This window comes from Sporosarcina sp. SAFN-015 (assembly GCF_059415085.1).
In genome coordinates this window covers 1-57,671 of record NZ_JBPFDR010000011.1, presented here as the reverse complement: position 1 = coordinate 57,671, position 57,671 = coordinate 1, and the positions used below count along the sequence as shown (strand labels likewise).

Here is a 57,671-nt window from a genome sequence, read left to right as displayed (position 1 = left end):
ATTTCTCCTTAATAAATCGAGAAATTGGGTTAAGTTTCAACGGTTCCGGTTTACGACTTGGTTGATCCAGTTTAAATCTGCGTCTAAATGGAATAACATGCCGGTGGTCAATAAATATTTCGTTTCGTCCCCCTCCAATAGAAATTCCGTTTTTAATTGGGTCAATTCCATCACTTCTTGAATGATTAACGTTTTCTGTTGCTCCAGCATCCGCTGTTCTTCATGGAACTGAATTTTGCGAGCACAACTCCATTTAAAGAAGAAATCCTCTTTTGTTGTGTTGTAAGGCACCGGCTCCAGCAACCACTTTTCCAATTCTTCCTTGCCTTTTGGCTCCAATTCGTATAACTTTCTCTCCTGATGATCTATTCCCGCCGAAGAGACAAGCTGATCGCGAATAAGACGATCCAAAGTCGTATAGATTTGACCCGGATTGATTTTTCCTTTCGTGCCAAGCAGGGAATCCAATTCTAACTTCAATTCATACCCATGATTTTTTTGCTTGTATAATAACGTTAAAATACCGTACTTGACTGACAATTTATCAACCTTCTTTGAGTAATGTTTGGATATCCATTTTACTTGCACTCTTACTGGAAATCCAGGCTGCGGCCAAGCTTAGCAAAACCCCTGCGACTATTGCTAGCAACATGTCACTATATGGCAGTTGGAAAGATAGAAACCCGTCCATCAGCTGTGATTTGCTTGTCAAAAAGATTAATAGGATACCTGTTGCCAGTCCTCCCACCACTCCTGCCAGTCCAATGAGCACGCCTTCAGCCAATATCATATTCCGTATCTGCTGTTTCGTAAACCCGAGGGCCCGCATCGTTCCAAGCTCCGATACGCGTTCCAACGTATTCATCAACAATGTATTTGCTGTACCGATACTAGCTAACCCGACGACGAGGACCAACATGACAACGAGAAGCTCGTTCATTCCCGAAATTGCGGAGCTTGTCGACTGTATTTCCTCCTCAACTGTTTCTACCTTGGAAAGGTGGCTACTAAAATCAGTCCATAATTGATCCCGTATTGTATCATACGACTCCTTATCTACGGACAGCAGCAAATCAAAACTGTTTGTCCATCCGAATACATCATTCATGACGAGAGCATCCATAAAAGCAACATAACCAGCATAATGCGATGTTTTCCCAACACCGATCACTTCAAAAGACTGTTTTCCGTTCGGGGTATTCAAGACAATACTTTCGCCAATTGTACCTCCCCACTCAGCAAAAGCTCGTTCGCCAAGCAGGACGGAAGGATTTTGCCGTAAACGATTAGTAATGTCCTTTTCCTGTTCGTGAGTATATATGGCAGGGCCGTTTTCCCATACCGCCAGAACGGAGAATTGCCTCATTTGCCCTTCAATCGTTTCCCATGTAATAGGATTTGCCTCAGCTAACGATTCAACATTTGTCACGCCACCATACGAAAGTATTTTTTCCATATCTTCAGCTGACCACGGCGCCTCTGATTTGACTCTCATATTTCCGCCATAAGTGCTTCTAATATCATTATCGATTCCTCTTGGTGCAGATTCTACTACAGCGCTTAACAACAAAATAACTGCTATACCAATGGCTAGGATAGCCGCTGTATTTCCATTTCGGTTTAATTGTTGCGTAACATTACGGGACGCCAATGTACCGGGATACTTATAAAAGGTAACAAACACCGGTTTCATGAGTGTACTGAGACCATTTAACAGGTACGGGAATAAAAGAATAGCTCCTGCGATAATCGCTGCATAGGAAACAGGGTGATCGATTGTTCCCAGTAAAAGGAGCGCGACGCCGAAAAACGCTTTTACATAATGCCGTTTCGATGTGGAAGTCGTACGATCTGCCATCTTCATTGTTAATAAGATTGAAGTCTTTCCCGCATAATAGATTGGGAAGAGAGAAAATACAATCGGAAATAACAAACCGATGAGAACACCTATTAATGAAGGCATTTCCCAATTCAATGTATAAACCATATCGAATTCAAATACTCCGAGAAGAGCTTTCATGAACAGATCTCCAAGCCAAATTCCAAGCGGTACGCCAATCGCAGTACCGATAAATGCCAATAGCGTCATTTCAATCAATACAAGCTTGGAAACGGAAGATTGCGTATAACCGAGACTTTTCATGATAGCAAATTCTTTTTTTCTCTCAATCACACTTGTGTAGATCATGTTAAAAACGATAAACCCACTTATGAAAATGGATAAACCGGCGATTAAATAGAAAAACGTGTAAAGCCCACCGATGTCATTGCTCTGTAAGTCATCCGCAACGACCGGTTCAATATATGCGCTCGTTCCTTGGAAGTTTTGCTGGAAAGTGTTAAAAAGTTCCTCTCCATCCCCTTCCACTTGAAATCGCATATAAGTGATTTCATCCTGTTTTCCAGTCCATTCTCTAAGTAATGAAAGAGGAGCCATTACACGAAAACTAGTCGATTCAGCCCGTTCCCAATTGGAGGGACTTGCTAGTAGTTGGGTGTACTCGACGATGGCGGAAATTTGTGCTTCCCCCATTCCGGTAAACTGAATTGTATCTCCGACACCCTTACCTAAAAGGTCTGCGACCGGTTCTGGGACGACGAGTCCTTCATTATCCAACTTACCTTCAATGACCGGAAGTGTTAGTAAAGGACTGCTTTGATCGCTCACCCCTGTAATTCGCACGGCCCTTTGACTGAGGGACCGATCATCCGCAAGCTCGAAGAAAGCTTGCTTATCAAGCGCAAGCAATGAGTTTGACACAATGGGTTCACGGAGGATAGGTGAAATCAGATCTTCAGGGAATGTATAGTCATCACTTAAAACCCAATAATCCGCATTCGCCACATACATTTGCTCATAGTAATCAAACACATCATCCGTCGTTTTGTCGGCAATTAACATGGACGTTACAAAAGCCGTTCCTAAAACCATCGCAAGTAAAGTGAAGAATAACCTTTTTTTGTTTTGCGTCATGTTACGCCATGAAATTCGCCAAATACTTAGCATAGTCACTATCCTCCCTAGAGATAACTTGATCGATGATTCCATCTTTAAAGAGAATGATGCGATCCGCAAATCCAGCCGCAAAAATATCATGAGTCACCATTACAATCGTTTGTTTGTTTTTACGATGAAAAGTGGACAGCAAAACGAGGATTTCCTCCGCCCTGGCTCGATCCAAATTCCCTGTCGGTTCATCAGCCAATAAAACGGTTGGGTGGTTCGCTAACGCTCGTGCAATCGCGACACGTTGCTGTTGGCCTCCACTTAAAAGATTCGCACGCTTGCCATTCAATCCTTCTAATCCAACAGATCGGGTTAACTCATGGATCCATTCAATGTTTTCTGGCGTTAGTTTTCCGTCTGCATGAAGGGGAAACGCTATATTTTCTTCGACCGTCAAGTTGGGAAGCAATTGATAATTTTGAAATACGAAGCCCAGTTTCTTTCTCCGGAAAACTGTTCGTTCCCTTTCCTTCATGTCATGTATTGGTGCATGATCGATTTCAATTTCTCCATCAGTCGGTACATCGAGACCTCCAAGCAATTGGAGCAACGTACTTTTTCCGGAGCCACTTGGTCCCATGATCGCTACGAATTCTCCCTCTTCAATATGTAAATTTACACCCTTTAACACTTGTGTTGGCTCTTGCCCATTCAAAAATTCTTTTTGTAGATTGCTAACTTTAATCATATGAATTCCTCCCATTCTCGATTTATTATATACTAAGTATATAGTTTGTCAAAGAGAAATAGTTGTATATCGCTAAAATTCATTAATTAACAGTTGGAACAACAATAAAAAACCCGATGAAATCATATACTAAGTACATATTTTCATCGGATCTAAATATGCTTTTGACAAATTTCAATTATTATTAAATCGATATCCAGAACCCAGATCGTTTCTAGAAATACTGGGTTTTTCGGATCGAATTCTATCTTTTCTCGCAGTCGTTTAATGTGAACAACAACGGTTGATGTATCACCAAATGAATCCAAGCCATTCTCCTTCAAATACTCAAAACCGCAAATTTGGAACAGATGCCAGAATGCCCTTTCCCTATAATTAGGTCGAGGGGGAAGATTATGAGAACATTCAACAAGAAAGATCCATATGCAGTTTACTTATTCACTTGCTTTTTATCACAACTGTTTTTCACTTTTATCTTTACCGTGAACTTGCTGTATCATGTACAAGTCGTGAAGCTCGATCCGCTTCAGCTCGTTTTGGTTGGGACCGTATTGGAGCTGACGGTTTTCCTATTTGAAATCCCGACCGGAGTAATTGCAGACGTCAAAAGCCGGAAGCTTTCACTCATCATCGGCTATTTCTTAATCGGATTCGGATTTATGATGGAAGGGATTTTCCCTTTATTTGCCGCTGTCATTTTCTCTCAAATCGCATGGGGCATCGGCTATACGTTTACAAGTGGGGCTCAACAGGCTTGGATTGCTGATGAAATCGGGGAAGAACGGGCGTCTCTTGCATTTATTAGAGGAGCGAAGTTTGGGAAACTTGGGCAAATCATTGCCATTCCTCTGAGTATATTGACGGGCTATTTTATGATTAACTTGCCCATCATTATAGGCGGCATCTGCATGCTTGGGCTCGCCGTTTACTTACTGTTTTTCATGGAAGAGAAGAACTTCAAACCGTTGCGGACAGGCGAAAGGGTTTCGGCGTGGAAAAGCATGAAAGGGAATATGAAAAAAATCGTTGTGTATGCCAAAGCGAGTTTCCTCATGAGAATGCTGCTTCTCATTGCATTGTTTATCGGATTGTACAGCGAAGGATTCGATCGTTTATGGATGACGCATTTTATTGAAGCGTCTTCTCTAGCTTCATTAACGAACGAAAAGTTAGTCCTGTTCATGGGCGGACTTCAATTCATTGTCGTCTTACTTTCGTTCACGGTGCTTCACTTTATGAACCGAAGCATGATCCATTTGAATTTGAGACATATTTACGTAGCCCTTTTCATAGGCAGTGCTCTTATAGTTGCTTCACTCATCGGCTTCGCATACTCAGCTCTTGTCGTCAGTTTGCTACTATTTTACGTCTTGGTCGAAGTGACAAGGCAAGTGATGTATCCGTTGGAGGATATTTGGCTGAATAAAATCATCCCCGATTCCTCGACACGTGCGACCTTCTTTTCGGTAAAAGGCCAAGTCGATGCCATCGGCCAAATTGGCGGCGGGCCGATCATTGGAGTGATCGCATCACGATTCGCAGTGAAAACCGCTATTGTCGCAAGCGCCTGCTTCGTCATGCCAGTTTTGTATCTGTATACGGTCGTCTTAAAAAAAGACAAGGTGTGAATGGATCACACTTTGTCTTTTTCTTTGATTGGCACATAAATTTCCATTGTGATTTTTTTGTACAGCCAGTGGTGGCACAGTTCATCATAGTACTCGAAATCATATCCTTGTTCATCGACTTCGTAAGACGATTGTGGCAGCCAATCCTCCAATATGAATTTCCATGTCCCTTTAATCGCCGGAACGAACCGCTCCACATCTACTGGTGGAATTTTAAATACGGCATATGTCGCGGGTTTTATTTGCAGCTTTGTAAGACCTTCTGGTAATTGGGCATCTTCATGATCACAATCGACTGCGAATAAATACGTGAATGAATCATTCATTTCCCGTTCATTCAGATTAACGCAATATTCCCCGTGCTTTTTCGGAGATAGCTTTTCATACAACATCGTTTCAATTGCCTCTTCTGGCGCGATGCGCTGATCCCAGAAAGCAGGGGCATCCCTCGTGTAAAATACGCTGTCGACCTTGCTTTCATATGTTTTACCAGCAATCGTAAAGCCGTCCTTCTGCACAATTTTCGGTTGCATCACAATGCCGCCGACTTCTTTTTGGCGCAAGTTCAGTAAATCCAGTTTCGGTGACAATGAAGTTGGACAATGCAGCCGGTATAAACTTGGAGGACTTCCAAAAACTCGTTTAAACGCTTTCGTAAATCCCGAATGGGTTTCAAATCCGTAGTCGAGAGCAATCTCTATCACTTTTTTACCGTTCACCAACTCGAATAATGCGTGCTGCAGCTTCCTTTTTACGACATAATCCATAACGGTATAGCCGATATGCTGATGAAAGATCCTGTAAAAATGGAAAGGTGAGTACCCGGTCATTTTCGCCAATTCTTCAGGTTTGATCTCTTCCTTTATATGTTCTTCAATCGTATCGATGACCTTTTGCAATAAATGTATATGTTGAATCGTAAACGCCGCCTTCATGAATGTTTGGTCTAGTATTCCTAATTATACGCGTTACGTGTCTTTGAACCAAATTCAGGTATGGGACGCTTATTTTGCAATAGGGTAGCTGCTCAAATACTGGAAAGAATAAGCCAATTTTCTCGCGAAGTCGAGAGGCGGCTCTACGGATTGGATGTGCATATACATGATCAATGGATTCGTGTAGAGCCAATGATTATGCAATGCACTAACGATCAGCCCTTGTTGCGTCAGAGATTGCATAAATGCCGGAATTTCTTCTTGGAGAACTGCTATTTCTACCAAGTTCAACGCCCGGCCATTTTGATCAAGTGACTCAAACGACACATTAGCGGGCATTACTTTGGTGCTCCCCTTCCCTTGAACTGTCGCGTGAAAAGCCCGGTGAAGCGATACTGTACAAACCCCTTTGTCCACCTTACTTTCTCCATTCAACATATCGCCAAATTGCTTACATAAATTTTCAATAGTAGCCACTGCCAATCCCCCTTACACGTTTTCACTATCCCTTTAGCGTACGAAACACTTTCCGAAAACGTGCCAAAATCCAGGTGCCTGTGCAGCACACATTTATGACAATTCACTAGAAATTATTTAAATACAGAAAGAAGTCAACCAAATGTTGATACGGTTGACTTCTCAATATATTTCATGCAATTGTAGCTTATAATTTGAATAGTGCACTGCACAGGCACCGACACAATTTATTTAAGCTTCAATGAAATGGAATTTGCTTCTTGCGTTACAACAATATCTTGTTGTTCTGTGCTTCCATCTGTATATTTCACAAGTACGTTGATGATTACGTCGTCAACTATTACATTATTACCGTCGTGAGGAATGGCAAGGGTATATTTATATTTATCCTGTTCATTATAGGCAACTGTGTACGTTCTCCCGATATTCCTTATACCTTCATATACACCTGAACCAGGTTCGCTAATAACAAAATTTATCTTTTCCGATCGTAACCATTCAGTGCCTGGATGCTTTTCAGATGTAAATGTAACATCTTCCACAAACTTGCCTTGGCTCATTGTATACGTAATTGACTCAATCTGTTCTCCAGTTATTTTAAGCATAACATCTGTAAAGATTAACCTATCTCCGTCACCGCCTATACTCATAATCCCCAATCTATCTTCAGTTGCTAATTCAATAGAAGCTTGTTCTGATGTAATCGTTGTATTCAGCTGATTCGCATCATCACTCAATGCATAAGCCGTGATTGCAAAATTTGCAACTTGGAGCTCACCATTTTTATTAAAATAAGGAATCCCCATCATGATTGCCAATAGGATCGCCAACGCACTTGCTATCGGAATCCACCTTTTAAAAAGCACTTGTCCCGATTTTCTCTTTCCCATATTCTCTTTCACACGTTCTTCCATAGCTTTTGACATTTCAATAGAGTTAACAGCATCTTTAATCTTCTCAAAGTCCATATTCATTCTCCTTTCGATACCTTTCTCGAAGCAGCTCTCGTCCCCGTTGTAATCGCTTTTTTACAGCGGATACTGTAATAGTAAGGATATTTGCTATTTCATCGACTTTATAGCCCTCCACATAATAAAGCAGCAATACAATTTTATGTCTATTTGGCAATTTCATAAGTTGATCGAGCAAGCCATAGTTCTCATCATCCTTGGAATATAGCTGCACATCACTGATATCCATATGTTTACGAATAAAATTGTACCTTCTCATATTCTTGCAGCGATTCGTCGCAATCGTGATCAACCACGCTTTCTCATGTTCTGAATCGTTGAAAGTCGGAGATTTCGTTAGATACGTAATAAAAGTATCTTGTACGACATCCTCCGCATCTTTCTCATTTGATAACATAACAAGACATATCCTAAACAGCATATTGCCGTATGTATCAACGATTCGCTCTACATCTAGTTCATCCGACCAAGCTACTTGTTGCAACATCCCTCAACCCCCTTTCACTACTAACACACTTGAAGATGCTCGTTGGTGACTTTTTTTAAAAACAATATGTATACCTTTCATTTCAAAGAATTAATTTCTCCATTTCCTTCATAAGTACTCTTCATACGTTCAGTTTATCTATATAAGCAAAAAAAAACCAACCGAGGCCGGCTGGTTTCTTCAATACCTTATTTAATGTTATCAACAAACTCATATAGTTTATCTAAAGACCATACATGGTGATTGCAATCCTCTGTATCTTGGCAAATGTAATTGCCTTTTTTCGTGTACGTGCCTGGAATTTCACCTTTTGTTTTTGTCATAAACATGCAGACATGCGTCAAGCGGTTGCAAATTGCGCATATTTGCTTGACGTTCATTTCATCGTAAGTGCCCAAAAGGCCAATCATGCCTTTTCGACTCGGCGCAATAATATATCTCTTTTTCGTTCCGATATCGTCAAAACTTAAAAAGGACATTTTCTTATAGTCCAAGCCATCTGCAGGCAGCTTCATTTTTTTCACTTTCGGGAATAGCTTTTTCAGCCTTTGCTCCGAAGGTTTGGTGAATGGCATGATAAAGGATTCCAAATCGGATAAGTATTGCTCTGCCTCTTCTTTATCCGCAATCTCTACAATTTTGTTAAGGATTTCTTTTTGCTCATCCGACACGTCTGTAAACAAATCCGTCACTTTTTCAATAGAAAGTGATTCAAGGGCGCCAATGACATGTTGGTCATTCACCGTTGCGTGGCCATTCACGAGTTGTTGTACTTGTCTTTTAATGAAATTATATTGATCGTTTCTTAGAAATTGTTCATTCTTCATTTCTGTTAGCTCCTTTGTTTTTGAGTACGTAAACAAAGCGCAAAGCGTTCAACTCAGAAATGGAAACCTTCCTATAGGCGATTAAACGTCCATTCGCCCCATGCAAAGTATCGCCTTTTCCTCATTCGGCTTTGCATGAGTTTTGTTAGAAGCTGGCAATGCCATTTGTTTTGCCATCTTCACATCACCTCCCGATATGTAGCCGTATCGATGCTACGTCAATTATGATACAGCTTTCTGTTTTTCGAGACAAGAATTTTTGTTGCACTCGCACTTCCGGGGCTATTTAAGAGGGATCTGCTTTCCTCTCCACTATTCCAAGAAAGTTCTTTCTGTAAGAGAACAGCAAATAGCCAAGAGCAATGACAAGCAGGACGGCGAGAAGTAGTAATGAATGATCGAGGAACAGATGGAGTAATAAGATGTTGACGACGATTGGAGTTAGTATTGCAATGGCCATTGGAATGAAGCGGTTTACTAGCAACAAGATCCCACAAATAACTTCTACTGATTTTTCTACGATGAGAAGATATGTAAATTCGAATAACGCCATTGCCTCAGGGCTCGTTGCGATGAACGGCTCCAAGCCGAAGATGACAAAGTAGCCGTTCAATCCTGCGACTAAAAAAACGATGCCTAAAAACAGCCGGCTTATATGCAAAGACACTTTTGCCAACTTGCACACCTCCTATCCCCTGAATTTAGGCGCTTTCCATGCTTCTTTATCCTACGAAGTGAAGTGCGAAAAGATGAACGTAAAGAAAGAGCCCATTATTTACTAAAAGTTGTCGCTATATTACTAGCGTAACGTAAATTTGCAATATGATTAGAGCTCTTCTCCCATTGACGCATGAGATTAAGTTGCCGGCTTTTGAGTTCTTCATCCGGCTCCGCAATCATCTCGATTTTATGAAACTTAGCTTCAAAAATAGCAGCATCCTTCATCTTTTGAAAAGCGCCAAATCCTAAATCGTCATTCAGCAACCAGACAACTCTTTGGATTTTCGCAAACAGAATTCCACCCGTACACATTGGACACGGCTCCAACGAACTATACAGTGTGAACGATTTATTATGTATTTTCGCGTCAAAGATCGCCTCTCCTGCATTGCGAATCACTTCAATTTCCGCATGCGCTGTAGCGTCTTTATACGTATGCACCCGATTTCGCCCCTTTGCAATGACGTTGAATTGATCATCCACGAGGATTGCCCCGACAGGATATGTATTCTCGTTTAGCGCTTGCTCTGCCTCTTCTAACGCCATTTGTAGAAACGCTTTATCTACGTCAGTAATCATTTTCAATCGACTCCTTTTACCATTTACTTCTGTGCGTTGGCTAGCAAATCCTGCTTAATTTTAAAACAATTGAATCTTCTCGGTACACCGCCACGTAATAGTGGTAGAGGTGAGTGTATGAGAAGGAGATTTGGAATTGTACTAATCATCTTCAGTCTGTTCATTGCCTTAGGTGGTATCGTCACATTAGAAGAGGACTTTGCAGCATCGGTATTTGGCATTTTTGTCATTAGCTTACCGATTTATGCGGTTGGACAGATTGTAAGGACTAATGTAAGGAAGGCGAAGGAAAACGGTTTCCGATGGTTATGGGCGTATATCTATGTTGTCGTCCTCGTTCCAGCCCTCCTACTTTCCTTTGAAGGTTACGAGGACTTGAAAGAGCAGACGTTTTCCAACAGTCATTTTGTGTTATTCGAAACGATTGCGTCTGATAATATAGGCGGCCTTTCTATCGGCTTCATCCTCGTTTTATTATTATTGTTTGCCTTCCCTTTTTATGAAACAACGCGAAGGATTAAAAGTGTAATTGCGATTGCTGCAGTTGTTGTTACGGGTATATATGCGGGTTATCAATATATGATGTGGGCTGACTATCGTGGTGTGCATGAAGTTGACGGACTTGTAACCCATCACTGGAACGGCAAGGAACAAATCGTGCCGTTCGATGATATCATCGAGATTGTCGTCCAGCCATACGTGAAACATGCCGCGATTAGCGACCCGACGGATGAAACGTACTTTGCATGGAGATTGATCTTTATTACCGAATACGATGAGCAAATTACGTATCGTCTCTGGCTCGATGACGGCAGTCTCGCGAAAGGAAACAGAATGGAAGAGCTTGCGCATACTAAAAACATCCCGTTCTACGTCTTGCCAATGAACGAAAAACAGCGAGATGAATTCGATTTCCAATTGCAATTGAAAGAGCTCGATAAACAACCGTATTATTTATTCTTCGAGGTTGAGGAAAAAAATGATAGATAAAGGAGTGGCACGTTACGTAACGGTAACAAGAGCCCACTCTTTTTATTGATTATGTAATAACTAAAACGCTCTAATAATTTTTGGAAGGTGGATTGCTGTGTATATTCCTAAGTATTTTAAAGTCTCTTCTGTCGATGAAGTTTGGGACTTTATTCAAGAAAACTCGTTTGGCATCATTGTCACGACGGAAAAAGGACAACCTACTGCCACTCATTTGCCTATGCAGTTACTGAAAGACGGTGAAGTTTTTTATATAACGGGGCATATGGCTTATGCGAACCCGCAATGGAAGACGTTTGAAGGTGAGAATGTCCTTATCATATTTCAAGGGCAACACGCTTATATTTCGTCCTCTTGGTATAACCATGAAAATGTACCAACTTGGAATTACCAAGCAGTGCATGTATATGGAACAGCTTCTTTGATGAGTGAGGAGGAGTTGGAAAAAGATCTTACACTGTTATTACAAAAATACGAGCATCATCGCGAGAATGCAGTTTTGTGGGAAACTCTTTCTTCCGAAACGAAAAAACAAATAAAAGGTGTTGTTGGATTTAAAATTCACATACAAGAAATTCAAGCTGCCTATAAATTAAGCCAAAATCGAAATGAGGAAGACTACAACAACATTATCAATAAGTTGAATGAGGAAGATGACCTTAATTCTCGTCAAATGGCAGATGTGATGAAGAACAGGAAGCCAAAATAACTCATAGGAAAAGGAGTGTTGCTTTAAGATTTAATAAGCTCACTCCTTTTTGAATTAAATCTTTAAAGTAACTCGCTTAAAGATCGGATATGCCAGTATCAAGTTTCAGTCGGTTAAACAAGTGCTTTTGTAGAAATGATTTACTGCAAGAGCAACCTCATGCTTGTCCCAACATAAATCTCGCCGATACTCGTTACTAATACTCAGATAACATCTTTATTGACATCAATCAAAAACCGTATTATATTTACTAAAGCAGTAATTTAGTAAATAAGTAAAGGAGAAATGAAAATGAAAATACCAACTCATTTGAAGCATAAACCTGTTATTGTCACTGAGAACTACGCAAGTATTGATGGGCGGACAGCTTACAAAACGGATGCTCAAGGACTTTCGCTTGGGCTAGCACAATGGAACGACCGTGGGAAAGTGGATATTTCAGCTAAAGTGTGGCGGCATACGGGGGGGAAATGGTCTCGCCAGTCTGAAGAACTTCCGATTCATCGGGTTCTAGATCTCGCCATTTTAGTATGTGAGGCACAGCTTCACTTCAAAGAAGCATATCGCTATGAAGATTTATATGATCCCGAAAACCCGGTCATTAAACGCGTAGGGTTGCAAGGGGATGCGATGACTGTTGAAGTATGCACGGACAATGATCAAATCAAAGAAGACATCCAATTGTTCAATCAAGCGTTAAGTAATGACGGTGAACTGATTGGCGAGCGTTTGCGTACATTGTCACGCGTGTTGAAGGAAATGGGTTATTAATCTGGAGGAATGAGGATTTTTTATGAAAGAAACGTTAGTACGCGATGAAAAGGCATTAAAGAAAGCATTCATTAGTTTTCTATTGCCTATTATGTTCGCGAATATTTTACAATCCCTCGGGCAGATCTTTGGGATGTTTTTAGTGGGGAGACATTTAGGCGTGGATGCTCTAGCAGCAATATCTGCGTTCTTCCCCTTCTTCTTTTTCCTGATGGCCTTTGCGATCGGCATCGGTTCTGGAAGTTCGATATTGGTCGGACAAACTTTTGGCGCGGGCAATATTGATAAAATGAAGCAAGTCGTCGGAGTGACATTAGCTGCGACGACTTTGTTATCAATCGTAGTGGCCATTTTCGGGGGCGTCTTCATCGAGACGATTTTGCGCATTATGCAAACTCCGGAAAACATATTTGCACAAAGTGTTTCGTATGCACGTATTTTATTTTTCACACTGCCAATCATGTTCATCTATATGGTGTACACAACGTTCTTGCGAGGTGTTGGCGATTCAAAGACGCCTTTCATTTTCCTCGTCATTAGCGTTGTAGCAAATATTACATTCCTCCCTATCCTCATGTTCGGATGGTTCGGTTTGCCTGAATTAGGTTTGAATGGAGCTGCGTATGCATCAGTTCTGTCGAATCTAATAACGCTTCTATTGCTTCTCGTATATTTACACAAGACACAACATAGTTTGCGGTTGGATAAAACCGTGTTGCAATACTTTAGATTAAAGAAGGATATTTTATCATCATTATTGAAGCTGGCAATACCGTCCAGCATTAGTATGGTCGCGATTTCAGTTGCGGAAATTGCAATAATCGGATTCGTGAACGTTTATGGTTCCAGTGCAACTGCTGCCTACGGCGTCGTCAATCAGGTCGGTGGGTACGCCCAAATGCCGGCGATGAGCATCGCCATCGCCACATCCGTATTCGTTGCGCAGGCCCTTGGTGCAAGCTCCACAGAGATGATTCAAAAAATACGCCAGATTAGTGTGCGTCTGAACTATATACTAGGTGGCATAATCATCGGCATCATGTATCTGTTTGCACAACCGATTTTAGGACTATTCATCGATCATGCCGAAACCCTTTCCATCGCGAAAAATTATTTATTCATTACGTTTTGGAGTTATATTATCTTTGGGCATATGCAAACAGTAACTGCCACGATGCGTGCAACTGGCGTTGTCCTTTGGCCGACGATCTTTTTGGTCCTTGCGATATGGGCATGCGAAGTACCTGTCGCGTATTTCCTATCCCACCATACGTCCCTCGAATTGAATGGGGTTTGGGCAGCATACGCAATCACGTTTTGCGTCAACTTCATTGCCCAATATACGTATTTCCAAATGAAATGGAAAAAGAAAACGTTGCAAGTTATGCTGCGTGATTAATTTAAGCATGGCTACTGAAGAAGGAGTTCGATAATCGCTTGACGATTAAGTAAGGTGCTTACAAAAAAGGAGAGATTCTTTTGACAACTACCACAAATGATAAAGCAATTAGCAAAGAATTAACGATTAATGCACTATAACATTTAGTTTGGTAGGCCTGGACTATCTCTGACAGAGTTTCTGAATGGTTCGCACCTTAAAACAGTTGTAGAGCCTAAATCAGACGGCGCATTCGAACTTTATTCTATTCCTGAAAATCGTGAAGGTATGAATACTAGAGGGTGTAATATCACAAAACTTATTCACGAAAAAGAGCTGCAACTTACGAGGAAAGGTCCGGACCAATTCGCGACATTGATGAACAATGAAAATGAATTAACAATTGTTAATGTAAGTTTCGAATCAATCCATGATTCGTCTGCAAAGGTAATTGTTGACATATTGGATTTAAAGACACTGAGGATTGGAATGAAGCAATTATCTGGTATCAAATGGCCTGGTTAGGAGTGCTTGATAGTCTAACATCTGCGCTTGAAAAAGGCGAAGGTAAATTATGTTGCCAGCCATAAAAAATAAACCATCTATATTTCTGGTAGGATTCTTTCTTTACTTTTTCACATGTAGCTCTCCCTGGATTAGCTTCCTCTTTGTCCAAACTAACGATGTCAACAAAATCAATTCAAACAAGTTCGTAACGGCATTACTGCCAACATTAAACGGGATCGCACTGCCGATTGTCATAATGAACACACCAATGAAAAACACGGCCCATCCCGTCTTCTTCCACAACACCACACTGGCAAGGAGCATAGCAAAGGTAATGAGGAGAATCATCATTGGCGGTCCACTAGGTGATTCGGCAGATGAATAACTGACAACCCCATATTCTTTTTCAACTTGTAATTGAAGGTTTGCAGTGACAAGCACGATTTCAATTATGATGGCTGCAATGGTGTAGAGGATGGAAAGAATGGTAACCCACGTTTTCCTCGCCCAAGAAACGTCGATTTCCCGTAACGTTCCAATAGAGAAGATCGCTAATAATGGTGTAACAACGGCATGCGTCCAAAACCTAACTGCATTTAAGCTTTCTAATAATGCCCCTTCTCCGACCCAATGACCGATGGCTAAAATACCATTGTCATAGATGAGGGCAATAATGACAAGATAGACTACACTCGTCCATTTGCTAAACTCTTGTGCATCGACACCTTTTAATCCCCAAATTAGTAACGCAATATATGCGAAGGTAAATAGCATGTAAAGTATCTGATCCATATGCGACTCCTTTCTATATATAGTTTGTTGTTCCCTTAAGCTGCTCTTGTCAACCTCCGTCCATTTGGGAATTCAGTGTCGATAATTTGGTACCTGTGCACCACACATTTATGACAATTCAACAAAAGTAATAGTAATGCACAAAGAAACCAACCGAATGTTAAAACGGTTGGTTTCCTCATTTATTTTATGCAATTGTAGTGCATAAAGAATTGATTGCTGCACAGGCACCCTAACAATTTAGTTTCTGAATGCAAACCTATTTATTTCATCTTCCAATTGGAGATCTTCCAAAATCTCGCACACCAACTTCATAATTTGAACGTCATAATCCGATGAGAGAATATACCAGTAAGAGGCATCGCGGATGAACCCCAGTTTCTCTACCGTATTCGCGTCGCTCAAAAAGCTTCGAATATTCGTAAGTTCCTCTTCATCCTGACTCCGTTCCGGATTAAAATCGTAGCGTCTAGTAGTGCGGACATCACCGGTCGGTACAACGCCAAGTCCATCATACGTGGGAAGGATAATCTTGCTGTTCCGTTCCTGGAGAGTTCGGTGAACACATTCCGCAACATCTACTTCATCGCTAGGAAACGTTTCTCGTAAGCGAATCAATAGCTTATCCCTCTTCTTCTGGTATTCATCCGAACGATATTCTTCCAGTATGCCTTCGGCCATCTCCATGTCGTTCCACGGCCAGCATGTTTCAATCAGTTCGACATGGGGCACCGAAGAAGCCATATTTAAAAACTCCCGTATCGTTGGTGCCACTAGTCGAATAGGCGGGTCGTTCGTAGGTGAGACACATGCAATCGGGGCTTCACTTAAATCTGTAATCCGCCCAAAATCAGTGAGAAAACAAAAGTGAATTCCATTCCCTCCTGTACTGGCAAACGGAATGAGGTCAATCGGTGTGATCGGATATGCAAATTCTTGAACGATCGGTATGAAGCCGATTGTATCGAGCGTCTCGCCCTCCCTTGCCAACTCTTCCTCCAGTTGAATCAACTTGAATACTTCCTTAGGAATCGTAAGAGAGCCATATTCGTTCTTCATCATCTTCTCCATCAAAATCCCCCATAACATTCAAAATGCTATCCCTGAATAGGCAATTACGTAAACTCCCGTAAAAACTGCCCAAACAATTCATTAAAAGCAACTGGGTTGTCTTGGTTGGAACAGTGCCCTGCATCTTTAATCCAATGAAACTCACAATATGGCTCTTGCTTCGCCCATTGTGGAGCCGTCTTTTTGATATTTCCCGTGTCATCGTGTTCTCCGCACACAAGAAGCATCGGCTTATTAATTCGATAGTCTTTCTCAAAGTGTAAACAAGCTGCTGTTTCGAGAAAAAATTTCGAAAAATCTTTTTTTCCAACCTTTGAAAAAGCATCTTTCAGATACTCCTGCACTTCCAATTTCACCGCGCTTGCACGAGCACTTTGTGCAATCATGGCGTTCCACGGATAAAGTTTAACGATAAAAGGCGCCATCTGGATCGACAATTTCTCTACAACGGAAAGCTTCCACGTATTACATGCACAGTCAATCAAAACAAGATTCTCTACTTTGTCAGGATAATAAAAGACCATCTCTTGCGCCGTATTCCCTCCCATAGATTGCCCGATAAAAGTCGCTTTTTCAATCCCCTCATTCTTCATAATGGCCAGTAAATCTTCAACGAGCAGTTTTATGCTGAATTCATCGCCCATCGGCCTAGATCGACCATGTCCTCTCGCATCCCACATCATTATTCCGTACCTAGGATCGAGTTCATTGATTTGCTCACTAAACATTCTATGATCAGCACCGGCCCCGTGTAGAAAAATAAGCCATGGTCCTTTATGTTCGGGTGTAATCCAATAATGGATAGGGCATTGATTCTTTTCTAGAATTTTTTCCACTACAGCCATTACAGTTCACCTACTTCCACCTTGTTTATTCAACCGAAGGACAGTACAGATTCACAATATCCAATAAACGTTCGGCACTTTCGTCTGATACATTTTCAGCTAACCTAGCTCCCGCAAGGATCGGTAACCATTGCAAAATTTCATCTTTAGACAATCCGCTTTTTTCACAATACAACCGTAAATAAAGTTCGGCGACTTCCCCCGACAGTTCTGAATACAAAAGATACGTCCGGCACACGTCAGCACGGATATCTCCCACGCTCGCATCCACCCAATCGATAATCGTCACTTTATCATTCGACATTATCAAATTGTATAAATGAAAATCCCCATGGCAAAGCCTGTTTTCATAAGACATTGAATCCAATTTTTGTATGAGCTCCGCTTTCTGCTTTGGATGCAAAGAAGGGGCAGACTCAAGTTGCCGACGTAATTTTTGTGACATCGGTTCGAGGGAATCGGCATGGATCTGATGGATTTCTCGCTGTATATCAATGGAAAGGTCTATGTAATACTCCGCCTGATTCCTGTTTGCAAAAAACAGCTCCCCAATAGTTTTCCCTTCGATATATTCCATGACAATCGCTTGCTTTCCATCTATTATCGTGACGTCTAAAACGTTCGGAACGGAAAGTCCACATGAATGAGCAAATCGTTGTTTATTCGCCTCATAAGCCGATTCAGTATCAGGTAAATACTCATTAAACACTTTCACTATCTTGTTTTTGTGAAGATAAATCTTCGCGGTGTTTCCAATAGCAATTGGATTCCCTAAAATCATTTATTATCCCCCAAGCAACTTAATTATCAATCCTATGCGGAATAAGCCCTCGACCGATCACGTTGGCAGAAACCGGTTTCTTCCCAATTTCTCTCGACCATACCGACAACTGCCCGATATGATGGATTTCATGTGCAACAATATGTCGCATGACCTCTCCCCACGCATCTGTTACAATCCGTCCATCGGGCATCGTATCCTCCAGGACGTTATGCTCCATGCTTTCCTCCCAATTCCGGACAAACTCCTCAACTTCCGGCTTAAACCGGGCATCCAGCTCTCGGACTTTTTGCAGACTTTTAAAGTCTTCAAAGCTTTCTTGAAAATCCGGCTTTCCTTGCAATAATCGGATCCAGCTCCACTCTACATCGATAATGTGGAACAACGTCTCTAAAATACTGCCTACCCCGCCAGTACGGGTGCGTAGAAGCTCCGCCTCCTCCACTTCTTCACACCAACGATACCAATCCTCTCTGACTTGCCAATTGTACGCAAAAAGGATCTTCAAAAAAGGCCCCCTCCTTCATTGATTTTTCAAAACCGAGAATACCCTCGCGTCATGCGATTGTCCGTTTTGGAAAAGATAGCCGCGCAGGATTCCCTCTTGTTCGAACCCATGTTTTTCTAAAAGTTTAATGGAAGCCACATTATCCAAAAACGTGACAGCCCCCATTCGGTGCAAACCCATCTCTTCGAATGAATATTGCAATACTGCCTTCACTGCCTCTGATGTGATGCCAGTTCGCCAAAAATCCGGATGCATCTCAAATCCGATTTCCGCCCGTTTCATTCCTTTCGAAAGATTATTCAAGCCGATTGTCCCTACGAAACGACCATCTTCCTTCCGGATCATGGCCCACCGTATGCTGCGACTTGCTAAAAAAGAATTCCTGAAATGATCTACCAGTTTTTCCGCCTGCGCCAATTCAGTCATCGGATCCATCCCATAATACTGAACGACCGCCGGATTTGAAAAATTATCGAATATCCCTTGGGCATGCTCCTTATTGACTTCGATAAGACGAAGTCGCTCTGTTTCTAATTCGGGAAATAGCATTATGACAGCTCCTTTATTGAACACTTGTAAAAATTTACTAGACTCTTTTTTATAGAATAACATAGTTTTGCTCATCATCACTCAAAATACGGTGCCTGTGCAGCACACATTTATGTCAATTCAACTACCTCTATAAGAATACAGAAAGAAGCCAACCAAAGATTGATTTGGCCGACTTCTTCATTTATGTTATGCAATCGTAGTGCATAGTCAGAATTGTTTCCTGCACAGGCACCTAAACAATTCACTTCATTCGACGTCGATTTTCCATATGACACCCGTACCGGGAATGGCGTTTTCATCGGAAAATTGGCCGAAGTCTAGGATATAGAGGGAACCACTTGCAGAGAACACCGCATCGATAGGCCGTTCGAGGCCGCCGCCATTTGTTTTAGAGGCGGGCAATCCCGTACGGTTAATTGCAAATGGATACACTTGCCCTGTTATCATGTCAATTCTGGAAATACGATGCCCGACAAGAGGCGACGGTTTCCCTCCTGTCGTTTCAGGTGCTTCGGATCCGAACTCTGCAATGAATGCATCACCGATCGGAGCGAATGAAGGATTTTCATTAAAACTGAAGCCCATCGTCGCAGAATGTGGCGGAAAGTTTGCTACTGGACGTGGCGGTTGCATTGGATGGGCCGCCAACAGAAATTCCGGCTGCGGCTTCCCTTCAGGCCGAAATTGCGGCATCGTTACCGGCATTCCTCCTGTGTAATCCGGAAATCCATACCACAATCCCGGCCGGATCCATTGAAATTCATCCGGAGAGTTGGCAACCGGACGGCTTCCTCGCTCATCCATTCCATGATTCGACGCAAACAGTCGATTATTCCGATCGAACCGTAGTCTGAACGGATTCCGAAGTCCCCAAGCGACCAACTCAAGATCCGATCCATCCGGGTTTGCCCGCAATATGCTTCCACTTGCACGTGTGACCCCATCGACTAATTTCCCCGGATATGTTTCTACACCAAAAGGGACATAGGCACCGGTCTGTATCACTCTGTCTTGGAAATCATTTAAAAAACTAGATGTTTGAAAGTTTTCGCCCCTCAACGTAATCCGGCTGCCTGGGTAATCATGAAAGAATGGATGTTTTTTCACCCAATCATTGTCCTTCCCTACAACGCCGCTATTTGTTGCAGTTCCTTGGCCAAAATACATTTTTCGATCCGGGCCAAAAACGACCCGGTTATTATGATGGTCGCCGTTGCTTGGCAACCCTTCGATAATGTCCTTTTTGGTCCCGTCAGGCTGGACAATTGTGACATACCCTCGGTGAGCCACGTATATATTCCCTTCATATTCCGTAATCCCCGTCAGTGGAGGATGAAATCCATCTGCTATAACGGTAAATCCTTGTTCCGTCAGTTTTAATACTTTTCCATTCCCATCCGTTATTCCCGAATCAGCGACAAGCATCTCACCTTCTTCTGTAAAAGTTAAATTGATCGGTGTAGTTAAACCGGTCGCAAACACTTCGATTTTGTAGCCTGGCGGTAACATAATATCATCAGGTACCAGTCTACGTTGTGGAAATTGCTCCCCATTCGTCCAAGCTTGCTCTTGTACATATTGGTCGGCCATCTACGCCTATCCCCTCTCTCCATTTTCCTTATTACTCTATTCAAACGTCCAACTTTCCGGCACCCCGAACCCGCACAGAATACAGCTTTTCCAAATAAAATAAAGAAAAGCTTGTTTACTAAAGGAGAGAGACTATGCATTTCACTACATCACTTCCAACCCATCCAAAGTACATTCACCGTATTCTCAATCGATGGCCACCGACCAAAAAAATGTTATTCATGGCATTCATGGCTGCGCTGGCGACCATCTTACAATCTGCAGGAGGATTGCTGCCCGCGGTCGGCTTTTTCATCAGCCCATTTGCCACTGCTCCTATCATCATAGTCACCTTAATATCCTTGCGATCCGGCATTTTCACTTATATCGTAACAATCCTATTATTGTTCCTTATCGAGCCGAGCGAATTATTCATCTTTCCTTTTACGACCGGATTGCTCGGTTTAGGTCTAGGATGGGCGTTATATAAACTCAATAAGCGCACAGATGTCGTCCTAACGAACGGGGTCCTATTATGTATCGGCATTTGCCTTCCCTTATTCGTACTCAGCTTTCCCGTTTTCGGTCCAATCGCCTCTTCATTCAACCTGATTTTCTTGCTCCTCATTCTTTTCTTCTCACTTTTCTATAGCTGGATTTGGACGGAACTCAGCCTATTCATCCTCCGCAAGATCAAAGCCTTTCTTTAAGAGCCTCCAGGTGCCTGTGCAAGACACATTTATGACAATTCAACAAGATCTATATAAATATAGAAAGAAGCCAACCGATGATTGATTCGGTTGACTTCCTTCTGTATTTTATACAATTGTAGTGCATAATCTGAATTGTTTGTTGCACAGACACTGGAAAAATTCTGAAAATATCATTCCACTACGCCACATGCGATACGGTCGCCGGAGTTGCCGGATGATTGGGTTTTGCCGTCGTCTGCTTCCGCATGGATGACGAGGGATGTGCCACCTTCATGGTATAGAGAATTCTCCTCTCCTGCTAACAATGTAAGATTTTCAACAAAGAATTCCTCTTTCACTGTTCCATCAGGGCCAACTTCGAGGTTCGGCAAATCGCCGGCATGCGGGCCTTCTTCATGGTCAAGTCCATGACTCGCTCCTGTCGGATTGAAATGCCCTCCTGCCGATTCAAAATCTGGTGCTTCACAAACCCCTTTTTCATGGAAATGAAAACCGTGGGTGCCTTCAGGTAAATTCTTCGCATCCACCATGACCCGTAACGCGTCCTCTTCCTCGGTCAATTCTGCCGTTCCAACCGATTTCCCATCTCTATCTGTTAGATTGACAGTAAGGAAAGGCAATTTATCATCTTCGACCAAATCCACGTCTGCCGGATCTGTATTCGTCCCCTCATTGACCTCACCATCTGTCGCTCCTTCTGTATCATTGGCCGGAGCCGCGTCGTCCTTCCCATCGGTACATGCTGCAAAAACAAAAGCGCAAGTGAGAATCATCGTTAGCCATATCCACTTTTTCATTTTGACACGCTCCCTCTAGCAAAGTATTAATACCTATACAATTCACTATTTGGCGTGTGATAAACGGAATTCATGTAAAAGGGCACTTACCGACCATCCAAAATGGAACGTATTGACAACATTACGAGAAAGAATCCCTACGAAACGAACAATAACAAAAAAGGAACAGGTCCACTTGCTTGACCTGTTCCTCTTCCAATCTATTGATGTTCCAATTAATTCCTAACGAGATAATCAACCGCAGCTAATGAAGCAGTTGCGCCGGATCCCATGGAAATGATAATTTGCTTGAACGGGCTGTCCGAGCAGTCTCCTGCAGCAAATACGCCAGGGACGTTCGTTGCACCACGCTTATCAGTAAGGATTTCACCGAATTTGTTGCGCTCAACAGTGTCGCCGAGCCAAGCCGTATTCGGTACAAGACCGATTTGGATAAAGATTCCCGCTATCTCAATATGCTTTTCTTCGCCAGTTTCACGTTCAACATACGAAACACCGTTAACTTTATCTGTTCCCGTAATCTCTGTCGTTTGAGCATTCGTTACGACCGTGACATTCGGCAAGCTGCGTAGACGCTCTTGTAAGACAGCGTCAGCTTTTAATTCGGAGTTGAATTCTAGCACTGTTACATGAGTCGTATAACCTGCAAGGTCGATGGCCGCTTCGATACCAGAGTTTCCGCCACCAACAACCGCAACGTTTTTACCTTCAAATAATGGGCCGTCACAGTGCACACAGTAAGCGACACCTTTATTTCTGAATTCCTTTTCTCCAGGAACTCCGATATTTCTCCAGCTCGCTCCTGTTGAAAGAATTACGGATTTACTCTTTAGAACAGCTCCGTTTTCCAATTCAATCTCAATGAGATCTTTCTTCTCTAAACGCTTCGCACGCTGCAAGTTCATCACGTCAACGTTGTACTCTTTCACATGCTCCTCAAGGTTCGCTGCAAGTTTAGGGCCTTCCGTGTGATTCACACTAATGAAGTTCTCAATTGCAGCTGTATCCAAGACTTGACCGCCAAAACGATCAGCGACAATACCTGTGCGAATTCCTTTACGAGCCGCATAGATTGCCGCACTTGCTCCAGCAGGACCACCGCCTACAACAAGTACATCAAACGGTTCTTTATCCGCAAATTCAGATGCATCCGGGCCGCTTCCAAGTTCAGCAAGGATTTCTTCGATTGTCTTACGGCCGTTCGTAAATGGCTCGCCATTCAAGTAAACTGTCGGGACAGCAAGGATATTTTTGCTTTCCACTTCTTCTTTGAACGCAGCACCGTCAATCATCGTATGCGTAACGTTCGGGTTTAGCACGCTCATCAGGTTAAGTGCTTGTACAACTTCCGGACAGTTTTGGCAGCTCAAGCTAATATAGGATTCAAAGTGAAGTTTGTCCTCAATTTTTTTTACTTGTTCAATCACTTTCTCATCCACTTTTGGAGCTCTGCCACTCACTTGCAATAAAGCGAGCACCAATGAAGTGAATTCGTGTCCGAGCGGGATGCCGGCAAACGTAATGCCAGTATCTTCTCCGATACGGTTAACGCTGAAGCTTGGCGTTCTTTCCAATTCCGCATGCTCCACTTTAATGTGAGATGACATTGTAGCCAATTCATCCACTAGTGACGCCATTTCACGGGACACCTTGTCTTCTCCAGCACTAACTTTTAGGAGCACATCGCCTTCCATCAATTCGAGGTATTGGGCTAATTGCGCTCTAATATCTGCATCTAACATCATGTATCGACTCCTTAACTTGTACTTGAACTAAACAACATTCGGCATGATTGCCTTAGATTTTGAATCAAAAAAACCGGAAGAGTCGATTCAAAATCTAAGACATCTGCCGAAAAAGATTCAAAAATAAAGGGGGCCCCTCTCCTTTATAAGGAAGGGGGCCTCCCCCATCACATAGTGAAATAAATTAGATTTTACCTACAAGGTCAAGGCTAGGCTTAAGTGTTTCTTCGCCCTCTTTCCATTTTGCAGGACAAACTTCGCCTGGGTTGTTGCGTACGTATTGTGCAGCTTTGATTTTATCAACAAGAACGCTTGCGTCGCGACCGATGCCATCAGCATTGATTTCAACTGTTTGAACGATGCCGTCTGGATCGATAAGGAACGTACCGCGTTGTGCAAGTCCTGCTTCTTCGTCAAGAACGTCGAAGTTACGTGAAATTGTTTGTGAAGGGTCACCGATCATGATGTATTCAAGCTTGCTGATTGCATCTGAATGATCGTGCCAAGCTTTATGAGTGAAGTGCGTATCAGTTGAAACAGAATAAACTTCAGCGCCTAGCTCTTTAAGAGTTGCATATTGATCTTGAAGATCGCCAAGTTCAGTCGGGCAAACAAATGTGAAGTCTGCTGGGTAGAAGCAAACGATGCTCCATTTACCTTTTAGGCTTTCATCAGTAACTTCGATGAACTCACCAGTACCGCTATTGTAAGCTTGCGCTTTGAATGGTAGTATTTCTTTTCCGATTAGAGACATAAGACAAATTCCTCCTAGTATGTTTTTTCATAGTTAGTCTAGGTCATTTCATCAAAACCTAAACCACAGTGATGATTTTGTTAAATCCTCTACTGCTTAACTATAATAATTCTAATTACATATTCATTATCATATAGAGCATGTTTTTTGTCAAACGATACACCATTGTTCTTCCTAAACCATAATTTCATATATGTACAACACGTGAAATCCCGCTTCCACACCAACGGTTCTCAATTACTCAATCTCTTTATCAATTATTTAATATTTAAAATAAACGCAATATAAGTAATATAATAAAATTTTTGCGAATGTATATTTTCGGTACCTGTGCACCACACATTTATGACAATTCAATAGAAGGAATATAAATGCAAGTAGAAGCTAACCCAAGATTGATTCGGCCGCTTCTACTTTTTATTTTATTCAATTGTAGTGCATTGTCTGAATTGCTTGCTGCACAGGCACCAAAACAATTTTCACAACTTATATTTATAATCCTCTATTGTTATGTGAATCATAATACTGTACGATACATAGTATAAGAAGACGAGGTGACATCTATGGGGCCATTATTGGAATCATTTACGACGGAATTAAGGAGAGGGACGTTAACTCTTGCTGTATTGAGTCAATTGCGGACGCCTCAATATGGATATTCATTAGTCCAGCGTCTTGAGAAAGCAGGCGTTGCCATTGAGCAAAGTACGTTATATCCGTTGCTTCGCCGATTGGAGAAACAGGAACTGTTGACGAGCAGTTGGGATACGACGGAAAGCAGACCCCGAAAATATTATGTAATTAGTGAGTATGGTAGTGAAATTTATGAGCAGTTGAAAAAGGAATGGGAAACGATGACATCTGAACTGAAGACATTATTGGAAGGAGAAGAGAATGATGAAACTGATTGAAGCCTATATTTATGAGGTGACGAGAAGACTGCCTGAAAAATTACGGAATGACATCGCCCTTGAACTTAGATCCACTATCGAGGATATGTTGCCCGATCACTATTCCGAGGAAGAAGAAATGGAAGTCCTTTCGAAACTTGGGGATCCAGCACGTCTTGCTGCAAGCTATCGTGATACACCGATGCATTTGATTGGCCCGAAAGTATACGATGCTTATTTTTGGACGTTGAAAATGATCATTCCGTGGGCGATTTTAATTACCGTCTTAGTTCATGTCGTTGAAACGATTGTCCTTTTTTCAGGAGAAGAAAGCGTACTCTCTGTCGTGATAAAGAGTTTTGGCATTATCATCGCCAATATTATACATGTGCTTATTCAAACGTTCTTTTGGGTCACGATCGTTTTTGTTTTCATTGAAAGAATCGGCATGGCGAAAAGCGATGGCTCCCTTACAAAATACGGTACTGAATGGACTCCCGAACAATTGAAAACTGTCCTTGTCATTTCGAAGAAAAAGGTGATTCCACGGGGTGAAGTGATTTTTAGTTTAGTATGGACAGCGATTTGGGTCGTTCTTTATTTCAATGCGGACCATCTTGCCGGCGTCTATCGATCAATGGATGGCGAAGGACTTCAAATGGTGATGCGAGCTCTTAATCAAGATGTATTGATGTCATACTTGCCTATCGTTTTACCATTTGCATTACTCGAAATTGGATTGGCGCTCTTTAAATGGAAAGAACGGCAATGGACTATGAGGCTTGTAACTGTGAATGCTGTCCTTAAAGTATTCAGCGTAGTCGTCTTGACGATTATCGCTACCAATCCCACTCTCCTTAACGAAGCGATGATCCCTTACTTAGCAACTGAACTAAACATCAATATGTCATCGGTCAATAATTTCATCGATTGGGCGGTATGGACTGTCATCACAGTCATTATCGTGACTGCTGTAATTGAAATCTATGACAGTTATCGGAAGGCGAAAGCTTAAAACTGGGGCTGCAAGAGTTAATAGTTTATGTGAAATTGAGTTTTCAGAAGGCTATATATATAATAGACTGTAAAAAGATACTGAGGTAATTACATGAATAATTATTTATCGCTAAAGGACCATGTATATAACTATATCGTCGATCAAATTAACAATGGGACATTACTCTCTAATCGCAAAGTGAATGAAAATGCAATCAGCGAGGCTTTAAAGGTAAGCAGAACACCAGTTAGAGAGGCGCTTATCCAACTTTCCTCCGAAGGTTTGTTGGAAAATATCCCGCGCAAAGGTTTTGTCATAAAAGAGCTTACAAAGGAAGAAGCAAAAGAAACCTTTTTTATTATCGGCGCATTGGATGGTCTAGCCGCTTCACTCTCTACCCCTTTATTGACTGAAAAGCATTTGCGTGAAATGGAATTCTATATTGAAAGTATAGATTTGGCCATTCAAACGGGAAATTTTTCGATGTATCATAAAATGCAAGAATCCTTTCATAATGTCTACCTATCAGTTTGTCCCAATAAAAGCCTCGTAACCCTATTACTTCAATTGGAAAAGAAATTTTTAAAAACTTTCGATGGAACGGATAATCCCGAGTTAACTGCAAAACGATTGACACAAACAAATAACGAACATAGAAAAATGATGGAACTGTTTCGAAATGGCAAAACAGCTGAATTAGAGCGTTTCATGAAAGAAGTCCATTGGAATGTAGATAAAGCAGAGCTCATCCCTCTATAATTTTCAATACCTAAAAAAATTCTGTCGCTGACAGAATTTTTTTATTGAATCCACATAAATATAATGTACAATATATAATATACAAAATTATTCAAAACAGATAGATGGGAGAATTCACAAATTGAAGAGTCGAAATTTTGAATTAGCAAAGAACCTTCGTCATGAACTTCATCGGCATCCTGAACTTTCCAACGAGGAAGTATGGACAAAACAATATTTACTAGACTTTTTGAAAACGCATACATCCAATTTTGAAATTGTCGATAAAGGGAATTGGTTTTATGCCGTTTATCGAGCAGGAAAAAATAAGCCTAATATTGCTTTCCGGGCAGATTTTGACGCTCTTCCGATGGATGAAGTCATCGACCTCCCGTGGGCCTCAGAATTCGAAGGAAAAGCACATAAATGCGGGCATGATGGACATTCCGCAACTCTCGCAGCATTTGCGCTTGAAATTGATCAAAACGGAGCTGATAAAAATATTTTTTGCCTCTTCCAACCTGCTGAAGAAACAGGAGATGGCGCAATCCAATGTGTTGACTTCATTACCGACAACAAAATAGATGAAATATTTGCCTACCACAATATGAGTGGTTTGCCATACAAAGCTGTGGGGATTATGGATGGCACAATGCTATGCGCATCAAAAGGCATGACCATACGTATGGAGGGGACTCCTGCCCATGCAAGTCAACCCGAAGACGGCATTAACCCTTCACTAGCAATTGCTAATATCGTCAAAAAAATTCCTGAGTTCATCGTACCGGAAAAACATAAGGGCCTTGTCCTTTGTACGGTTGTACAAATCGATGTAGGGGAAAAAGCTTTTGGCCTTGCCGCTTCTAAAGGCGTTATTCGTATGACGCTTCGTGCATTATACGAAGAAGAGCTGGATCGACTCCAAGAAGCTCTTGAAAACTTTGCAATATCTCAATCAGAAGAACATGGCTTAAAAGTGAGTTTCGAATATAATGATGAATTTCCAGAAACGATAAACCATAAAGAAAGCGCTGATAAAATCCGCTTCCTTGCAAAAGAAAAAGGAATTGATGTAGTTGAATTGGAAGAGGCATTTCGCGGATCCGAAGACTTCGGACATTTCACAAAGCTCACAAAGGGTGCTTATTGCTTTATTGGCAACGGAGAAGATTACCCGAATGTTCATACCCATGAATATGACTTCCGTGATGAACTGATTGAATCGGGCGTCGAGCTATTTAAGGGGCTAGCTGAATTGTAAGACTTTGATAGACAGAGAGATTGGGAGGAATTGAGATGGCAAAGGGTGAAAAAAGAAAAGGGATCAACTTCCCTCACGTTTATATTATGTTCTTACTAGTGATGCTGCTAGTGGTCGCCTTATCTTGGATCGTACCAAGTGGACAATATGAACGAACAGTGAATCCGGAAACAGGTATTACCGAACTGAACACAGAAGTATTCAAGTATGTTGATCAATCCAAGTCAATTGGATTTATGGACTTTTTCTCGGCTTTACATAACGGGGTTGTACAATCTGCTGATATCATTGTGATGCTTTTATTTGCAAGTGGTGCGCTTTATATTCTTGAAAAGTCCGGAGCCATTGCTGCAGGTATTCACAAATTATTGCGGGTTGCCGGTGGAAAAGAAAAACTAATCATCCTCGCATTGCTCACGTTGTTTGCCATTATGGGAACAATCGGTTTCGGAGAAGGAGGAATCCCATTCATTCCGCTGGCAATGGCTGTAGTGATGGGGATGGGATATGACCGAATTACGGCCTTCGCTACGTCAACAGTTGGTTTGGCGATTGGCTTTACAGCAGGTGTCGTGAACTTCTATACGACAGGTGTCAGTCAATCGATTGTAGGATTGCCGATCTATTCCGGGCTCGGATTCCGGATCATATCTTTACTCATCTTTGTCGTCATCTCTGCTGTTTATATTCTTCGATATGCGAATAAAACAAAAGCGGATCCTACGAAGAGTATTGTAATGGAAGAGTATGCAGAACAACTGCAAAACACCCAATCTGCGGAATATGAAGAAGAGGAATTTACATTACCTAAAAAGATTGCATTATTAGGGTTGGTTGGTGTTTTAGTAGGAAGTGCCTTTGGTGCCATCCAACTCGGTTGGGGTATGCCACAGTTGTCAGCAGTCTACGCGATTTATGCTGTATTCTTAGTCATCATTTTAAGACTTAGCCCAAGTGAAGCAGCAGTCACATTCGGTGAGGGGGCAGCAAGACTTCTCCCAACAGGATTAGCGATTGGTTTTGCTCGATCTGTCATGATTTTGATGGACCAAGCCCAAATCATTGATACAGCTGTCCATTCGTTATCAGGCTTATTAAGCCACACTGGATCCATAATTACGTTATTGATTCTTTTCTTAGTGGTCATTTTCTTCAATTTCTTTGTCGTTTCCGGAAGTGGAAAAGCAATGATTTTAATGCCGATCATGGGGCCGCTCGGAAAAATATTAGGGATCAATCAACAAGTCATGGTTGTCGTATATCAATTCGGGGATGGCTTTACGAACTATTTATGGCCAACTTCCGGAGGGTTAATGGCTGCGCTTGGAATGTCCAATGTGAATTATGCCGATTGGGTGAAATTCTCATTTAAATTATTTATGTTGCTACATTTTGCTGCCTTTATTTTAATCGTCATTGCTCATTATATGGGGTTAGGGCCAGCTTGAAATCTCGTAATAAGAAGGAGATGTTTGAATGATGAACATTGTGGAAGAAGCAAAAAAATACGAAGAACAGATTGTTAAAGATCGCCGATATTTGCATCAACATCCGGAAATCGGGTTTGATTTGCCAAATACACAAAAATATATTCAGCAACGCCTTGATGAGATGGGAATTACCCACAAGCAATGTGGTGTCGTGCCGCCCGAGATTAGGGAAAAGTATGTAAGGGCTGGATTTGGCGATCAGGCAAATTGCACAGGTATTGTAGCAACAATCGGTGAAGGTTCCCCTTGTATCCTTCTTCGTGCCGATATGGATGCCCTGCCTATTCAAGAAGAAGTGGAGTCGGAATTCAAATCTGAAAAGCCCGGCCTCATGCATGCCTGCGGCCATGATTCACATGTTGCTATGCTTTTAGGAGCTGCCCAAATTTTAAAGAATCATGAAGCCGACTTAAAAGGGACGGTTAAGTTGTTTTTCCAACCAGGAGAAGAATGGGGATACGGTTCGAAGCTAATGATCGATGACGGCGCATTGGAAAACCCGAAAGTGGATGCCGCGTTCGGCATTCATATTATGCCGGACCAGGAAGCTGGCACGCTTTCAGTTAGCAAAGGAACACTATCACAGGCAATGGATACGTATATTGTGGATATTAAAGGATATGGCGGTCATAGCTCGCAGCCCCATAAAACGATTGATGCCAATATGATTATGAATCAGTTATATACAAGTTTAAATCTATTATTCACACGTGAAGCGGATCCTAGTCAAAGTGTTACATTTTCAATCGGTGCCATGAATGGCGGCACTGTGACGAATGTCATCCCAGAAAAAGCGGTATTAAGCGGAAATATGCGCAGTTATGATCAAAAAACCCGGGATCATTTATGTGAAAGGATTCCTGAAATGATCGACCATGTCGTAAAAGCATGGCGCGGTGAATACAGCATAACAGAATTCCATACACCAACGACGTACAACAATCCTGATTTCATCGACGCAATCGCCCCTTTCCTTAAAGATGTGGTCGGGGCAGATAACATTCTCGATAACGGGGTATTAAGCGGTTCAGAAGATTTCTCCTATATCTCCCAACAAGTACCGTCTGCCTTTGTTGTGTTAGGTACAGGGAAAGAAGGCGAAGCTCCTGTTCACAACCCTCGCATGAAACAAAATGAGGACATCTTTAAATACGGTGCTGCATTACACGCAAACGTAGCAATGCAATGGTTGAAAAGCCAGCATTAATACAAAATACTAATAAAGCGTCAACCCAATTGATTGGGGTTGACGCTTTTTGTTTTGATATCATTTTGATGAACGCGACGAGAATGATAATGGAAAACGTATAACCTTAGAAACTCTGCAACCTCTTGCCCACAGGCATGCTTTGCAGCCGAACCGCAACAACGACGCCGATTACTGCCCCGCTTACGCTTGAAACGAGAAAAGGGGGCATGAAGAAGAATGCGGTGACGGTCGTGCCCATAAGGACAGCCGCATATGGAACCGCAAACAACGACGCGATAATACCGGTCCCGATGATTTCTCCAATTGCTGCCAACCATGCTCGCCCCGACTGCTTATACAGCAGCCCGGCAAGTGCCGCGCCGATCATCCCTCCCGGAAAAGCGAGCAATGACCCAGTGCCTGTCAATATGCGAACCAATCCGGTCATGAAAGCAATGATGACGGCGGGAATCGGTCCTAGCAGGATTGCGGCGATGACATTGACTGCATGTTGGATCGGATAGGCGCGTGCAATCCCTGCAGGAAAAGAGACGAATGCGGATCCCGCCACCGCAATCGCCGTGAATACAGTCATCAAGACAAGCTTTCGCGTACTCATCACAACACGCTCCTTTCACGACTCCAATTTAATGAAGCTTCCTTTAGAAGGCGCACCGCCTTTTCAGGATTAGTAGATGAAGCAATCGCTGAAATGACAGATATGCCATTTGCGCCTGCCTTGAAGACCGGCTCGGCATTGAATGACGTAATGCCACCAATTCCGACAATCGGCAAATCAGGATGTAACTTTGCGACTTCTTCGATCATCGCTGTGCCAGCAACCGGTTTCGCATCGTCTTTCGATTTCGTCGGATATACAGGCCCCATGCCGACATAATCCGCTCCCGCTGACATAGCCGCTTCTGTTTCTTCTATTGTATGGACGGAAACCCCCAATATCTTTCCGGGCCCAATCCTTTTTCGGACAAATCGCGCCTCAGCATCGTCCTGCCCGACATGGACGCCATCCGCGTCAATTTCTAGGGCAAGATCGACATCATCATTCACGATGAACGGCACGCCATATTGTGCACATAACTGCTGGCAACTTTGCGCGAATGCTTTCTTCTCCTTCCCGACAAGTGCGTGTGCCCCCTTTTCACGGAGCTGAAAACAAGTGATTCCGCCTTTTAAAGCGTCTTCCAATACGGAGAGCGGATTCTCAGCATTCGTCGAACCCATTATGAAGTAAAGCGTAACGTCAACGTTTCTCAATCAATTCGACTTCCTTCCGTTCAGCATTGCCCCGATTCCGAAACGCCGTATGGTTTGTCGGCCCGTGTCCATTGCCAATGGATAGCCCCTCTTCAATTGCTGCATGGATAAAGTATTTTGCGGTAACAACTGCTTCATTCATTGGCATCCCTTTCGCAAGCTCTGCCGTAATGGCTGCAGCGAAAGTACATCCCGTGCCATGCGTGTCTTTCGTATCGATCCGCTTGCTTCTCATAAGAAAGCTTTCGCCGTTCGCTGACATGAATAAATCCTCTGCATAAGGAGTATCTACCCGGTGCCCCCCTTTCAGCAGTACGGCTCCAGCTCCCATCTGGAGCAGTTGATTTGCGGCATTCTCCATGTCTTTCATTGAAACGATCGTCATTCCCGTCAACACTTCCGCTTCAGGAATATTGGGCGTCAAGAGTGTCGCTGTTGGAATGAGGTGCTCTTTCAATGCTGCAATCGCTGAATGCTGAAGAAGCGAAGCACCGCCTTTCGCTATCATCACGGGATCAATGACTAAAGGGATTCGCTCGTGACGATTCAATGTATCGGCAACCGCTTCAATAATTTCTGCAGAGAACAGCATCCCGGTTTTGGCAGCTCCGACTGTGAAATCAGTTAGCACCGCTTCAATTTGGGCAATGACAATTTCCGTCTCTATCGGCTGGACCGCATGGACACCTAACGTATTTTGAGCGGTTACGGCCGTCAATGCGGACGTTCCGAACGCCCCAAGTTCCTGGAATGTTTTCAAATCCGCCTGGATGCCTGCCCCGCCTCCACTGTCCGAGCCTGCAATTGTGAGTGCAACCGAAGTCATTTGACAACCTCCTCTATAAAACAATGGTGATCGAAGTTGATTGCTTCACCGTCCAATTGGTGTAAAGCATTTAGGAAATGAACAGCAAAATCTCCTGGGCCAGAAGCTTGCTTTGCCGCCAATTCACCCGCTTTTTTGTAAAACGCAAGACTATATGCAACTATATCAATCGGCGCATCCTTACCGACCGAAAGAAAAGCGGCGGACACAGCACTTAACAGACAACCCATGCCCGTAATTCGCGTCATGAGCAAATGCCCTCCTGTTATACGGATTATTTTTTCACCATCCGTCACGATGTCAGTCTCACCGCTTACCGCAACGAGACAACGATGGCGGCTGGCCACCTCTTTAGCAGCCTCGGCAATATTTGCCGAACCGACACCCGCATCGACGCCTCTCGCTTTCCATTCAACACCCGCGATGGATGCAATTTCACCTGCATTTCCGCGGATGAGTGTAATATCCAATTCCTTTAGAAGTTTAGCGACCGTCCGTTTTCGGAAAGCAGTCGCTCCTGCTCCGACAGGATCCAGTACGAGGGGCTTACCTTTAAAGGAAGCGCTTTTTCCGGCAGCGATCATTGATTCAACAGCCGAACTGTCCAACGTTCCAATATTAAGCAATGTACACGAGGAAATGGCAGATACTTCCGCCGCCTCCTCGATTGCATCCGCCATGATGGGAGAAGCCCCCAATGCCAACAGGCCGTTCGCTTGAAAGTTTGAAACGACATGATTCGTAATGCAATGCACTAACGGGTTTTGCTGACGCAGTTCATCCAACAATGGTAATTGGTCTGTCATACATGTACCTCGTTTGTTTCAAGTGACCATTTTTGCTTCGTCCATGCCATTTCCCAAAACTGCAATTCATAGTGGGTACTCTTAATGAAATGAGCTTTCAATTGTTCACGTCTTTGCTTTGGAAGTTGTTCGGTCAGTTTATTCAAACGGTCGATCTGTTCACGGGTTGCCTGTTCGAACCATTCAGAGCTGTACGTAGCAATCCATTTGTCATAAATCGGATGATTCGGTTTCGCGTCCTTCAACCGCTCGCCTATTTCGTAATACAGCCAATAACATGGCAATAATGCGGATAATGTAGCGGCCAAGTCACCTTCCAACGCCGCCCGGTATAAATGCGACGTGTACGCATATGCCGTCGGCGCCGGCTCGAATTTTTCAATATCCTCATCTGTAACGCCCAACATTCCAAAGAAGCCTTCATGCAATGAAATTTCCGCCCCGCAAGTTCCATCCGCATGTTGCGCAAACCGTTGCACCGTCAATAAATCCGTTGCCTGTACAGCTGCCATCGCATGCACTTTCGCAAAATGCTTCAAATAATAGGAGTCTTGCAGAACATAATGTTTGAACACCTCTTCAGGCAATGTCCCTTCAGCAAGTGCTGCGATGAACGGGTGATGAAAGCTTGCCTCCCAAACATCGTTGCATTCCTTCCGTACCTCTTCACAAAACGTCATTCCAACCACTCCTCTTTTGTTTTGGAAAACCAAAAAAGCCGCTTCACTCAACACAATCGTTGAAGAAGCGGCTCGCAAATCGGCGTAAGATAACCTTTGGAAGATGTGCGATCCACTTCCCTACGCTGGTATGAGCAAGATCAGGTTCGAAGGGTCCGCGTATCGATACACGTCTCAGTCTTTCACAAAGACTCCCCCAGTGGTTAACTCTTTTCAGTTTTCATCTCCACTATAACATAGTTTAGTAGTTTCGCAAGGTTGTGACATCATTGATTAACCCGGCTGTAATATTTGGAAATAAACAACGCTAGACCATTTAGTCCATTCGAAAATGTATTTACAAAGTAATATATCGCAGACGCATAGCATGTTGTTAACGTTTTTCAGATAGGAATAATTTGGATAATGAGGGTCGAATTAATTAGGTTTAACCCTCTTTTTAGTCTTTTCACACGTATTTATATTATTACAACGGTTAATATTTCCATGAATACTTGTTAATTGGTTGTCACACCACTGTTATTTTCTTTTGTTATTGTTAGTCATGTGCAGAAGGGACACTGCTACACTATTCGGTTGGAAGTTTTGAGAGAATAGTAAAAAACGATCCCTATACTTTTTACTTGAGAAGGAGGCGGATGTACATAACGACTTGAAAGAATGAGTGTTATTTCGCTTCATTATCTAGTAAGCAAGTCAAAAAAAATTTATGAAAAGGGAGTTTGATCATTCTTGGTTAACGAAACGAATCGTAATGAGAAGAACACGAAAAAGAAGATTTTACCGTTTGTCATGTCGACATCAATGCTAACTGCTGCTATTTTTGGAGCAGGCGGTTCAGCTTTTGCAGCTGAAAATGGCGAAAAAGAGTTTAATAACCACGGTGAAAAGGTTTCCCATTACGCAACAACTATTCCGGGCTCACCTGAAAAAGGACAATTCATGCGTACAATTGCCAATAAAAACTTTGTAGCCGCTGAACCAGGTGATGATGATTCTACAGATGACGATGATACAACAGATATACCTAATAACGATGAAGAAGCTGTTGACACTCCAGCTGACGATGAAGAAGCTACTGATACTCCAGTTGACGATGAAGAGGCTGTAGACGCTCCAGTTGATGAAGAAGAAGCTGTAGACGCTCCGGCTGATGAAGAAGAAGCTGTAGATGCTCCTGCTGATGAAGAAGAAGCTGTGGATACTCCAGCTGACGATGAAGAAGCTGTAGACGCTCCGGCGGATGAAGAAGAAGCTGTAGATACTCCAGCTGACGATGAAGAAGCTGTAGACGCTCCGGCGGATGAAGAAGAAACTGTTGATGCTCCGGCGGATGAAGAGGAAGCTACGGACGCTCCAGTTGAGGAAGACGAAACTGTTGAGCTACCAGCTGATGAAGAGGAAGCTGTAGAGACTCCTGCAGATGAAGAGGATGTTACGGACGCTCCTGCTGACGAAGAGGAAGCCGTAGATACTCCAACTGAAGATGAAGAAGCTACGGATGCACCTGTAGAAGAAGATGCCAAAGAAACAGAAAAGCCAGCTGACGAAAATATCAATGAAGATACTACGCCAACTGACCAATCAACCGATTCTATTATAACAGACGAGCAAGTAAATGAGTACAAATCCATCTTACAAAATTATGTAAGTTTGATTGACTACTACAATCTTGCTATCCAAAATCATCTTGGGATTGTCTTGCCAGGTGAAGAAGCAGAAGAAGTACCTGCTGACAAGGAAGAAACTACAGATACACCTGTAGATGAAGAGGAAGCTACGGATGCACCAGCTGATGAAGAAGAAGCTACTGATGCGCCAGCTGACGAAGAGGAAGCTACCGACGCTCCTGCTGACGAAGAGGAAGCTACCGACGCTCCTGCTGACGAAGAAGAAGCTACTGATGCTCCGGCTGATGAAGAAAATGCAACAGAAGTACCCGGTGACGGTGAAGATGTAGTGGAAGAACCTGCTACTGAAGAAGAAGCTCCTGAAGAAACAGTTACAGAAGATGTTCAAACAACAGTTTGGGACAAACTCGTTGGATACTACAACCAAGTTGTCACAGCATACAACTCATTTTTCGGATTGCTTAAAAAATAAGATAGCAACAAACTAAAACTAAAACTGAATAAGCAATGCATCCCATACTAACAGGGGATATCATTATTCCCTGCCTAAACCGTATGCCCCACGGCGAAATTAATATAAATTAAAACTAATGCGGTGCCTGTGCACCACACATTTATGACAATTCATTGTCTCTTATAATAATAAGCATAGAAGCCAACCAAGTCTTGATTTGGTTGGCTTCTTCATTTATCTTATGCAATTGTATTGTATTATCTGAATTGTTCGTTGCACAGGCACCGAAACAATTCAAACGATTCATTCATTCTGTACTCCTCGGGCCAATGCTTTTAAATCGCTTCCTGCCGGGTTTTGGAACACGCGGAGTCCAAATTCCCCTGCAATGGCAAATAAATGATCAAAAATATCCGCTTGGACGCCCTCATAAATAGCCCATTGCGTGCTATTCGCAAACGCGTATATTTCAATCGGCAAGCCATTCTCTCCGGGCTCCAATTGTCTTACCATTAATGTCATTTCTTGATGGATGCCGGGATGGTGTTTAAGGTATTCAATAATGTAAGCCCGAAAGACGCCGATATTCGTCATCGCCCTACCGTTTACGATATTGCTTCGGTCGATCTTATTTGCAATATTGTACTCCAGAATTTCCTGTTCACGGCTAACAATATAATCCGATAGATAGCGGATCTGTTTAAAATGCTCGATCATTTCATCCGTGCAAAACGTAATACTCGTCATGTCGATATGCAAAGCCCGCTTAATGCGTCGTCCGCCAGATTCCTGCATACCGCGCCAGTTGATGAATGAATCCGATATGAGCGCATAGCTCGGAATCATCGTCACCGTCTTATCAAAATTTCGCACCATTACCGTATTTAAAGAGATATCAATGACATCCCCATTTGCACCGTATTTCGGCATTTCAATCCAGTCGCCCATGCGAACCATCTCAGTTGCTGATAACTGGACACCCGCCACAAGACCTAATAACGAATCCTTAAACACTAACATGAACACCGCTGACAGAGCCCCGATTCCACTAAGCAAGATAAGCGGACTTTTCCCCATCAAATTGGCAATGACCAAAACGATACCAACGATGATGACAACTATTTTAGCAACTTGAATATACCCTTTTATCGGCTTCGTTTTTGATATTTCATACGTCTGATAAATATCATTAAACACACTTAATAATCGATTGATGACACTGAATGCCACTATCATCATATATGTCAGCGCCAACGTTTCGATCGCCGCACGATACGTGGGAAAGCTGGCTGCAAAGGAATAAATAATGATCGCCGGCACAAAATGGGACAATCTCCGGAGCACTTTCCTCTCCAACAGAATATTACCCCACTTAATATTGTGCTTTCTCACAATATGAGCGATAAATCGGATAATCACTTGTTTTGTAATAAAGTTCGCAATGATACATAGGAGTGTGATTATAGTTACCAGGATGACAAATGACAGCGTGTCAACCAAAGCGTCATCCACTCCGTAACCTAAAAGCCGGTTACGAATAAAATTCATCTATCTCTCCCCTTTACGTAATCTGCTTTCCATTATAACAGAAGTAAGGGGTCTCCACTTTCTTCAGCCTCCTATACAGGCCGTGATGTGAATAAGTGGAATATGGTACAATCGTAAAAATACTACATAAATGAGGTAGACGACATGTGCCGAAACATTAAAACGCTGTTCAACTTTTCCCCTCCAGCTACCACGGATGAAATTCATGCCGCCTCGCTCCAATACGTTCGGAAAGTTTCTGGATATAACAAGCCTTCCAAGGTAAACGAGGACGCTATCAATCTCGCTGTTAAGGAAGTGGCGATCGCTACACAAAAATTACTAAACACATTGGTAACAAATGCCGAACCCCGAAATCGAGAAATTGAAGCTGAACGGGCTCGGGCTCGTAATGCAAAAAGATTCGGATTGGAAAATCAGAATTAAAACTATAAATTTATTTCAGTGTAGTACAGATTTATCAGCAACGGTACCTGTGCAACACACACTTATGACAATTCATCGTAATCTATATAAATACCAAAAGAAGCTGACCACGATTGGGTTGATCAGCTTCTTTGTTTAACCTCATTGAAACTTTGCTTCGCCCAATCTTGTGTCTTCCGAATAAGGAAATAACTCCATAAACCCCTTTTCTTTAAACATGCATTCAATTTCCCCCTAGTTATTCGGTATCCTCTTTCATATACCGCCTCATTGTCCGGTAATAAATAAAATATTGTCCAATGGCGAGCAAGAGCAAAATGTTCAGCATTCCGACCTTCCCAATCGGTAAAATCAAAAAGATGGTTGCCAAGAACGGAAGGCCGACTGTGAAATAAGAATAGACTTTCTGCGTCGCACGTCGTGTCACTTCCTCAAACAACTCGTCATCATCCATATATTCCTGCGGCTTTAATGTCATGATTTTCAGCCGATGACTCGGATTCCGCTTATTATGGAGATGAATTTTCCATCTAAATATAAGTAGATACATAACTAAGACGATGAGCCAAGCGAGAAGGCACCAAAAGCCGAGGCCTTCTAAATTAAACTGAAATAGAAAGCTTTCCGGACTATTTGAGTATTCAAAGTCCGACATGAATCCAATTATCGACGTGAGAGCGATTAGCAATAAAATACAACCCATTTGCCATATCGGATACGTATACCTCATATCGCCTTTCATTTCATTCCTCCCCTTCCAACCAAAATACTTCATTAAGATCACATTGGAATGCTTGCGCAATTTTCAATGCCAACGTAACAGATGGTGAAAACTCCCCTTTTTCAATAAAGCCGATCGTCTGCCTTGTGACACCTACCATTTTGGCGAGGTCACTTTGTGTAAACTCTTGACGGGCACGCAGCTCACGAACCTTGTTTTTCAGCATGTAAACTCCTCCTATATTAAATGTACAGTATTCTTAACATCATGTAAAGTATTATTAACATTAAGTTATGTATAATTAACAAAATAAATTAGCTTTTGGTGAAATCCAGTACTTACTACCTCATTCGAGAGGCTTAGGATTTAGTTTTGAAAACTTGTTATAGTATAGTTATCAAAAAAATCCCGGGGGGAATCCGTCGTCTATGAAAAAAATACATATACCGATTGTTTCGTTGTTATGTCTGCTTTTATTAAGCGCCTGTGCAGATAAGTCTGCTGCTATAAAAGAAACGCATCAACCTACCGAGCAAAAGCAGGAGCAGAAGGTTGATTATGAAGCGATTGTGGAAAAGAAAAACGCTGAACTTGAAATGGCTCCATTGGAATTAACATCCTATAGCGAAGAAGTGGGAGCTGCGTTACTCGAACCGACGCATACAAACTTTGCGGTGAATGAAGTCTTCACAGTGGTGGGAACTGTTGAAAATCAGGACCAATTACAAGAAAAGTATGTATGGATCAAAATCAGATTTGATGGAGAAGCGCTTTCCGACGACTCGATGGAATACTATGCGCCTATCCAAGACGGTAAATTTAAACAGGACGTAAGATTGTTCAATGGAGAGGGAGAATACCAAGTTACTGTTATGCTCCCAAGCAAGGACCGGAAAAATTACTATTATGATCTGGCAAAATTCACTGTCTTTAACGTCAACCCTGCGATGCAGCGAGATCTTACGTATACTCCTTTTGCCCAGGATGCAGGATTATCACTTGAAGCGCCTGCAAGCGGTTATGTGAATGAAAACGAAGTGTTCACATTGAAAGGGAAAATCCCTTCCATCAAAGGGACAAACGAGCAGCTGATGCTCGAACTCAAAAAGGACGGTGAAATGTGGAAGCACGTGCTTCCTGTTAAGAACGGTGAATTCGCATATGACGTTCCTTTATTTTACGGAAAAGGCGTCCATCAGCTAAAAGTCTACGTTCCTGACGAGGAGAGAGACAATTATTTTCAAGAAGGAACGATCCTTTACATCGACAATGAATCAGACGTTGTCACTGAACCGATCAATTACATGACGACCTATAACGAACGTGGGGTCAATCTCACCTACCCGACAGCCGGCGGTGAAGAAACCAACTTAACGTATCGCATAAAAGGCACCATCGATAAAGACGCACCATTCGCAAAAGAGACGACACATCTGTATATTACGACGAAGAAAGATGACGATAAGGCATTAGCCGTCATTCCTGTTGTCAACTACAAGTTTGATGATGAATTCTACTTGCGCTTCGGACCGGGTACATATGACGTAACCGTCAGTGTACCGGAAATAAAAGAGAAAAACAGTTCCAAGTTTTATTATTATGACGTAGCTAAATTCACAGTCGAAAGCACGGGCACAGAGGACTTACGAGATTTATTGCCATCACGGGGAGTTCAATCGGATGCCCCTGATATTATCGCGATTGCGGAAGGTCTTATAACCGACGATATGTCAGATCGCGAGAAAGCGAAGGCCATCTATGAATTTACGGCAAAGTCAATCGCGTATGACGTGGAAAAACAGAAAAACAGTGAATTCGAGTGGGATGATAGCGCATTAAAAGTGCTAGAGCTCGAAAAAGGAATTTGCCAGGATTACACGTATCTCGCCCTTGCCCTACTTCGTGCATCCGGCATGGAAGCAAGATATATAGCAGGCACTGCCGGATCCGGCTTCAACTGGTCCCGCCACGCATGGGTGGAAGTGAAGGTGGACGGCGAATGGCTCACAATGGACCCGACATGGGGCGCCGGCTATATAAAAGACGGTGAGTTTGTAGCAAACTACACAGAAGATTACTTCGAACCGGATGAAGAAGCGTTCAAGACGCATTCCCGAAGTGGTGTGGAGTACTGAAATTGTATGCAGTGTCTTAAGCAATATAAAATCCCGCGCCTTTTATAACGAAGGTGCGGGATTTTTCTATATCCAAATGTGCTCAGCCTGTATATTGAATCATCTGAGCGATCACTAATGTGACAATCCCAATGGCTGAAAATACAGCAAATACCGGTAAAAAGAAGCGAATCCACTTTTGCCAAGTTACGCCGGCAATAACGAGTGCAGCCATAAAGTAACCTGAAGTCGGATATAAAATATGAGCAAACCCGTCTCCGATCTGGAACGCTAGTACTGCTGTCTGTCTTGTTACACCAATAATGTCTGCAAGCGGCCCCATGATCGGCATCGTGACTAAGGCTTGTCCACTTCCTGACGGGATAATAAAGTTAATGGCAAGCTGAACAAGGTACATCCCTACTGCACCGAGGACAGATGGCAATTCGCCGACTAATGAGCCCATGCTGTGAACGATTGTATCCATAATTTGACCGTCTTCAAGCACGACAGCTACAGATCTGGCTAGACCAACAATAATGGCTCCCATGAGCACTTCACGGAAACCTTCCGTAAATGCATTAGAAATCTGTGTAGCATTGAGTCCAGCAATCAGGCCGACAACAGCACCCATAAAGATAAACAGACCTGCCATCTCTACCATGAACCAGCCGAGCTGAAGCACACCAAATACTAATATAACAAGGAAGAGGAGCGCAGCAATCGAAGCATATTTTTGTCTTGTGTTCATGCTCTTCGCTTCAATTTTTTCTTTCTGCTTGTAAAGCAATCTTTTTTCTTCGTCATCTTCATAAACATAGCTGTTTAAAGGATTCTGCTGTACCTTTTTCGCATAGCGCATGATAAAAATGATTCCGACCGATAAAGAAACGACAAATAGAATTAGGCGCATTTCCAGTCCTGAAAAAACAGGAATGCCTACAATTTTTTGCGCCAATCCGACGTTAATCGGGTTCAAAACTCCGGCAGTAAACCCGACACTCGTACCGACAAGAGCAATTGCAGCAGCAACAATTGAATCGTACCCTAAAGCGATAATTAATGGCATAATGACAGGAATATAAACTAGCGATAGTTCAGGGGTTCCAATTAATGTTGCTCCAATCGCAAATACTGTTGTCAAAATTGGGATCAGCAAGATACTATTTTTTGCAAAACGGTTTGCTAGCCTGTCAACAACCACTTCAATAATTCCGGTTGCCTTTAGCACCGCAAACATACCACCGATTACAAACGTGAAAAATACAATCTCTCCCGCGTCAATCAATCCACGCGGAATAACAGTAAGAAAATCAGCTATTCCAATTGGAGTAGCTTCCACTTCTGTGAATGAGTTCGGGTCAATCGATGTTCTTCCGTCCGGACCTGGCACACGGTCAAACTGCCCTGCAGGAATAAAGTACGTCGAAATGGCCGCCAGAGCACTGAAAATAAATAGGATGACGTAAATATGGGGAAGTTGAAACTTCTTCTCTCTTTTTTCCTTTTGCATTAGTAACCTCCATTAAGTAAATTTATACAGACGAATGAATCGAATGTTTTTTATCAACGATTTTTAAACCAGTAGCCTGCATTATTCTCGCTTACAATCGTTAACTCTGCTTATTATACAGGCTTACTACGCTTAAGTCGTTAGACCTTCTATCCAATTAAATCAAGTTGCATTGTTTAGAAAATACAATAAAAAAATCCAATCTGTTAACATTGCACAACTAATTGTGCAATAAATTCATTTTTTGATGATAATTTAGAGTAGTGAATTTATGTATGGTGCCTGTGCAGCACACATTTATGACAATTCAAGGCTTTTTATATAAATACAAAGAGAAGCTGATCAAACGTTAAGTTGATCAGCTTCTTTATTTTACTTTATACAATTGTAGTGCATTATCTGAATAGTGTGCTGCACAGGCACCCAAACAATTTGATAGTTAGTTTTCGGTCGCTTGGATGCGACTCGGCTCCTTCTGCTTGCCGATACGAGCCCATATAATAAGCGGAATCAATAGTAATGAGAACATTCCTCCGGCGATTGAGAGGATTCCATAGCTGAAATGTGCGACAACCAATCCGGATAATCCTCCACCTATCGCTCCGGACAATGCAATTCCTACGTCAACAGAACCTTGCGTCTTCGCCCGAGTGGATGTCGATGTGGCGTCCACAATAATCGCCGTACCGCTAATCAATCCAAAGTTCCAGCCAAGACCAAGCAACACAAGGGCTGTCACAAGTGCAAACATTGAATCGGCTGGTCCGATTGCCGCTATGATGCCCGTCAAAAGCAATGTGACGGCCGAGGCGATCGCCATTACACCACGTCCGATTTTATCGACAAGATAGCCCGTCACTAACGAAGGCAAAAACATAGCTCCAATATGGAATCCGATAACAATTCCCACCGCTTGTAGACTGTGACCGTAATGCCCCATATGAATAGGGGTCATCGTCATGATCGCCGTCATCACGAATTGAGTAATGATCATTACTGTAGCTCCTGCAATAACACCTCGTTTGTTCATTGAGAACGGAACAGAATCCCCTCCTGCCTGCAACTTGCTGTTTGCACTTTCAGCAGTCGCAATAGCTTTCGCGACAAGTAAAGGATCCGGACGAAGTAAAATTAGGAGAACCAAGCCGGCAAGTATATAAGCGGTCGCAGCTAATAAAAACGGCCCCGCCAAAGAAGGAATTCCAATGGATGTAGCAACCCCACCCATTATTCCTACGAGGTTCGGTCCGGCAACAGCACCGAATGTAGTAGATACCATGGCCATACTAACAGCCTTTGCCCTTTGCGTCGAGCTAGCCAAGTCAGCCCCCGCATATCTCGCTTGCAAGTTTGTCGCTGATCCAGCACCGTATATAAGCAATGAACCGAATAGAAGGAAAATGTTATTTGTTATCGCTGCGAGAACGACTCCAATTGCACCGAGACCACCGACCAGAAATCCTGCGGCTAGTCCGGAACGACGTCCGTACCGTTGAGAAAGACGACCTACGAGCAGCGCAGCCCCAGCTGAACCTAACGTGAATAACATTGTCGGGATTCCCGTTACACTGTCCACGCCTAACATATCACGAGCTAGAAGTGCCCCTACCGTAATACCGGCAGCAAGCCCTGCCCCTCCGAAGATTTGGGAAATGATCACAACGATTAACGTTCTTTTATATAATTGCTGTTGTTTTTCCGGGGAACCGACGTAGCTTTGTACCAAAGCCGATTGGGCATCCCTCTTGTTCATACGATTACTCGCCATGTGCTAGCCGCCTTTCTGAAAGATTCATTCTTTTATAGATTTCAACTATCATATCATGAGTAAATAAGCGAATAATCTTCTTTTTCTACGATACTCTAACATTATCCTGTTTATTCTAGGCTCCATTATCGCACTAACCTGTCTGTAAGTGAAAAAATCTTACTGTAATAAAATAAACCCCTTCCCAGTCCGCAAATAGGACTTGAAAGAGGTTTAGCCATTTTATTTCTATTATGCTTTTGGAGGAGTTCCTTCAGCGTTTCCTACAATTGCATCGATTTGGATTAGAGCATCTTGAGGTAAAGCAGATACGCCAACTGTTCTTCGTGCAGGAACACCGCTCGGGAAGAATGTTTTGTATGCTTCGTCTACAGCGTCCATATCCGCAATATTTTTAACGAAGATATTTACTTTAACGATATCGTCCATAACGTGGTCAATGCTTTCAACAATTGCTTTGATGTGTTTCAAGCACTGTTCAGCTTGCTCTTTTACGCCGCCAGCTACCATTTGGCCCGTTTTTGGATCTACAGGTAATTGAGCTGAAAGGTGATTGTAATGAGAGAACGCTACAGTTTGTGTAGATAGAGAATCCTTTGGTGCATTGTCAGTGTTGCGTGCCCAAATAACGATTCCGTGTCTGTCTTCAATAGCTTGTGGAGGTGTACCGTCTCCGTGTGATACGACTGCTTCGATTTGTACTAAAGCATCCATTGGCAACGCTGCAGCTGCAACAACTGTGCGTGCAGGGACATAGGCAACAGCTCTAGCGATAGCGGAGTCTGGGAAGAATGTAGAATATACTTCATTGACAGCTTCCGTATCTGCAAGGTCTTTAAGGAAGATATTAATTTTGACAATATCGTCAAAAGGAACATCGATGCTTTCTAAAATTGCCTTGATATTTTTCAAAGCCTGTGCAGCTTGCTCTTTTACACCGCCAGTTACCAATCTGCCCGTTTTTGGATCGATCGGCAATTGAGCTGAAAGGTTGTTGTAATGAGAGAACGACACGGTTTGTGTAGATAGAGGACTTGTTGGCGCGTTTGCCGTGTTATTTGTAAGTTTGATGAGGTCGCCTGCTTGTGGAGCGTTTGGAATTGTACCTTCACCGTGTGAAACAAGTGCTTCAACTTGCACTAAAGCATCCATTGGCAAAGCTGCTACTGCAACTGTTGTCCGTGAAGGAACATAAGTTGGGAAGAACGTTTTATAAACTTCATCTACAGCGTCAACGTCTTTAATATCTTTAACGAATACTGTAATTCGTACAATATCGCTCATAACGTGATCGATGCTGTCTACAATCGCTTTAATATTGTTAAAGCACTGTTCAGCTTGCTCTTTTATTCCACCAGCTACCAATTTCCCTGTTGTTGGATCGATCGGCAATTGTGCTGACAGATTGTTGTAATGAGAGAATGCAACAGTTTGTGAATATAGACCGTTACCACTTGGAGCATTCTCCGTATTTCTTGCTGCTACTGCGTTATAGTTGCTCATAATACGATTTCCCTTCTTGATAAATATTTACTAACCGAAGTATGCACTGAAAAAGCTGTTCTAAACCACTCTGAGTGCTATGCAATTATAGCAGGACTTGTTCACTTTGGCTAACATTATTGTTGGAAATGAACAAAAAACTTCCCACAAGTTCATTGAACTTGTGGGAAGCTTCTTTAGTATGAAGTAATGTCTAGCTCCTGCGGCTAGCCCCTCGAGGTCATAAGCCACTCTAAGAAGAAGGCAAAGGGCGCCTTCTTGCTTAGATCGTCTTATGCTTGTCGGGGCTGAGCAAGCCGCTTCCGCTTTTCTTATTACATCATGCCGCCCATACCGCCCATGTCAGGCATGCCTGCTGCAGCTGGTTCTGGGATATCTGCAACGACCGCTTCAGTGGACAAGAACATTGCCGCTACGGACGCTGCATTTTGAAGTGCAGAACGAGTAACTTTTGTAGGGTCTACGATACCCGCTTGCATCATGTTGACCCATTCGCCGTTTGCTGCGTTGAAGCCGATGCCGACTTCTTCGCGTTTTAGACGGTCAACGACGATGGAGCCTTCGAGACCAGCGTTTGTCGCGATTTGGCGCACTGGCTCTTCAAGAGCGCGAAGAACGATTTTCACGCCAGTTGCGACGTCGCCTTCTGTGCTTTCAAGAAGTTTTTCAACTTTTGTATAGACGTTCACAAGCGCTGTACCACCACCGGATACAATTCCTTCTTCAACAGCCGCACGAGTTGAGTTCAATGCGTCTTCGATGCGAAGTTTGCGCTCTTTCAATTCTGTTTCAGTTGCTGCTCCGACTTTGATGACTGCTACGCCGCCAGCAAGTTTCGCAAGGCGTTCTTGCAGCTTCTCTTTGTCGAACTCGGAAGTTGTTTCTTCAAGTTGCGCGCGGATTTGGCCGACACGTGATGCGATTTGATCAGTATCTCCGTTTCCTTCAACGATTGTCGTATGGTCTTTTGTAACAACGACTTTCGCAGCGCGTCCAAGTTGAGTGATGTCAGCGGATTTAAGGTCAAGGCCAAGATCCTCAGTAATGACTTCCCCGCCTGTAAGGATTGCGATATCTTCAAGCATTGCTTTACGACGATCGCCGAAGCCTGGTGCTTTAACAGCTACCGCGTTGAAAGTACCACGAAGCTTATTCACAACGAGAGTTGCAAGTGCTTCCCCTTCTACGTCTTCCGCAATCATCAACAATGGTTTGCCTTGTTGAACAACTTGCTCAAGAACCGGTAGGATTTCTTGGATATTGGAAATCTTCTTATCTGTGATCAAAATGTAAGGGTTGTCGAGAACCGCTTCCATTTTGTCTGTGTCAGTAGCCATGTAAGCAGACGCGTATCCGCGGTCGAATTGCATACCTTCCACGACGTCAAGCTCAGTCGTGAAGCCTTTTGACTCTTCGATTGTAATGACGCCATCGTTGCCGACGCGCTCCATCGCTTCAGCGATCAATTCGCCGACTTCTTCGTCGCCTGAAGAGATAGCCGCAACTTGTGCGATCTCTTGCTTGCTTTCGATTTCGTCGGAAATGCCTTTCAACTCTTCAATTGCTGTTGCAACCGCTTTTTCGATCCCTTTACGGATGCCGACAGGATTCGCACCAGCTGTTACGTTTTTCAAGCCTTCGCGAATCATCGCTTGTGCAAGAACCGTTGCTGTTGTCGTACCGTCACCAGCAATTTCGTTCGTTTTGGAAGCAACTTCCGCTACGAGTTTTGCACCCATGTTTTCGAATGCATCTTCAAGTTCGATTTCTTTTGCGATTGTTACACCGTCATTCGTGATAAGTGGTGAACCAAATTTTCTTTCAAGAACGACGTTGCGTCCTTTAGGTCCAAGCGTCACTTTAACAGCGTCAGCAAGTGTATCTACACCGCGTAGCATTGCGCCGCGCGCGTCTTCATTAAATTTAATTTCTTTAGCCATTTATGAATTCCCTCCTGGTTTTGATTGTACTTATTTATAAGGGGCGACTTAGCCGATGATAGCTAGGATATCGCTTTCACGCAGGATCAAATATTCATTGCCTTCATATTTCACTTCAGTTCCAGCATATTTTGAGAAGATGATGCGGTCGCCTTCTTTTACTTCCAGGTCAACACGCTGGCCGTTTTCAAGAACTCGTCCAGTACCTGCCGCTACAACTTTTCCTTCTTGCGGTTTTTCTTTCGCAGAATCCGGTAATACGATACCGCTAGACGTCTTTTCTTCTGCTTCGATTAGTTCGATTACGATACGGTCACCTAATGGTTTCAACAAGTGAAACAACCTCCTCGACATATTATCTTCTTTTTTAGCACTCATCAATCAAGAGTGCTAATACATTTCTTATCATAATAAAGTTGCCCAAAAATTGCAAGCAAAATACTTATGTCCTCATAGATAAAAACTGAACAATGTTTGACCGTTTTCCATGCTTTCTGGCAGTCTGCATTCCTTGTATCCTTTTCTCTTTGCTTGTCATCATTGAAACAGCTAAAATAAACAGTAGAAGAAAGGAAGTTGGCAATGAAAAACTGGAAAATCTCTATTTCGATCGTTCTTTTATATATCGCCATGCAGTTCGGAAGCGTCCCTATTTCGAAGGCTCTCTTCCACTATTTTCAAAACACCGCTGGCATGGAAAAGGAAGCCGCGGTCTATTACGGCTTCGCCTGGGCGCTTTTCCTCACAAATCTGATCGCAGCCCCTTTAATCCTGTTCATGACAACGCGCAACAAGCGATTTTGGGATATCTTTAAAAAAGGGAAGAAAGCGACACCTTGGATGACAGTACTATGGGGTGTCCTAGGATTTTTCATGGCGATGGCTGGACAAATGCTTGCTAGCATTATCGAAGTGGCGCTCGGCATCATGCCCGGCTCTGAAAACACAACCTTGCTGAGCGACATTGCCAAACTGTCGCCGATCATTATCTTTTCCATCGTCATCTTTGCACCTCTATTAGAGGAGATTGTATTCAGAAGGGTACTATTCGGCGGCATTTATGCAAAATCGAATTTCTGGATTGCAGCCATTTTGAGTGGAGTCATTTTCGCAGTTGTCCACGGCGAGCTTGAGCATACATTGGTCTATATGGCGCCGGGAATGGTATTTGCGTTTATTTATTATTACACGAAGCGCATTTGGGCTCCGATGATTGCCCACTTTCTCATGAACAGCTTCGTCATGGTCGTTCAACTGAATTACGAAAAGCTCGAGCAGTGGCAAAAAAATCTTCAGCAAACGTTCATCTTTTTCCAACAATGAAAAACGACTTCCCGTTTAAAGGAAGTCGTTTTTCATTTCACCCAAGTGTTGCAATTAATGAAAAGATGATAGCCCCAAAAATAAGCATAATCATTAACATAATGACGAAAACGATGCCAAAGATGATTGCCACTACACCAAGACCGCGCCAAGCAGAGAATCCATGGACGAGACCGATTCCTTTACAGGCGATGACTGTTCCGAATATGCCAACTCCAATGATAATAAGATTCTGCAAGAAATAAATTCCGAGCGGCAAATTCGTAATTCCGAAATTATCGGTCGGCACCTCAAATAGACGAGACCCGTACACCGCAATAAGCAGGAAGTTCATCGGAGCGAGCCAGATCGTCGGAATCGCAGGCGCGGGAGTGATTTTAAGCATATCGGAGAACTTCCCTTTCCCGCCTAGCCATTTTCCGACCCACGTATAAAGTCCAGCATTGATCACCCAACCGATAAGCGCAAAACCGTACGTCATGATGATGGATAAAATAATGATGAATGCTAACGGCATGCCACCAAAAATGCCAGTCGTCGCCATCGCGATTGAGCCGCCGCTGATCGAGCTTAGCAGAAAAATGAGAAAGCCATATCCCGCCGACTTTTTCTCCAGCATATATTGCAGCGTTTTCGTCGGCTGGCTCCAAATGGATAGTAATGGATTCATGTATATCCCCCTTTACTTCTTATGTATATGAAATCTCTACAAGTCCTATCATACGGGAATCCTTTTGGGATTTCATTACAAAAATCCCGCTCCCCCAATAATAACGCGGGAAGCGGGACACTACTTTATTTTTCTAAATTCCCCATCACTTCATCGATTTGGCGTTGCTGCTCTGCCTTTATTTCTTCCAGCTTCCGCTTCTCCTCCGCCTTCAGGAATTTTCGATACCCGACGCGGCAGATGATGATGCTAATTTCATAAAGTGCAAATAACGGGACGGTTACTAATAAATGCGACATAATATCCGGCGGTGTGATGAACGCCGCAATGATAAACAGGACAAAATATGCTACCTTCCGGATTTTCACTAACTTATTCGGGTTCAATATGCCGAGCCGCGATAGGAATAAAAGGACGATCGGCAACTGAAAGACGATTCCGAACGGGATCAGTATTTGAAACAGGAACGTAAAATATTCATTAATGCCGACCGTCTGTGTAATCCCAAGCTCTCCCGATAATTCCTTCATGAAGTTCATGACGAATGGCACGAGAACGAAGTAGGAAAAACCAATCCCTACAAGCAATAGGATAAACGCGAACGGGATATAGCTTAACGTCACTCTCCGCTCCGTCTCGTGAAGTCCCGGCGATATGAACGACCAGAACTGATACATGATGACCGGTGAAATGAGCACCACTGCTAAAAAGATGATGACTTTCAAGTACAGGGCAATCGGATCCACAACATTGAATGCGTGAAATTCCTCATACCCGGCTTCTGCTTGCAAAAGCTTAATGATCGGCTTCGCAATGAAAAAGCTGCCGATTACTGCAATAACAAAGAAAACGACGATTACCATCAGTCGTTTTCTAATTTCATCTATATGTTCAATGACTGTTAAATTTTTTTCTTTCATCGGACAGACATCCTTACTTATTGCACATCATTTTTCTTATCTTCCACTTTTTTGACTGTGTCATCATCATCGGCTGCAAGACCTTTTGTCGCGTTTTTAAATTCACGCAATGAAGAGCCAAATGCCTTTCCGATTTCCGGTAACTTCTTCGGTCCAAAAATGAGCAATGCAATGACAGCGATTATAAGTAGACTTCCTACACCTGGAGCCATTTCGGACACCTCCTTCATATATAATCCATCTTACATGAAAACAGCTTGTATTACTATTGACAATGCCTTTATATTTGTGAATCTTTTTCGTCATTTTTTATGAAATAAATCATTGTCTGCAGCTCCACCGACAAATCGATCGTATGAACACGCATCCAGTCGGGTGCTGCCAGCCGGACCGGTGTGAAATTGAGAATTCCTTTCACGCCGATAGCCGCCATCCGATCGGCGATTTCTTGCGCCGCCCTTGTCGGAACAGTTAAGATGACGAGTTGAATGCCTAACTCTTTAATTTTCTCTTCCATCATATCCGGATGGAACACCGGGATATTGCTGACCATCTTCCCTTCCTTTGGTGCTTTCGGGTCGAATGCGACAACAATTCTCGTATTATGGTTCTTTTGAAAATTGTATTTCAAGAATGCATTCCCTAAGCTTCCAACGCCGATCAACGCGACATCCGTCTCTTCGTCTTGATCCAACGCCCTTCGGAAGAATAGAAGGAGGTCGTTCACGTCATAGCCGTAGCCTTTGCGCCCGAGCGCCCCGAAATGGGAGAAATCACGGCGAATTGTAGCAGCATCGACTTTCATTGCCTCGCTCAATTCACTGGAAGAGACGCGTTTCTTACCCGCATTCGCGAAATTTTGCAGAAATCTATAATATAAAGGAAGGCGTTTTGACGTCGCCTGTGGAACTCTCTGAGTCGTATCAGCCATAGCTTACCTCCTATACGTGCAAATGGACCTTTTTTTATCGTACTCTAGATACGTGCTGATGTAAAGCCAACCATTGCACCGACAGGCCCATTCGATTACACTAAAAGTGGAATAGAGGTGTGCTGAATGATCGTATTACAAGTGAATGGAATTACGAAATCCTTTTCTGGAACTGATATATTGAAAAACGTCCGCCTCGAAGTGCAGCACCGTGACCGGGTTGCGCTCGTCGGACGGAATGGCGCCGGCAAATCGACATTATTAAAAATCATTGCGGGAGAAATGTCCGCTGACTCCGGCGACTTAATCATGCCGAAAGACGTACAAGTCGGCTATCTCGAACAACATGCGGGAATTGATTCTTCCCTTACAATTTGGGAAGAGATGCTGACCGTTTTTGGACCGTTGCTTGAAATGGAAAAGCGGCTCCGTGGACTAGAAACACAAATGGCGGATCCTTCCGTTTACGAGAACCAGCAAGAATATGAGCGTGTCATGAAAGATTATGACACGTTGCAAATCGAATTCAAGGATTCGGGCGGGTATCAATACGAATCTGATATGCGTTCGGTTCTTCACGGAATGCGATTTTATCCTGAAGACTACGAGAAGCAAGTCAATCTGTTGTCCGGAGGGCAAAAAACGCGGCTGGCGCTTGCGAAAATGCTGCTTAGCAAACCGGATCTGCTCATATTGGACGAGCCGACGAACCATTTGGATATCGAGACATTAGGCTGGCTTGAAAAATACCTCGTCTCCTATGAAGGCGCGATCCTCATTGTTTCCCATGACCGCTATTTCCTCGACCAGATCGTGACGATCACGTATGAAGTGTCGAGGAAGAAAGTGACGAAGTACGTCGGCAACTATAGCGCCTATTTAGTTGAGAAGGCGAAGAACTATGAACGCGATAAGAAGTTGTACGAACGCGAGACGAGTGAAAAAGCGAAACTTGAGGACTTCATCCAGCGGAATATCGCCCGTGCTTCGACTTCCAAAATGGCGAAAAGCCGGCGGAAGCTGCTCGAACGAACGGATTGGATGGACGCGCCTGATGGGGATGAAAAGTCTGCAAGCTTCTCGTTCTCCATCGAACGGCCAAGCGGCAACGATGTGCTCACATTGGACAATATCGCTGTCGGCTATAACGGCCAAGCCGTTTCTGAGCATATTAATATGCATGCATACAAAGGGGACCGGATCGCGATCATCGGACCGAACGGGATCGGAAAGTCGACGCTTCTGAAGACGATCGTCAAAAGACAGGAGCCGATCGACGGAACGATCCGCTACGGAACAAATGTCCAATTCGGGTATTATGACCAGAATCAAGCGACGATCCTCGGTACGGGGACAGTCCTTCAAGAGCTGTGGGATGAGTGGCCGATGATGAATGAAAAGGACGTCCGCTCCGTACTCGGACGCTTCCTGTTCACGGGTGAAGACGTCGAGAAGCCTGTCGCTTCATTGTCCGGCGGCGAGAAAGCACGTCTTTCATTAGCGAAGCTCATGCTTCAAAAATCGAACACACTCGTGCTTGACGAACCGACAAACCATCTTGACCTCGACAGCAAGGAAGTGCTGGAAAATGCGTTAGACGACTTTCCGGGAACAATCCTCTTCGTCTCCCATGACCGTTATTTCATTAATCGGATCGCGACGAAAGTGATTGACGTCGGTCCTTCCGGTGTCACAGAGTATCTTGGTGATTATGATTACTTCGTTGAAAAGAAAAATGAGCTGGAAGAGTTGAAAGCCGACAATAGCAATTCGGAACAGCCAAAACAGCAGAAAAACGGACGGAATGAGGAAGACAAGGAATTCAAACGGCAAGAACGCCGATTGACAAGGGCGATTGCTGAAATTGAAGAGTCACTCGGAAAAATGGATGCCGACATCGCTGTTCTGCAGGAAGAGTTGTTGAACCCCGATTTCGCTGATGACCATGTGAAACTGATGGAGCTCCAAGAACAGATCGACGAACTCCAAATGCAGCACGACAACCAATCAGAGGAATGGTTGAATTTGCAGGAAGAACTTGAACAATTGAATTCATAACGATTAGAAAGCTGTCGAATGGAACGAACGCCATTTCGACAGCTTTCTTTTGTTTTCGACAAGGGTTCCCTTTTGATTTCCACAATCTTATCAACATCATTCACGTTGATATAATAGGATATGAACATAGTTATCCACGTTATCCACATTAACTGTATTCAATACCCACATAGTTATCCAAAAGATGTCATAGTCATTCACACGAATCTTTTAATTATCCACAACTTATTAACAATTGTGCATAAGTACGAACGTTCCCTCTTGACAAGACGAACTCGTTATAGGACAAATAAAAACGGAAATCGTCACAACTCGACGATTTCCTTCATTTATTATTATTCATCCCATGAAGCAAGCTCCATGCCAGGTCTGCCGTTCATTCCCATCGTACCCCGTTTGCCGCTCGCATACATCTCACTGCCTGCTGCCGCAATCATTGCTGCATTATCTGTGCAAAGGGAAATCGGAGGGACGTAAAAAGGAATTCCTTCTTTTTCAAACGCTGCATCCAATGACGCTCTTAATCCTTTATTCGCAGCTACACCACCTGCTGCGATAACTTGCTTCACACCGAACTCCTTCGCAGCCTTCAACGTCTTCTCTGTCAACACGTCGACAACACTTTGCTGGAAGCCTGCCGCTACGTGAGCCGGATTGACTTCCCCGCCTTTTTGCTCAATATTATGCTTGTAATTAATAACAGCGGATTTCAACCCGCTAAAGCTGAAGTCATATGAATCCGGTTCTAGCCAAGCTCGCGGAAAATCGACTGCTTCATCGCTTTCAAGCGCAAGCTTATCGATATGCGGCCCGCCAGGATAAGGGAGACCAAGAACACGGGCAACTTTGTCATATGCTTCTCCTGCTGCGTCGTCCCGCGTTTCTCCAATTAATTTGAACGACCCATGCTTCTCCATTAGAACTAACTCCGTATGCCCACCGGATACGATAAGAGCTAGCAGCGGGAACTCCATTGGCTGCATCAATTGATTCGCATAAATATGCCCAGCGATATGATGAACACCGACAATCGGCAATCCGTTAGCAAACGCAAACGCCTTAGCCGAATTAATGCCAATCAACAATGCCCCAACAAGCCCGGGACCTTCCGTCACAGCAACCGCATCCAAATCCGATGGAGCAAGCTCTGCCTTCGCTAACGCTTCCTCTATGACGAGCGTAATCTGTTCGACATGATGTCGAGAAGCGATTTCCGGCACGACGCCTCCGAACCGTTGCTGGCTCTGGATTTGCGAAGCAACGACGTTCGAGACGATCTCATGCCCATTCTTCACGACCGAAGCCGCCGTCTCATCACAGCTCGTTTCAATTCCTAATATATACATATCTTTGTCCATTACAATTCCACCCACATGACGAGCGCATCTTCATGGTCGTCCGTATAATAGTTTTTTCGTATGCCGCCATCTTGGAAGCCAAGCTTGCGGTACAAGTTTTGCGCTGTATGATTGCTCACGCGGACTTCAAGCGTCATCAGCCTCACATCATTCACCTTGCACAGCTCTATCGCCTTACGCATGAGCGCCTCACCGATTCCATGGCCTCTCATATGCTTCCTCACTGCCACATTCGTAATATGACATTCATCGAGCACAACCCACATCCCAAAATGCCCGATCACTTCTCCATCCGCGACGGCAACAATATAATGAGCATAATCATTCCCAGTCATCTCATGCTCGAAAACCTCCTGCGTCCATGGAGTCGCAAACGCTTCCTGCTCGATTTCGACAACTGCCGGGATATCTTCTATTGTCATCTTCCGATATTCGATACTTTTATTCACCGCCATGATCCTTCCGTTGCTGCATGAGCCAATTCGCCTCCGCCTCTGCGATACGACGGTATTCCGGCGTAAATGCATGTATATTCTCCTCTTGTCCACTTTGCTGCGCGACGTAAATCAATGAAGACGCCCGTGGAAGCTGCAGCGGAAACGGTGCAATAATTGCATTCTCCCTTAACTTCGTACCGATCAGCTCTTCATGCATCGCAACATCCTTACCGACAAATAGAACAGGACGCTCCTTCTTTGCTAAAACATCCAGCAGATCTTCAATCGCAAAATGCCCGTCCTCCGCGTTGGCGATTAGCTCGCCATTCACGAATTCGTAAATCCCTGCGTACACATTATTTCTTCGTGCATCCACAATCGGGCAGATCAGCCCTTCAAAATAAACAGCATTCATTGCAAGGACCTTCAAGCTTGAGACGCCAAACAATGGCTTCTTCAACGTCCAAGCCAACGTCTTCGCAATCGTCACACCGATGCGGACTCCTGTATAGGAGCCAGGTCCTTCCGATACCGCGATTGCATCTATATCTTTCGGCTTGAGTTGCACCGTCTCAAATAGCTCCTCAATAACCGGCATCGCCCGCAACGAATGATTGACAGCCATCGAAGAGTTCACCTCGGCCAAAATGGCTCCATCTTTCACAATCGCGACAGACAAAGGCGTATTCGCCGTATCTATTCCTAACCATATCATAACGTCATCGCCTCACAAATCTTTTCAAAACGTTCTCCTCTTGGAGTGAACACAAATTTTCTCGAAGTTTCTCCTGTATGAAGAATTTGTATCTCCAATCGCTCTTTCGGTAGATCATCTTCTATAAGATGTGCCCATTCAACGACAGAAACCGCATCCCCGTAGAACAGTTCGTCCCATCCAAGATCTTCATCACTATCTGCCAATCGATAGACATCCAAATGATTGAAAGGAACCCGTCCTTCGTATTGCTTTACAATTGTAAACGTCGGGCTGTTTACCGTTCGAGTAATACCTAAGCTGCGTGCAAGTGCTTTTGTGAAGGTCGTTTTCCCTGCACCAAGATCTCCTTCCAACGTCAAAACGTCAGGAGGCGAAAGCAGCCCCGCTAATGTATTTGCAATCTGTTCAGTTTCCGCCAAGGAATGAACATTGAATTCTATAGTCATCGTATTTTCCTTTCATCTCCACTTTGCTTTAGTGTACCGAAAATAAGGCGTTTTCGAAAGCCAAGAGGTTTGGTGGAGGTATATAATGGACTAATAAAAGATAAAAACAACAAAAAACCGATCCTGGAATAAATCCATAATCGGTTGACAGTTTAAATTAAGATGGCGGTCCCGACCGGGATCGAACCGGCGATCTCCTGCGTGACAGGCAGGCATGTTAACCGCTACACCACGGGACC

59 protein-coding genes, 1 tRNA gene and 1 riboswitch are annotated in these 57,671 nt (G+C 43.3%); of the genes, 17 read left to right on the top strand and 43 right to left on the bottom strand.

Annotated features, from left to right (window positions below; translation table 11 throughout):
• Positions 1-36: 36 nt before the first annotated feature.
• From ACR65H_RS16810 to ACR65H_RS16795, 4 genes are all read right to left on the bottom strand, one after another.
• Positions 37-540 carry a PadR family transcriptional regulator gene (locus ACR65H_RS16810; protein WP_440501868.1) on the bottom strand — a complete coding sequence of 168 codons (504 nt, stop codon included), beginning with the start codon at positions 538-540 and terminating at the stop codon, positions 37-39.
• Positions 541-544: 4 nt separating this feature from the next.
• A complete protein-coding gene (locus ACR65H_RS16805) occupies positions 545-3,007 on the bottom strand; it encodes an FtsX-like permease family protein (protein WP_440501866.1) in 2,463 nt (820 codons plus the stop codon).
• Positions 2,976-3,695, bottom strand: coding sequence for an ABC transporter ATP-binding protein (locus tag ACR65H_RS16800; RefSeq protein ID WP_440501865.1), 720 nt, complete (start codon positions 3,693-3,695; stop codon positions 2,976-2,978). The genes ACR65H_RS16805 and ACR65H_RS16800 overlap by 32 nt, the downstream gene beginning before the upstream one ends.
• A 152-nt stretch (positions 3,696-3,847) precedes the next feature.
• Positions 3,848-4,003: a winged helix-turn-helix domain-containing protein gene (locus ACR65H_RS16795; RefSeq protein ID WP_440501863.1), complete on the bottom strand. Its 156-nt coding sequence runs from the start codon at positions 4,001-4,003 to the stop codon at positions 3,848-3,850.
• Positions 4,004-4,090: 87 nt separating this feature from the next.
• On the opposite strand from ACR65H_RS16795, the gene ACR65H_RS16790 reads away from it, so the two are divergent.
• The gene (locus ACR65H_RS16790; RefSeq protein WP_440501862.1) at positions 4,091-5,323 is read left to right on the top strand and encodes an MFS transporter; all 1,233 of its coding nucleotides are present in this window, start codon (positions 4,091-4,093) and stop codon (positions 5,321-5,323) included.
• Between the two features lie 5 nt (positions 5,324-5,328).
• Here the strand turns inward: ACR65H_RS16790 and ACR65H_RS16785 are convergent, their stop codons facing one another.
• From ACR65H_RS16785 to ACR65H_RS16755, 7 genes are all read right to left on the bottom strand, one after another.
• Positions 5,329-6,258, bottom strand: a complete 930-nt coding sequence (locus ACR65H_RS16785) for an AraC family transcriptional regulator (RefSeq protein ID WP_440501861.1) — start codon at positions 6,256-6,258, stop codon at positions 5,329-5,331.
• 69 nt (positions 6,259-6,327) lie between these two features.
• A complete protein-coding gene (locus ACR65H_RS16780) occupies positions 6,328-6,696 on the bottom strand; it encodes a DUF1259 domain-containing protein (protein ID WP_440501898.1) in 369 nt (122 codons plus the stop codon).
• A 266-nt stretch (positions 6,697-6,962) separates the two neighbouring features.
• The gene (locus tag ACR65H_RS16775) at positions 6,963-7,703 is read right to left on the bottom strand and encodes a hypothetical protein (RefSeq protein WP_440501859.1); all 741 of its coding nucleotides are present in this window, start codon (positions 7,701-7,703) and stop codon (positions 6,963-6,965) included.
• Entirely contained in the window at positions 7,693-8,193 is a 501-nt protein-coding gene (locus ACR65H_RS16770) for an RNA polymerase sigma factor (protein ID WP_440501857.1), read from the bottom strand. The genes ACR65H_RS16775 and ACR65H_RS16770 overlap by 11 nt, the downstream gene beginning before the upstream one ends.
• A gap of 188 nt (positions 8,194-8,381) precedes the next feature.
• The gene (locus tag ACR65H_RS16765) at positions 8,382-9,020 is read right to left on the bottom strand and encodes a FusB/FusC family EF-G-binding protein (RefSeq protein ID WP_440501856.1); all 639 of its coding nucleotides are present in this window, start codon (positions 9,018-9,020) and stop codon (positions 8,382-8,384) included.
• Positions 9,021-9,306: 286 nt separating this feature from the next.
• The gene (locus ACR65H_RS16760; RefSeq protein WP_440501896.1) at positions 9,307-9,687 is read right to left on the bottom strand and encodes a DoxX family membrane protein; all 381 of its coding nucleotides are present in this window, start codon (positions 9,685-9,687) and stop codon (positions 9,307-9,309) included.
• 104 nt (positions 9,688-9,791) lie between these two features.
• Positions 9,792-10,319, bottom strand: coding sequence for a nucleoside deaminase (locus ACR65H_RS16755; RefSeq protein WP_440501854.1), 528 nt, complete (start codon positions 10,317-10,319; stop codon positions 9,792-9,794).
• A gap of 117 nt (positions 10,320-10,436) precedes the next feature.
• On the opposite strand from ACR65H_RS16755, the gene ACR65H_RS16750 reads away from it, so the two are divergent.
• The 4 genes from ACR65H_RS16750 to ACR65H_RS16735 all read left to right on the top strand — a co-directional run bounded on the left by ACR65H_RS16750 (position 10,437) and on the right by ACR65H_RS16735 (position 14,188).
• Positions 10,437-11,309 (top strand): hypothetical protein, encoded by an 873-nt coding sequence (locus ACR65H_RS16750; protein WP_440501852.1) that lies wholly within the window; start codon positions 10,437-10,439, stop codon positions 11,307-11,309.
• Between the two features lie 97 nt (positions 11,310-11,406).
• On the top strand, positions 11,407-12,018 hold the full coding sequence (locus tag ACR65H_RS16745) for an FMN-binding negative transcriptional regulator (protein ID WP_440501850.1): 612 nt from the start codon (positions 11,407-11,409) through the stop codon (positions 12,016-12,018).
• Positions 12,019-12,309: 291 nt separating this feature from the next.
• Positions 12,310-12,789 (top strand): DUF6530 family protein, encoded by a 480-nt coding sequence (locus ACR65H_RS16740; RefSeq protein ID WP_440501848.1) that lies wholly within the window; start codon positions 12,310-12,312, stop codon positions 12,787-12,789.
• A 22-nt stretch (positions 12,790-12,811) separates the two neighbouring features.
• Positions 12,812-14,188: an MATE family efflux transporter gene (locus tag ACR65H_RS16735; RefSeq protein ID WP_440501846.1), complete on the top strand. Its 1,377-nt coding sequence runs from the start codon at positions 12,812-12,814 to the stop codon at positions 14,186-14,188.
• Between the two features lie 606 nt (positions 14,189-14,794).
• On the opposite strand, the gene ACR65H_RS16730 is transcribed toward ACR65H_RS16735, so the two are convergent.
• The 7 genes from ACR65H_RS16730 to ACR65H_RS16700 form a co-directional block, all read right to left on the bottom strand.
• Positions 14,795-15,466 carry a phospholipid phosphatase gene (locus tag ACR65H_RS16730; RefSeq protein ID WP_440501845.1) on the bottom strand — a complete coding sequence of 224 codons (672 nt, stop codon included), beginning with the start codon at positions 15,464-15,466 and terminating at the stop codon, positions 14,795-14,797.
• Positions 15,467-15,706: 240 nt separating this feature from the next.
• Entirely contained in the window at positions 15,707-16,537 is an 831-nt protein-coding gene (locus ACR65H_RS16725) for a hypothetical protein (RefSeq protein ID WP_440501843.1), read from the bottom strand.
• 44 nt (positions 16,538-16,581) lie between these two features.
• Entirely contained in the window at positions 16,582-17,382 is an 801-nt protein-coding gene (locus tag ACR65H_RS16720) for an alpha/beta fold hydrolase (RefSeq protein ID WP_440501842.1), read from the bottom strand.
• A gap of 25 nt (positions 17,383-17,407) precedes the next feature.
• The gene (locus ACR65H_RS16715) at positions 17,408-18,163 is read right to left on the bottom strand and encodes a phosphotransferase family protein (RefSeq protein ID WP_440501840.1); all 756 of its coding nucleotides are present in this window, start codon (positions 18,161-18,163) and stop codon (positions 17,408-17,410) included.
• Between the two features lie 19 nt (positions 18,164-18,182).
• Positions 18,183-18,671, bottom strand: coding sequence for a DinB family protein (locus tag ACR65H_RS16710; protein ID WP_440501838.1), 489 nt, complete (start codon positions 18,669-18,671; stop codon positions 18,183-18,185).
• 15 nt (positions 18,672-18,686) lie between these two features.
• Positions 18,687-19,220: a GNAT family N-acetyltransferase gene (locus tag ACR65H_RS16705; RefSeq protein WP_440501836.1), complete on the bottom strand. Its 534-nt coding sequence runs from the start codon at positions 19,218-19,220 to the stop codon at positions 18,687-18,689.
• Positions 19,221-19,469: 249 nt separating this feature from the next.
• On the bottom strand, positions 19,470-20,813 hold the full coding sequence (locus tag ACR65H_RS16700) for a PQQ-dependent sugar dehydrogenase (protein WP_440501834.1): 1,344 nt from the start codon (positions 20,811-20,813) through the stop codon (positions 19,470-19,472).
• Positions 20,814-20,947: 134 nt separating this feature from the next.
• Here ACR65H_RS16700 and ACR65H_RS16695 point away from each other — a divergent pair, with 134 nt between their 5' ends.
• Entirely contained in the window at positions 20,948-21,502 is a 555-nt protein-coding gene (locus ACR65H_RS16695; RefSeq protein WP_440501832.1) for a hypothetical protein, read from the top strand.
• Positions 21,503-21,675: 173 nt separating this feature from the next.
• On the opposite strand, the gene ACR65H_RS16690 is transcribed toward ACR65H_RS16695, so the two are convergent.
• From ACR65H_RS16690 to ahpC, 3 genes are all read right to left on the bottom strand, one after another.
• Positions 21,676-22,302 carry a superoxide dismutase family protein gene (locus ACR65H_RS16690; RefSeq protein ID WP_440501830.1) on the bottom strand — a complete coding sequence of 209 codons (627 nt, stop codon included), beginning with the start codon at positions 22,300-22,302 and terminating at the stop codon, positions 21,676-21,678.
• A gap of 215 nt (positions 22,303-22,517) precedes the next feature.
• Positions 22,518-24,047 carry an alkyl hydroperoxide reductase subunit F gene (ahpF, locus tag ACR65H_RS16685; protein ID WP_440501828.1) on the bottom strand — a complete coding sequence of 510 codons (1,530 nt, stop codon included), beginning with the start codon at positions 24,045-24,047 and terminating at the stop codon, positions 22,518-22,520.
• A gap of 184 nt (positions 24,048-24,231) precedes the next feature.
• Positions 24,232-24,801, bottom strand: a complete 570-nt coding sequence (gene ahpC, locus ACR65H_RS16680) for an alkyl hydroperoxide reductase subunit C (RefSeq protein WP_440501826.1) — start codon at positions 24,799-24,801, stop codon at positions 24,232-24,234.
• Positions 24,802-25,364: 563 nt separating this feature from the next.
• Between ahpC and ACR65H_RS16675 the strand changes: the two genes are divergently transcribed.
• From ACR65H_RS16675 to ACR65H_RS16650, 6 genes are all read left to right on the top strand, one after another.
• Complete coding sequence (locus ACR65H_RS16675; protein WP_440501824.1) at positions 25,365-25,712, top strand: PadR family transcriptional regulator; 348 nt, start codon at positions 25,365-25,367, stop codon at positions 25,710-25,712.
• The gene (locus tag ACR65H_RS16670; protein WP_440501823.1) at positions 25,699-26,706 is read left to right on the top strand and encodes an HAAS signaling domain-containing protein; all 1,008 of its coding nucleotides are present in this window, start codon (positions 25,699-25,701) and stop codon (positions 26,704-26,706) included. The genes ACR65H_RS16675 and ACR65H_RS16670 overlap by 14 nt, the downstream gene beginning before the upstream one ends.
• Before the next feature lie 93 nt (positions 26,707-26,799).
• Positions 26,800-27,447 carry a GntR family transcriptional regulator gene (locus ACR65H_RS16665; RefSeq protein ID WP_440501822.1) on the top strand — a complete coding sequence of 216 codons (648 nt, stop codon included), beginning with the start codon at positions 26,800-26,802 and terminating at the stop codon, positions 27,445-27,447.
• Between the two features lie 121 nt (positions 27,448-27,568).
• The gene (locus tag ACR65H_RS16660) at positions 27,569-28,687 is read left to right on the top strand and encodes a M20 metallopeptidase family protein (RefSeq protein WP_440501820.1); all 1,119 of its coding nucleotides are present in this window, start codon (positions 27,569-27,571) and stop codon (positions 28,685-28,687) included.
• Between the two features lie 35 nt (positions 28,688-28,722).
• Complete coding sequence (locus tag ACR65H_RS16655) at positions 28,723-30,135, top strand: YfcC family protein (protein ID WP_440501818.1); 1,413 nt, start codon at positions 28,723-28,725, stop codon at positions 30,133-30,135.
• A gap of 28 nt (positions 30,136-30,163) precedes the next feature.
• A complete protein-coding gene (locus ACR65H_RS16650) occupies positions 30,164-31,384 on the top strand; it encodes a M20 metallopeptidase family protein (RefSeq protein WP_440501817.1) in 1,221 nt (406 codons plus the stop codon).
• 106 nt (positions 31,385-31,490) lie between these two features.
• On the opposite strand, the gene thiW is transcribed toward ACR65H_RS16650, so the two are convergent.
• The 5 genes from thiW to tenA are packed head-to-tail and all read right to left on the bottom strand — an operon-like array spanning position 31,491 to position 34,953.
• Entirely contained in the window at positions 31,491-31,985 is a 495-nt protein-coding gene (thiW, locus tag ACR65H_RS16645) for an energy coupling factor transporter S component ThiW (protein ID WP_440501815.1), read from the bottom strand.
• The gene (gene thiE, locus ACR65H_RS16640; protein WP_440501895.1) at positions 31,985-32,608 is read right to left on the bottom strand and encodes a thiamine phosphate synthase; all 624 of its coding nucleotides are present in this window, start codon (positions 32,606-32,608) and stop codon (positions 31,985-31,987) included. The genes thiW and thiE overlap by 1 nt, the downstream gene beginning before the upstream one ends.
• 19 nt (positions 32,609-32,627) lie before the next feature.
• On the bottom strand, positions 32,628-33,467 hold the full coding sequence (gene thiD, locus ACR65H_RS16635; protein ID WP_440501813.1) for a bifunctional hydroxymethylpyrimidine kinase/phosphomethylpyrimidine kinase: 840 nt from the start codon (positions 33,465-33,467) through the stop codon (positions 32,628-32,630).
• Positions 33,464-34,273, bottom strand: a complete 810-nt coding sequence (gene thiM / locus ACR65H_RS16630; RefSeq protein ID WP_440501812.1) for a hydroxyethylthiazole kinase — start codon at positions 34,271-34,273, stop codon at positions 33,464-33,466. The genes thiD and thiM overlap by 4 nt, the downstream gene beginning before the upstream one ends.
• Positions 34,270-34,953, bottom strand: coding sequence for a thiaminase II (gene tenA, locus ACR65H_RS16625; protein ID WP_440501810.1), 684 nt, complete (start codon positions 34,951-34,953; stop codon positions 34,270-34,272). Before tenA ends, thiM begins: the two co-directional genes overlap by 4 nt.
• A 100-nt stretch (positions 34,954-35,053) precedes the next feature.
• Positions 35,054-35,161: riboswitch (TPP riboswitch) on the bottom strand.
• Between the two features lie 524 nt (positions 35,162-35,685).
• On the opposite strand from tenA, the gene ACR65H_RS16620 reads away from it, so the two are divergent.
• Complete coding sequence (locus ACR65H_RS16620; protein WP_440501809.1) at positions 35,686-37,056, top strand: midas domain-containing protein; 1,371 nt, start codon at positions 35,686-35,688, stop codon at positions 37,054-37,056.
• 285 nt (positions 37,057-37,341) lie between these two features.
• On the opposite strand, the gene ACR65H_RS16615 is transcribed toward ACR65H_RS16620, so the two are convergent.
• Positions 37,342-38,586 carry a mechanosensitive ion channel family protein gene (locus ACR65H_RS16615; protein WP_440501807.1) on the bottom strand — a complete coding sequence of 415 codons (1,245 nt, stop codon included), beginning with the start codon at positions 38,584-38,586 and terminating at the stop codon, positions 37,342-37,344.
• Positions 38,587-38,730: 144 nt separating this feature from the next.
• Between ACR65H_RS16615 and ACR65H_RS16610 the strand changes: the two genes are divergently transcribed.
• The gene (locus ACR65H_RS16610) at positions 38,731-39,012 is read left to right on the top strand and encodes a DUF2277 domain-containing protein (protein ID WP_440501805.1); all 282 of its coding nucleotides are present in this window, start codon (positions 38,731-38,733) and stop codon (positions 39,010-39,012) included.
• A 238-nt stretch (positions 39,013-39,250) separates the two neighbouring features.
• Here the strand turns inward: ACR65H_RS16610 and ACR65H_RS16605 are convergent, their stop codons facing one another.
• Together ACR65H_RS16605 and ACR65H_RS16600 are read right to left on the bottom strand one after the other, a co-directional pair.
• Entirely contained in the window at positions 39,251-39,754 is a 504-nt protein-coding gene (locus tag ACR65H_RS16605; protein ID WP_440501803.1) for a hypothetical protein, read from the bottom strand.
• A gap of 1 nt (position 39,755) precedes the next feature.
• Positions 39,756-39,959, bottom strand: coding sequence for a helix-turn-helix transcriptional regulator (locus tag ACR65H_RS16600; RefSeq protein WP_440501801.1), 204 nt, complete (start codon positions 39,957-39,959; stop codon positions 39,756-39,758).
• A 202-nt stretch (positions 39,960-40,161) separates the two neighbouring features.
• Between ACR65H_RS16600 and ACR65H_RS16595 the strand changes: the two genes are divergently transcribed.
• A complete protein-coding gene (locus tag ACR65H_RS16595; RefSeq protein ID WP_440501799.1) occupies positions 40,162-41,868 on the top strand; it encodes a transglutaminase domain-containing protein in 1,707 nt (568 codons plus the stop codon).
• Between the two features lie 82 nt (positions 41,869-41,950).
• On the opposite strand, the gene ACR65H_RS16590 is transcribed toward ACR65H_RS16595, so the two are convergent.
• From ACR65H_RS16590 to groES, 5 genes are all read right to left on the bottom strand, one after another.
• Positions 41,951-43,360 (bottom strand): YfcC family protein, encoded by a 1,410-nt coding sequence (locus ACR65H_RS16590; protein WP_440501797.1) that lies wholly within the window; start codon positions 43,358-43,360, stop codon positions 41,951-41,953.
• Positions 43,361-43,799: 439 nt separating this feature from the next.
• Complete coding sequence (locus tag ACR65H_RS16585) at positions 43,800-45,128, bottom strand: MFS transporter (RefSeq protein ID WP_440501796.1); 1,329 nt, start codon at positions 45,126-45,128, stop codon at positions 43,800-43,802.
• A gap of 231 nt (positions 45,129-45,359) precedes the next feature.
• Positions 45,360-46,631: a RidA family protein gene (locus tag ACR65H_RS16580; RefSeq protein WP_440501794.1), complete on the bottom strand. Its 1,272-nt coding sequence runs from the start codon at positions 46,629-46,631 to the stop codon at positions 45,360-45,362.
• Positions 46,632-46,945: 314 nt separating this feature from the next.
• Positions 46,946-48,571: a chaperonin GroEL gene (groL, locus tag ACR65H_RS16575; protein WP_440501793.1), complete on the bottom strand. Its 1,626-nt coding sequence runs from the start codon at positions 48,569-48,571 to the stop codon at positions 46,946-46,948.
• 48 nt (positions 48,572-48,619) lie between these two features.
• Positions 48,620-48,904: a co-chaperone GroES gene (gene groES, locus ACR65H_RS16570; protein ID WP_251628351.1), complete on the bottom strand. Its 285-nt coding sequence runs from the start codon at positions 48,902-48,904 to the stop codon at positions 48,620-48,622.
• A 249-nt stretch (positions 48,905-49,153) separates the two neighbouring features.
• On the opposite strand from groES, the gene ACR65H_RS16565 reads away from it, so the two are divergent.
• Entirely contained in the window at positions 49,154-49,894 is a 741-nt protein-coding gene (locus ACR65H_RS16565; protein WP_440501791.1) for a CPBP family intramembrane glutamic endopeptidase, read from the top strand.
• A gap of 37 nt (positions 49,895-49,931) precedes the next feature.
• Here the strand turns inward: ACR65H_RS16565 and ACR65H_RS16560 are convergent, their stop codons facing one another.
• From ACR65H_RS16560 to ACR65H_RS16545, 4 genes are all read right to left on the bottom strand, one after another.
• Positions 49,932-50,564: a YIP1 family protein gene (locus ACR65H_RS16560; RefSeq protein WP_440501789.1), complete on the bottom strand. Its 633-nt coding sequence runs from the start codon at positions 50,562-50,564 to the stop codon at positions 49,932-49,934.
• Positions 50,565-50,689: 125 nt separating this feature from the next.
• Positions 50,690-51,484 carry a twin-arginine translocase subunit TatC gene (gene tatC / locus ACR65H_RS16555; RefSeq protein WP_440501787.1) on the bottom strand — a complete coding sequence of 265 codons (795 nt, stop codon included), beginning with the start codon at positions 51,482-51,484 and terminating at the stop codon, positions 50,690-50,692.
• A gap of 17 nt (positions 51,485-51,501) precedes the next feature.
• Positions 51,502-51,696 (bottom strand): twin-arginine translocase TatA/TatE family subunit, encoded by a 195-nt coding sequence (locus tag ACR65H_RS16550; RefSeq protein WP_440501786.1) that lies wholly within the window; start codon positions 51,694-51,696, stop codon positions 51,502-51,504.
• Positions 51,697-51,764: 68 nt separating this feature from the next.
• Positions 51,765-52,415 (bottom strand): redox-sensing transcriptional repressor Rex, encoded by a 651-nt coding sequence (locus ACR65H_RS16545; protein ID WP_440501784.1) that lies wholly within the window; start codon positions 52,413-52,415, stop codon positions 51,765-51,767.
• A 126-nt stretch (positions 52,416-52,541) separates the two neighbouring features.
• Between ACR65H_RS16545 and ACR65H_RS16540 the strand changes: the two genes are divergently transcribed.
• Complete coding sequence (locus ACR65H_RS16540) at positions 52,542-54,473, top strand: ABC-F family ATP-binding cassette domain-containing protein (RefSeq protein WP_440501782.1); 1,932 nt, start codon at positions 52,542-52,544, stop codon at positions 54,471-54,473.
• Between the two features lie 335 nt (positions 54,474-54,808).
• On the opposite strand, the gene tsaD is transcribed toward ACR65H_RS16540, so the two are convergent.
• From tsaD to ACR65H_RS16515, 5 genes are all read right to left on the bottom strand, one after another.
• Complete coding sequence (gene tsaD, locus ACR65H_RS16535; RefSeq protein WP_440501780.1) at positions 54,809-55,831, bottom strand: tRNA (adenosine(37)-N6)-threonylcarbamoyltransferase complex transferase subunit TsaD; 1,023 nt, start codon at positions 55,829-55,831, stop codon at positions 54,809-54,811.
• Positions 55,831-56,280, bottom strand: a complete 450-nt coding sequence (rimI, locus tag ACR65H_RS16530; protein ID WP_440501778.1) for a ribosomal protein S18-alanine N-acetyltransferase — start codon at positions 56,278-56,280, stop codon at positions 55,831-55,833. Before rimI ends, tsaD begins: the two co-directional genes overlap by 1 nt.
• Positions 56,273-56,983: a tRNA (adenosine(37)-N6)-threonylcarbamoyltransferase complex dimerization subunit type 1 TsaB gene (tsaB, locus tag ACR65H_RS16525; RefSeq protein WP_440501777.1), complete on the bottom strand. Its 711-nt coding sequence runs from the start codon at positions 56,981-56,983 to the stop codon at positions 56,273-56,275. Before tsaB ends, rimI begins: the two co-directional genes overlap by 8 nt.
• Entirely contained in the window at positions 56,980-57,432 is a 453-nt protein-coding gene (tsaE, locus tag ACR65H_RS16520) for a tRNA (adenosine(37)-N6)-threonylcarbamoyltransferase complex ATPase subunit type 1 TsaE (RefSeq protein WP_440501775.1), read from the bottom strand. The genes tsaB and tsaE overlap by 4 nt, the downstream gene beginning before the upstream one ends.
• A 163-nt stretch (positions 57,433-57,595) precedes the next feature.
• Positions 57,596-57,671 (bottom strand) — tRNA-Asp (locus tag ACR65H_RS16515).

Excerpts from the sequence above, each read along its gene's own strand:
- ACR65H_RS16805 (WP_440501866.1), bottom strand. The coding sequence starts at position 3,007 with ATGCTAAGTATTTGGCGAATTTCATGGCGTAACATGACGCAAAACAAA.
- ACR65H_RS16800 (WP_440501865.1), bottom strand. The coding sequence starts at position 3,695 with ATGATTAAAGTTAGCAATCTACAAAAAGAATTTTTGAATGGGCAAGAG.
- ACR65H_RS16790 (WP_440501862.1), top strand. The coding sequence starts at position 4,091 with ATGAGAACATTCAACAAGAAAGATCCATATGCAGTTTACTTATTCACT.
- ACR65H_RS16785 (WP_440501861.1), bottom strand. The coding sequence starts at position 6,258 with ATGAAGGCGGCGTTTACGATTCAACATATACATTTATTGCAAAAGGTC.
- ACR65H_RS16780 (WP_440501898.1), bottom strand. The coding sequence starts at position 6,696 with ATGTTGAATGGAGAAAGTAAGGTGGACAAAGGGGTTTGTACAGTATCG.
- ACR65H_RS16775 (WP_440501859.1), bottom strand. The coding sequence starts at position 7,703 with ATGGACTTTGAGAAGATTAAAGATGCTGTTAACTCTATTGAAATGTCA.
- ACR65H_RS16770 (WP_440501857.1), bottom strand. The coding sequence starts at position 8,193 with ATGTTGCAACAAGTAGCTTGGTCGGATGAACTAGATGTAGAGCGAATC.
- ACR65H_RS16765 (WP_440501856.1), bottom strand. The coding sequence starts at position 9,020 with ATGAAGAATGAACAATTTCTAAGAAACGATCAATATAATTTCATTAAA.
- ACR65H_RS16755 (WP_440501854.1), bottom strand. The coding sequence starts at position 10,319 with ATGATTACTGACGTAGATAAAGCGTTTCTACAAATGGCGTTAGAAGAG.
- ACR65H_RS16750 (WP_440501852.1), top strand. The coding sequence starts at position 10,437 with ATGAGAAGGAGATTTGGAATTGTACTAATCATCTTCAGTCTGTTCATT.
- ACR65H_RS16740 (WP_440501848.1), top strand. The coding sequence starts at position 12,310 with ATGAAAATACCAACTCATTTGAAGCATAAACCTGTTATTGTCACTGAG.
- ACR65H_RS16735 (WP_440501846.1), top strand. The coding sequence starts at position 12,812 with ATGAAAGAAACGTTAGTACGCGATGAAAAGGCATTAAAGAAAGCATTC.
- ACR65H_RS16730 (WP_440501845.1), bottom strand. The coding sequence starts at position 15,466 with ATGGATCAGATACTTTACATGCTATTTACCTTCGCATATATTGCGTTA.
- ACR65H_RS16725 (WP_440501843.1), bottom strand. The coding sequence starts at position 16,537 with ATGGAGAAGATGATGAAGAACGAATATGGCTCTCTTACGATTCCTAAG.
- ACR65H_RS16720 (WP_440501842.1), bottom strand. The coding sequence starts at position 17,382 with ATGGCTGTAGTGGAAAAAATTCTAGAAAAGAATCAATGCCCTATCCAT.
- ACR65H_RS16715 (WP_440501840.1), bottom strand. The coding sequence starts at position 18,163 with ATGATTTTAGGGAATCCAATTGCTATTGGAAACACCGCGAAGATTTAT.
- ACR65H_RS16705 (WP_440501836.1), bottom strand. The coding sequence starts at position 19,220 with ATGCTATTTCCCGAATTAGAAACAGAGCGACTTCGTCTTATCGAAGTC.
- ACR65H_RS16700 (WP_440501834.1), bottom strand. The coding sequence starts at position 20,813 with ATGGCCGACCAATATGTACAAGAGCAAGCTTGGACGAATGGGGAGCAA.
- ACR65H_RS16695 (WP_440501832.1), top strand. The coding sequence starts at position 20,948 with ATGCATTTCACTACATCACTTCCAACCCATCCAAAGTACATTCACCGT.
- ACR65H_RS16690 (WP_440501830.1), bottom strand. The coding sequence starts at position 22,302 with ATGAAAAAGTGGATATGGCTAACGATGATTCTCACTTGCGCTTTTGTT.
- ahpF (WP_440501828.1), bottom strand. The coding sequence starts at position 24,047 with ATGATGTTAGATGCAGATATTAGAGCGCAATTAGCCCAATACCTCGAA.
- ahpC (WP_440501826.1), bottom strand. The coding sequence starts at position 24,801 with ATGTCTCTAATCGGAAAAGAAATACTACCATTCAAAGCGCAAGCTTAC.
- ACR65H_RS16675 (WP_440501824.1), top strand. The coding sequence starts at position 25,365 with ATGGGGCCATTATTGGAATCATTTACGACGGAATTAAGGAGAGGGACG.
- ACR65H_RS16670 (WP_440501823.1), top strand. The coding sequence starts at position 25,699 with ATGAAACTGATTGAAGCCTATATTTATGAGGTGACGAGAAGACTGCCT.
- ACR65H_RS16665 (WP_440501822.1), top strand. The coding sequence starts at position 26,800 with ATGAATAATTATTTATCGCTAAAGGACCATGTATATAACTATATCGTC.
- ACR65H_RS16655 (WP_440501818.1), top strand. The coding sequence starts at position 28,723 with ATGGCAAAGGGTGAAAAAAGAAAAGGGATCAACTTCCCTCACGTTTAT.
- ACR65H_RS16650 (WP_440501817.1), top strand. The coding sequence starts at position 30,164 with ATGATGAACATTGTGGAAGAAGCAAAAAAATACGAAGAACAGATTGTT.
- thiW (WP_440501815.1), bottom strand. The coding sequence starts at position 31,985 with ATGAGTACGCGAAAGCTTGTCTTGATGACTGTATTCACGGCGATTGCG.
- thiE (WP_440501895.1), bottom strand. The coding sequence starts at position 32,608 with ATGGGTTCGACGAATGCTGAGAATCCGCTCTCCGTATTGGAAGACGCT.
- thiD (WP_440501813.1), bottom strand. The coding sequence starts at position 33,467 with ATGACTTCGGTTGCACTCACAATTGCAGGCTCGGACAGTGGAGGCGGG.
- thiM (WP_440501812.1), bottom strand. The coding sequence starts at position 34,273 with ATGACAGACCAATTACCATTGTTGGATGAACTGCGTCAGCAAAACCCG.
- tenA (WP_440501810.1), bottom strand. The coding sequence starts at position 34,953 with ATGACGTTTTGTGAAGAGGTACGGAAGGAATGCAACGATGTTTGGGAG.
- ACR65H_RS16615 (WP_440501807.1), bottom strand. The coding sequence starts at position 38,586 with ATGAATTTTATTCGTAACCGGCTTTTAGGTTACGGAGTGGATGACGCT.
- ACR65H_RS16610 (WP_440501805.1), top strand. The coding sequence starts at position 38,731 with ATGTGCCGAAACATTAAAACGCTGTTCAACTTTTCCCCTCCAGCTACC.
- ACR65H_RS16605 (WP_440501803.1), bottom strand. The coding sequence starts at position 39,754 with ATGAAAGGCGATATGAGGTATACGTATCCGATATGGCAAATGGGTTGT.
- ACR65H_RS16600 (WP_440501801.1), bottom strand. The coding sequence starts at position 39,959 with ATGCTGAAAAACAAGGTTCGTGAGCTGCGTGCCCGTCAAGAGTTTACA.
- ACR65H_RS16595 (WP_440501799.1), top strand. The coding sequence starts at position 40,162 with ATGAAAAAAATACATATACCGATTGTTTCGTTGTTATGTCTGCTTTTA.
- ACR65H_RS16590 (WP_440501797.1), bottom strand. The coding sequence starts at position 43,360 with ATGCAAAAGGAAAAAAGAGAGAAGAAGTTTCAACTTCCCCATATTTAC.
- ACR65H_RS16585 (WP_440501796.1), bottom strand. The coding sequence starts at position 45,128 with ATGGCGAGTAATCGTATGAACAAGAGGGATGCCCAATCGGCTTTGGTA.
- ACR65H_RS16580 (WP_440501794.1), bottom strand. The coding sequence starts at position 46,631 with ATGAGCAACTATAACGCAGTAGCAGCAAGAAATACGGAGAATGCTCCA.
- groL (WP_440501793.1), bottom strand. The coding sequence starts at position 48,571 with ATGGCTAAAGAAATTAAATTTAATGAAGACGCGCGCGGCGCAATGCTA.
- ACR65H_RS16565 (WP_440501791.1), top strand. The coding sequence starts at position 49,154 with ATGAAAAACTGGAAAATCTCTATTTCGATCGTTCTTTTATATATCGCC.
- ACR65H_RS16560 (WP_440501789.1), bottom strand. The coding sequence starts at position 50,564 with ATGAATCCATTACTATCCATTTGGAGCCAGCCGACGAAAACGCTGCAA.
- tatC (WP_440501787.1), bottom strand. The coding sequence starts at position 51,484 with ATGAAAGAAAAAAATTTAACAGTCATTGAACATATAGATGAAATTAGA.
- ACR65H_RS16550 (WP_440501786.1), bottom strand. The coding sequence starts at position 51,696 with ATGGCTCCAGGTGTAGGAAGTCTACTTATAATCGCTGTCATTGCATTG.
- ACR65H_RS16545 (WP_440501784.1), bottom strand. The coding sequence starts at position 52,415 with ATGGCTGATACGACTCAGAGAGTTCCACAGGCGACGTCAAAACGCCTT.
- ACR65H_RS16540 (WP_440501782.1), top strand. The coding sequence starts at position 52,542 with ATGATCGTATTACAAGTGAATGGAATTACGAAATCCTTTTCTGGAACT.
- tsaD (WP_440501780.1), bottom strand. The coding sequence starts at position 55,831 with ATGGACAAAGATATGTATATATTAGGAATTGAAACGAGCTGTGATGAG.
- tsaB (WP_440501777.1), bottom strand. The coding sequence starts at position 56,983 with ATGATATGGTTAGGAATAGATACGGCGAATACGCCTTTGTCTGTCGCG.
- tsaE (WP_440501775.1), bottom strand. The coding sequence starts at position 57,432 with ATGACTATAGAATTCAATGTTCATTCCTTGGCGGAAACTGAACAGATT.